Consider the following 55,605-nt stretch of genomic DNA (forward strand, 5'->3'; position numbering starts at 1 on the left):
CATCAACGGATACGACGGGTTCCTCTACTCGATCGGATTCCTCGTGGCCTGGCTGGTCGCGCTGCTGCTCGTGGCGGAGCTGATGCGCAACACGGGCAAGTTCACGATGGCCGACGTGCTGTCGTTCCGGCTGAAGCAGGGACCCGTGCGCATGGCCGCGGCGATCACGACGCTCGCCGTCTGCTTCTTCTACCTCCTCGCGCAGATGGCCGGAGCGGGCGGGCTCGTCTCCCTTCTCCTGGGCATCAAGGAGACGCTCGGTCAGTCGCTGGTCGTGGCCGTCGTCGGCGTGCTCATGATCGTGTACGTGCTGGTGGGCGGCATGAAGGGCACGACCTGGGTGCAGATCGTCAAGGCGTTCCTGCTCATCGGCGGCGCGATGGTGATGACCGTCTGGGTGCTGGCGATCAACGGCTTCAGCCTGAACACGCTGCTGGAGAGCGCGGTGGCGGCCTCCATCACCGAGCAGAAGGACGCCATCCTCGGACCGGGCCTGCAGTACGGCAAGAACCCGTGGGACTTCATCTCGCTCGCGATCGCCCTCGTGCTCGGCACGGCCGGTCTGCCGCACGTCCTCATGCGCTTCTATACGGTGCCGACGGCCAAGGAGGCGCGTCGATCGGTCGTGTGGGCGATCTGGCTGATCGGTGTCTTCTACCTCTTCACGCTGGTGCTGGGCTACGGCGCCGGCTCGCTGGTCGGGCCGGAGGCCATCAAGGCCGCCCCGGGCGGCGTGAACTCCGCGGCGCCGCTCTTGGCGCTCGCGCTCGGGGGTCCGCTCCTCCTCGGATTCATCTCGGCCGTGGCGTTCGCCACGATCCTCGCGGTGGTGGCCGGACTCACGATCACGGCCGCGGCGTCCTTCGCACACGACATCTACGCGAACGTCGTGAAGAAGGGGAACGTGCCGCCCGACGGCGAGGTCAAGGTCGCCCGCCGCACCGTGCTGGTGATCGGCGTGCTCGCCATCCTCGGCGGCATCGGCGTGCAGGGGCAGAACGTGGCGTTCCTGGTGGCGCTGGCCTTCGCGGTCGCCGCCTCGGCGAATCTGCCGACGATCCTGTACTCGCTGTTCTGGCGACGGTTCAACACCCAGGGCGCCGTCTGGAGCATGTACGGGGGACTGGCCGCGGCCATCATCCTCATCGTGCTGTCGCCGGTCTTCTGGGGCACGGAGACCAGCGTGTTCAAGAACACCGGCACGGCCATCTGGCCGCTGAACAACCCGGGCATCGTCTCGATCCCCGTCGGCTTCCTGCTCGGCTGGCTCGGCTCGATCCTGTCGCGCCGGCCGGAGGATCCGCGCACGGCGGCCGAGATGGACGTCCGCTCGCTCACCGGCTTCGGTGCGGAGAAGGCGACCGACCACTAGGTCGGACCGGATGACGTGCGCCCCCGCGATTCCGCGGGGGCGCACGCGTGCGATGGGCCGACGGCCTACACGCCGGCGTCGCGCTCCAGGTCGAGCAGGAAGCGCTTCACTTCGGGGTGGCCGCCGTACTCGCCGATGCTGCCGTCCGCGCGCACGACGCGGTGCACGGGAACCACGATGGAGAAAGGGGTGCGCGCACACGCCGTTCCCACGGCCCGGGCCGCCCGCGGAGCGCCCGCCTCCACCGCGACCTCCCCGTAACCGGCGGTCTCGCCGTAGGGGATGCGACACACCGCCTCGAGAGCCTCGCGTGTGAAGCCCTGCACCAACCGCCAGTCGAGGGCGAGGTCGAAGGAGGTGCGGTCGCCCGCGAAGTAGTCGGCGAGCTGCTCCACCGCGTCCTCGCCGGCGGTGTCATCGGGCGCGAGCGGACCCGGGAGGGACTCGGAGAGCCGCTGCAGCTCGTGATCGACCGGTCCGTCGAACGGATGGAGGCTGACCAGCCCCTCGTCGCCGACGACGAGGAGGATGTCGCCCACAGGCGAGGGGGTCACGCGGTACGCGAAGTCGCTCATGAACACATCCTGACCGCCCGCTGTCGCTCAGGCCGTCGCGCCCGCCCGATCGGTGCAGAAGGTCACCGCGTTCGCGGCGGGGGAGGAGGCAGCATCCGTCCCTGTCCCATATCCGCGAGGTGGATGAGGCGTCGACCAGGTGACATCCGTCCCTTCCGTCACAGGAGTAACATCACCCTCACCGACCGGGCCCTTTGCGGCCCCCGATCCCGTGCAATACCGCGAAACTCGCCCCTCATGCAAGGGACGGTCGCGCCTGCCCACGTAGGGTGGCCGATGTGTGGCGAGGAGAGGACAGCATCGCGGCCGGCGAGGAAGACGTCGCGGCCGGCGCATCCGTGACCCCGGATCATCTCGGCCTGTCGGAGCCGGGTGTGACCGTCGTCCACGCGGCCGACTCCGAGCGCGATCGCCTGCGCACCCAGGCCGCCGCCCTCGGCGGTCGCTCCACGCTGCTGCACTTCTCCGATGCCGCCGACGCCGGCATCGAGATCACCAAGGCGCATCCGGGCAGCCTCCCGCAGTTCATCACCGGGCGCTCCACGCTCCTGTCCGGTCTCTTCCGCGACGAGGTCGCGCTGCGCAACGCCCGCCTGGCGGCCGAGCGCATCACGACCAAGAACGTCGAGCTGCGCACCGCGCGCGGCATCGAGCCCGTGCGGCTCGCCGTGGGCCTGGCGTCGTGGCGCATCGGCGAGACGTCTTTCACGGCTCCGGTGCTGCTGCGGCCCCTGGCGATCCGCCGGCACCACGCCGACTTCGAGGTGAAGCTGCACGGCACCTTCACGGTCAACCCCGAGCTCGTACGGGCGCTGCGCACGCACTTCGGCATCACGGTCGACGGCCCGGCGCTGTCCGCCGCCGCGTACGACGGCGGGCTCTTCAAGCCCCAGCCCGTGATAGACCTCCTCCGTTCGCTGACCTCGTCGATCGAGAGCTTCAGCGTCATCCCGCGCCTGGTCGTCTCCACGTTCGCCGACATCGGCTCGGGCATGGAGCGCGACGCGGTGAATCTCGACCACCCGACGCTCAACGCGCTCGCCGGTCACGTCACCGACCGCGAGACGTTCACCGCCCGTCGTCCCGTGACGACCCCGCCCAATCCCGACGAGCGTCCGCCGGCCGCAGACACGCTGCTGCTGGACGCCGACGCGGAGCAGGAGGCGGTGCTCGCCCGCATCGCCGCCGGCCAGTCGATGGTCGTGCACACGCTGCCCGGCACCGGCGGCACCCAGACGGTCATCAACGCCGTCGGCGCCCTGGTGCGCGACGGCAAGCGCGTGCTGGTCGTGAGCGCCCGCCGCTCCACACTCGAAGGCGTGCGGCACCGCCTCGCCGGCATCGGACTGGGCGGTCTCGCCGTCTCGCCGCGTCACCTGCAGCGCGACCTGATCCGCGCGATCGGCCGCAACGAGAAGGCGGAGCAGCCGCGCGTCGCGGACATCGACGACGCGCTGGTGCGCCTGCGGGGCGTGCTGCGCGACTACCGCAGCGCCGTGACCCGCCGCCACGACGGGCTCGGCGTCTCCACGCTCGAGATCCTGCGGGCCCTCACCACGCTGGCGGCCGTCGACCCCGCACCCTCCACGGCGGCGCGGTTCGACGCGCTCACGCTCGAGCGCCTCGCCCCCAACCGGGCGGAGGCGGCGTCGATGCTCGCCTCAGCGGCCCGCCTGGGCGAGTTCCGCTTCGGCCCCGACGACTCGCCGTGGTACGGCGTCTCCTTCGCCACGACCGAGTCGGCACGGGCCGCCCACGCCTTGGCCGCGAAGCTGCACCGGCAGGATGTCCCGGGTCTGCTCGAGCGCGGCTACGAGCTCATCGCGCAGACGCGGATGCGCCCCTTCCGCACCCTCACCGAGCTCGGCGCCTACCTGCAGGTGCTCCGCGGCATCCGCGACTCGCTCGACCGCTTCAGCCCGACCGTGTTCGAGCGCCCGCTCGGTGAGCTCATCCAGGCGCACGGGCCCCGCCGGGAGGCGCCCGAGCTGAGCGGCGCGAACCGGCGTCGGCTCAAGCGACTGTCCCGCGAGTACATCCGCCCTGGCGTGCACGTCCCCGACATGTACGAGGCGCTCCTGCGCGTGCAGCAGCAGCGCACCGAGTGGCAGCGCTACGTCGATGCGGGCGTCATCCCCGAGGTCCCGGTGGGGCTCGCCGACGTGCACGTCGCCTGGCAGCGCGTCGATGCCGACCTCGCGGAGCTCGACGGCATCCTCGGCCGCAAGGTGACCGAGCGCCTCATCGACCTCCCCGTGAAGACGCTCGTGCGCACCCTCGGCGCCCTCGCCGCCGAGTCGGACTTCTTCGACAACCTCGTCGAGCGCGCGACCCTCCGCACGAAGCTCGCGGCCCTCGGGCTCGAGCCGCTGCTCCTCGAGCTCTCGGTGCGTCACGTGCCCGAGAGCCGCGTTCGCGACGAGCTGGAGTTCGCCTGGTGGCAGTCGGCGCTCGAACACCTCCTGCGCACCGACCGCGCCCTGCTCGGCGCCAACACCGCCGTCGTCGACCGCCTCGAGCGCGACTTCCGCCTCGTCGACGAGGCGCACGCCGCGGCATCCGGTCCTCTGCTCGCCTCCGCCCTCGCGACGCAGTGGCGCATCGGCATCGTCGACCACCCCGAGGAGGCGGTCGCCCTCCGCCGAGAGCTGAAGAACGGCGCAGCCGACCCCGCCCGGGTGCTCGCGGCCGCTCCGGCGCTGCTGCGGACGCTCGCTCCGGTGTGGCTGGCTTCTCCCTACGACGTCCCCGCGATCCCCGACGCGCACACCTTCGACGTGGTGGTGATCGCGGATGCTGCGGCCATCTGCCTCGCGGAGGCCGCGCCCGCGCTCCGCCGCGCCGAGCAGGTCGTGCTCTTCGGCGACCCGGTGACGCAGAAGCCGACGCCGTTCCGCGTGGCCTCCAGCATCCCGACCGCGGAGGACGACCTCGACGCGCCGTTCGACGGCGAGTCGGTGTTCGAGCGCCTCGCCGACCTGCTGCCGGTGGCGACGCTCACCCGCAGCTACCGCGCCGGCGGCGAGGACCTCGCCGAGCTCGTGAACGACGCCTTCTACGGCGGCGAGATCGTGTCGCTGCCGTGGGCCGGCTCGTACCTCGGACGCGGAAGCCTGGGCGTCGACTACGTCGAGGGCGGCACCGGCACCCCCGATCCGCTGACCGGTGCGGTCGAGAGTCCCGACGCCGAAGTGCAGCGGGTCGTGACGCTGGTGGTAGAGCACGCGGTGAACCGCGGGGCGGAATCGCTCATGGTCGTCACCGCCAGCCCGCGCCACGCCGAGCGCGTGCGCGCCGCCGTCGCCACCGCCTTCGCGGGCCGCGCCGACGTCGCCGACTTCGTCTCGCGCGACACCGCCGAGCCCTTCGCCGTGCTCAGCCTCGAGGAGTCGGTGGCCGAGAGCCGTGACCGCGTCATCTTCTCTCTGGGCTTCGGCCTGACCAAACACGGCCGCGTGCTCAGCGACTTCGGCGACCTGTCGACCCCCGACGGCGAGCGCCTGCTCACGGTCGGCATGACGCGCGCCCGCCGGTCCATGGTGATCGTGTCGTCGATCCGCCCGTCCGCCTTCGACGACGGCCGGCTGGAGTACGGCGCGGCGACCCTCATGGGCATCCTGGGCAGCATCGCCGCGCGCGGTCGCGAGGCGCGCCTGGAAGACCTCGCCGATCCGCTCACCCTCGCCCTGGCGCGGGAGCTGCGACGGCTCGGCATCTCGGTCGACGTCCACTACCGCGGACTGCTGCCGCTGGTGGCCCAGCACGGCGGCAAGGCGGTCGTCGTGGAGAGCGACCCGGAGACCCTCGGCGACTCGCTGCGGGAGTCGCTCCGCCTCCGTCCGTCGATCCTCCGCCGGCTCGGCTGGCACTACGTGCGGGTGCACGCCTTCGACCTGTATCGTGACCCGGCTGCCGTCGCCGTGCGGATCGCCGCGATGCTGGGCGTCGACTCCCGCGTCGCGACCGCCGACACGGACACCCAGCCGCTCGATGTCGGCGACTGACCGCCAGCGCGTCGAGAAGATCGCCGGCTCGCGGCGCGCTCGTCTGACGCCGGCGCCGGGCACGTCGGCCGAGCCGGTGCCGGGCGACGTCATCGACGACGACACGACCGGGACCGACGGAAACGGCGCCGACCCCCGCGGGGGACGGCGCCGGAGCGGTCCGAACGACGAGCAGCTGCGGCGGGACAAGCCCCCGCACTACTGAGCGGTCAGAGCGTGGGCGGGACGCGCCCGGCGCCGCCGTTCTGGGCCTCGAGCAGGTCGCGGATCTGCACGAGCAGCTCCGTCTCGGTGGGAGCCGGAGGCGTCTCCTGCTCCGCGACGCCGGCGCGGGCGGCCTGGCGGGCCTTCCAGTGGTTCATCGGGAACACGAAGACGAAGTAGACGATCGCGGCGACGGCGACGAAGTTGATGATCGCCGTGACGATGTTGCCGATCGTGAACGTGGCCGTGCTGCCCGACAGCGTCGGCACGGTCCAGACCCAGCCGGACAGGTCGCCGAGCTGGAAGATGACGCCGATGAGCGGCGTGATCAGGCCGTCGACGAGGGCGCCGATGATGGCGGTGAAAGCGGCGCCGATGACCACGGCGACCGCCAGGTCGATGACGTTGCCGCGGAGTATGAACTCCTTGAAGCCCTTGATCATGCGCGCACTCCTCAGTTGGTCGGCGAGAGCCGGTCAGGTGGTGGACGGGGCCGCTGAGGGCTTCGTCTCCGACTTCGATGATGGCGCGGATGCTCCGCCGTCGCCACTCGACGAGGAGGAGGACGACGAGGATCCGCTCGACGAGCCGCCGTCGGTTCCCTTGGCGCCGGCGCGGGAATCGGTGCGGTAGAAGCCCGAGCCGTTGAAGGTCACGCCGATCGAGCCGTACTCCTTGCGGAGCTTGCCGCCGCAGACGGGGCACTCGGTCAGGGTCGGATCGGCGAAGGACTGCACCGCGTCGAAACGGTGGCCGCACTGCGTGCAGGCGTAGGCGTAGGTGGGCATGTGCTCTCTCGGTGGGTCAGCGCCGACGGGGCGCGAGGGAAACGGTGCGGGTCGGGGTGACCACGCCGCTGACGGGCTGATCGTGGATCTCCCTGGGCACCTCGTCGATCAGCTCGGAGTCGTAGATGACGGCGTAGACGGGCGGGCAGCCCTCCATCGAGCCGATGGTCTTGTCGAAGTAGCCCCGGCCCCATCCGAGCCGCATGCCGCGGGTGTCCACCGCGGCGGCCGGGATGATCAGCAGGTCGACGTCGTTGACGGCGATGGGGCCCAGCAGCTCGCCCACCGGCTCGGGGAGCCCGAAGAGCCCCTCGGCGATGTCGCCGTCCGCGGAGGCCACCGTCCAGTCCAGGAGCCCGTCGGAGCGCGTGACCGGCAGGAGGACCCGGATGCCGCGGCTCACCGCGTGCTCGACGAACTCCCGCGTTCCCGGCTCGGTCGTCGCGGAGAGGTAGCAGGAGATGGAGCGGGCGCCCGTCTGCTCGAGCAGGGCATCGAGCTGGGCGCGGATGCCGGAGGCCGCAGCATCCCGCGCCGTCTCGGACAGCAGCTGCCGGCGCTCGCGCAGCTCGGCGCGCAGTGCCCGCTTCTGATGTCCGATGTCGTCCGACATGCGCTCGATTCTACGGTTCGCCGTGGCGTCCGATCACCGAACTGCGGCGTCTTGTCGCGCGTGGCCGTCGGGGTGCGGGCGCGACGGGTCGGTAAGGTTCACTCATGCCGCACAAGCCTTTCAAAGCCGTCATCCCCGCCGCAGGACTCGGCACCCGCTTTCTGCCCGCCACGAAGGCCATGCCGAAGGAGATGCTGCCGGTCGTCGACAAGCCGGCCATCCAGTACGTGGTGGAGGAGGCGACCCACGCCGGGATCGACGACATCCTCATCATCATCGGGCGCAACAAGAACAACCTGTCGAACCACTTCGACTCCGTGCCCGAGCTCGAGGACTCCCTGACCCGCAAGGGCGATCACGACAAGCTGGCCAAGGTGCAGCACTCGAGCGACCTCGCCGACATCCACTTCGTCCGTCAGGGCGAGCCCAAGGGCCTGGGCCACGCGGTCTTCCGCGCGAAGGCGCACGTCGGCGACTCGCCGTTCGCCGTCCTCCTCGGCGACGACCTGATCGACGAGCGCGACCCGCTGCTGGAGACGATGCTCGCGCTGCACGACCGCACCGGCGCCGCGATCGTCGCGCTGATGGAGGTCGACCCCGACAGCATCCACCTTTACGGCGCCGCGGCGATCGAGGAGACCGGCGACGAGGGCACCGTGAAGATCACCGGCCTCGTCGAGAAGCCGAAGGCCGCCGACGCGCCGTCAAACTACGCGGTCATCGGACGCTACGTCTTCGCGCCGAGCGTGTTCGACATCCTCGAGCGCACCGAGCCCGGCAAGGGCGGCGAGATCCAGCTGACCGATGCCCTGCAGGAGCTCGCGGCCGACCCCGACGGCCCCGGCGTTTACGGCGTCGTCTTCGGTGGCCGCCGCTACGACACCGGCGATAAGCTGGATTACATCAAGGCCATCGTGCAGCTGGCCGCGGATCGCGACGATCTCGGCCCCGTGCTGCGCCCCTGGTTCAAGGAGTTCGCGGCGACACTGTGACCCTCCGGGTCGCGCCGCTCGATGAGGGGGTGCCCATGGACATCACCGCTCCACAGCGGCACGGGCCGATCGGCATCCGACTGGTGCGCCAGCGCGACGCCAAGCCGCTGCAGCACGAGCTCCTGAGCAACCGGGAGTGGCTGCGGCCGTGGGAGGCGACGAGCCCCGACGGCCCGGTGTCGTTCGACATGCGCATCGGCGTGCGACGCCTGCTGCAGCAGTATCGCGACGGCTCCGGCGTGCCCTTCGTCATGGAGTACGACGGCGAGATCGCCGGGCAGCTGAACGTCTGGGGCATCGCGCGGGGGTCCCTCGCCTCGGCGACCATCGGCTACTGGGTGAGCCGCCGCTTCGCCGGCCGCTCGATCACCCCGACCGCCGTCGCGATGGCCACTGACATCTCGTTCCGCGAACTGCGGCTGCACCGTATGGAGATCTGCATCCGGCCCGAGAACGCGGCGAGCCTGCGCGTGGTGCAGAAGCTCGGCTTCCGCTACGAAGGGCTTCGCCGGCGCTACATCCACATCGACGGCGACTGGCGCGACCACTACGCCTTCGCGCTCGTGCGCGAGGAGGTGCCCGAGGGCGTGCTGGAGCGCTGGACGCAGGGCCGGGCGCCGCAGGATGCCGCGTCGATCCCTCCCGCGGACCGTCTGCACGCCTGAGCGCCTCTCCGTCGGGCGTCGACCCTCGGAGGTCGGCGGCGGGCTTAGCCTGACCTCATGCAGACAGGCCTCCACTTCTGGAACTACTCCGTCCCCGGCGCTCCCGCCGCGCTTCCGACCGTCATCGCCGAGACGGCCCGCGTCGCCGAGGCCGGCGGCTTCGACCAGTTCACCGTCATGGACCACTGGTTCCAGATGGAGGCGATGGCCCCGGCATCCGAGCCCATGCTCGAGGCGTACACGACGCTCGGGTTCGTCGCCGCGCAGACGAGCCGCATGCGCCTCGGCCCGCTCGTCGTCGGCGTCACCTACCGCCACCCCGGTCTTCTCGTGAAGACGGCGACCACGCTGGACGTGCTCAGCGGCGGTCGGTCGATGCTGGGCATCGGCGCGGCCTGGTACGAGCGGGAGCACCACGGCCTCGGCGTGCCGTACCCCGCCATCTCGGAGCGCTTCGAGCGGCTCGAGGAGACCCTGCAGATCGCGGGCCAGATGTGGAGCGACGACGACGGGCCGTTCGAGGGCACGCACTACCGGCTCGCCGAGACGCTCGGACAGCCGAAGCCGGTCTCGGCCCCGCACCCGCCGATCATGATCGGCGGCAAGGGCGAGCGCAAGACGCTGCGCCTGGCCGCGCAGTACGCGCAGATCGTGAATCTGACCACCTCCGATCCTGACGAGGTGGCCCACCTGCTCGACGTCCTGCGCGGCCACTGCGACCGCCTGGGCACCGACTACGACGCGATCGAGAAGACCGTCATCGCCGGCGCGTCCGACCCGTTCGCCCCGTCGTTCACCGGCCAGATGTCGCGCCTGGCCGACCTCGGGGTGACGATGGTCGTGCTCGGGGTGCGTCCGCCCGACCCGCTCGGGTGGACCACGCGCCTCGTGGACGAGGTCGTGCCCGCGCTCGCGGCCCTCTGAGCCGCTCGGGCCGTAGGATCCGGCGGCGACACACGCCCCGGGTTCCCCGGCCGGACGCGGGTCGTCGCCTACCGTGGAGCGCATGGGCGGACCGGTGCTGGGTGGGGGAGTGATCGTCCTCGTGGCCGTGCTCCTGTGGATGGTCTATCTGCTGCCGACCTGGGCGGAGCGTCGGCGCTACGACGCCGCCGAGCGCAACGCCGTCCGCCTCAACCAGGCGCTGCGCGTGCTCGCGGAGACGAGCGAGACGCCCGAGGTCGTCCGCGTCGAGCTGACCGCGCGCACCGCACTGGCCCAGCAGAAGCTCGCCAAGCGCGCTCTCGCCGAGCGTGAGCAGGCCGCTCTCGAGGAGGCGCGCACCGATCTCGACCGCGCCCGCGAGGAGCGCGTGCTCGCCCAGGAGACCGCGCGCGTCGAGGCGAAGGCCGCCAAGCGCGAGGCGCGGCAGGCGGCGGCTGCGATCCGCCGCTCCGACCGTGCCGCGGTCATGGCCGCACGCCGCGCGGGAGCAGACCTCCGCCGTGCGCGGGCGCGCCGCCGCGTGCGACAGGTGGCGTCGCTCGGCACGCTGGCCGGTATCGCCGTCTTCGCGACCGGCGTGTGGCAGATCGCGGCGACCGGGTCCTCGGTCCTCGTCTGGGGCGGTCTCGCGCTGGCCGTCGTCTCGGTCATGACGCTGCGTCGCCTGGCCACGGTCGCGGCCACCGCGCAGCGGGTCGTGCCCGTCGCCGTCCCGGTCGCACCGGCCGCGGATCTGCAGGATGTCGCCCTCGGAGAGCCCGTCCGCCAGTGGGCGCCCCGCGAGTTGCCCCGTCCGCTCACCGCCTCGGCGGGTTCCCGCGCCGCCGCCGTCCTCGACGCCGCGGCCGCCCGCGAGGAGCTGCGTCAAGCGGCCCTGGAGCAGACGCTGCGAGACCGGGCCGAGGCTCAGCGTCCGCCGTCGATCGACACCGCGCGCACGGCCCGGGCCGCGGCATCCGCATCGTCCGAGCGCCCGCTGGCCGCACACGACGACGCCTCCATCGAGGAGCACGTGCGCCGTCTCCTCGAGCGCCGCGCCGTCGGCGCCTGACCCCCGCCGACGCTCAGCGACGGTCGACCGTCGTGATAACGTAGACGGGTTGTCCGGGCCTGTGGCGCAGTTGGTAGCGCGCTTCGTTCGCAATGAAGAGGTCAGGGGTTCGAATCCCCTCAGGTCCACCGGAAAGGCCCCCGCTGAGCGGGGGCCTTCGTCGTTCCCGGGCAGAATGGCGAGATGGCGCGCGCACACCTCACGGGTCTCCGTGTGCCGGCCGCGCGTCGCCGCATCGCGGCCGCCGTCGCTCTGGCCGCGGTGATCGCGGCGGGACTCACGGTGCACGCCTTCAGTGCCGACACCGCCCTTTCAGACATCACGGGCGACGCCCTGTACGCCGTGGCGGCCTTCGCCGCCGGGGTGCTCGTCGCGCCGCGCGCGGCCACGCTCCTCGTCGGCGGGGTGGCGGCGGCGTGGTGCGTGGGCGTCGAGCTCCTGCAGCTGACCGAGGTGCCGCTGACGCTGGCGGCGTGGTTCCGGCCCATCGCGCTCGTGCTGGGCACCGGCTTCGACGTGCGCGACCTCGTCGTCTACGTCGCCGCGATCGCCGTGGCCGCCGCCCTCGACGCGGCCGTGCGCGCGTGGACCGCCGCGCGGGCTGACTGACGGCGTCAGACCGCGGCGGTCTCCCGCGCGCGGAGGTCCTTGCGGAGGATCTTGCCCGCGGTGGACTTCGGGATCGCGTCGATGAACTCCACGCGCCGCACTTTCTTGTGCGGCGCGACGTTCTCGGCGACGAACGCGATGACCTCGTCCTCCGTCAGGCCCGAGTCGGGCGCGGCGACGACGAACGCCTTGGGGATCTCCTGCTTCTCCTCGTCGTTCACGCCGATGACCGCGGCATCCATCACCTTCGGGTGGGAGAGAAGGAGCGCCTCCAGCTCCGCGGGCGCGATCTGGTAGCCGTGGTACTTGATGAGCTCCTTGACGCGGTCGACGATCGAGAAGTAGCCGTCGCGGTGATAGACGCCGACGTCGCCGGTGTGGAGGAAGCCGTCGGCGTCGAGCGTCTCCGCCGTCGCGTCGGGACGGTTCAGGTAGCCGATCATGACGTTCGGACCCTTGACCCAGATCTCACCGGGCGCGGTCTGCCCGTCGGGCCCGATCTCGGTGATCTCCTCGCCGGTCTCGGTGTCGACGAGCTTGCACTCCTCGTTCGGCAGGAGGACGCCCACCGAGCTGACCGGGATGTCGTCGCGCGTGTACGGGTTCGCGTGCGAGACGGGGCTCAGCTCGCTCATGCCGTATCCCTGCTTCACCACCGCGTGCAGGCGGTCTCCGGCGGCCTTCGCCGTCTCGCCGTCGAGCGGGGCGGCGCCGGAGAAGATCGTGCGGACGCTCGAGATGTCGAAGCTGTCGACGATCGGATGCTTCGCCAGGGCGACCGCGATCGGCGGGGCGATGAACAGGTAGGTGCACTCGTGCGTCTGGATGTGGGTGAGGAAGTCCTTGAGGTCGAACCGCGGCATCGTCACCAGGGTGGCACGCTGGCGCAGCGCCAGATTGAGGAGCACGGTCATGCCGTAGATGTGGAAGAACGGCAGCACGGCGAGCACCCGGTCGCTCGCCTTCAGGTCGATGTTCGAGCGGCACTGCTGCACGTTGGCGATCAGATTGCGGTGACTCAGCATGACCCCCTTGGGGTTGCCGGTCGTGCCGCTCGAGTAGGGGAGGACGGCGATGTGGGTCGCCGGGTCGAAGCTCACGTCGGGGGCGGGGGACTGCTCGACGAGCAGCTCGCGCAGATTCGGGTTGCCGCGCTCCTCGGCCGATCCCGGTCCGTCCAGCACGATGAGCCGCTCGGGAGGGATGCCGACGGCCTCGGCCGCGGCCTGGGCGCCGGCGAGCAGAGGCGTCACGGTCACGAGCCAGGTGGCCCCGGCATCCCGCAGCTGCTTCTCGATCTCACCGGCCGTGTACAGCGAGTTGATCGTCGTGACGGTCGCGCCGGCGCGCAGCGCACCGTGGAACACGGTCGCGAAGGCGGGGACGTTGGGGCAGAGGAGGCCCAGGACGGTGGACGTGTCGACGTTTCGGGCCGCGAGAGCGCCGGCGAAGGCGTCCACCTGCGCCCGCAGCGTGCCGTACGTCGTCTCCGCACCGGTCGCCGGATCGATCAGCGCGATGCGCTCGAGCTCCTCGTCCTGGAGGGATCCGAGGAGGAACTCGTAGATGCTCAGATCAGGGACCTCGACATCGGGGAACGGGCTGGTGAACATGCGGTCTCCTTCGACGCGCGAGCACGGATGACTTCATCCTGCCATCCGTGCAACCGAGTGTCACCGTCCGTGGGAGGGAGTCCCGTGTGCATCTCCCGTGCCCCAGGAGGGGGCGTCGGCCGCCGGGGGCTCGCGGCCCCGGCGGCGCGGCTCAGACCAGCGCGGGGACGGCGCGGCCGGTCAGACGCTCGGCGGCGAGGCCCTCGGCTGCGGCCAGCGGGGTGACGCCGCGGCGCTCTGCCTCGTCGAACACGCGCCGGATCGTGTCGCCGATGCCCGCGACGCGCTGCATGATCTCCGCGCGCGAGCCCAGCTTCTTCGCCTCGAGGTCGAGGTAGATGACGCCGCCCGCGTTCACGACGAAGTCGGGTGCGTACAGGATGCCGCGCCCGGCCAGCCGGTCGGCGCCCGCGCGCGAGGCGAGCGGGTTATTGGCGGGACCGCAGACGGCGCGCGCGTCGAGGGCGTCGATGACGTCGTCGGTCAGCAGCCCGCCGATGCCGGCCGGAACGAAGACGTCGGCGGGCACGAGGTGCTCCTCGCCCGCCGGTACCCACGTCGCGCCGAGCTCGGCGGCGAGGTCGCGCTTGCCGGGGTTGACGTCGGTGACGGTGAGCACGGCGCCCTCAGCGGCGAGGCGCACCGCGAGGCGGCTGCCGACCTGTCCCAGCCCCGACACGGTGATGCGGCGCCCCTCCACCGACGCGGTGCCCGTGACGCGCTCGAGGGTGGCGAGGAGCGAGGCGTGCACGCCGAGGCTGGTGGGTCCCGCCGGCTCGCCGGAGCCGCCGCCGGCCTCGGGGAGTCCGACGACGTGGTCTGTGCGCTCGCTGACGACGAGCATGTCCTCGGTCGTCGAGCCCACGTCCTCCGCCGTGCGGTACAGGCCGCCGAAGGACTCCACGACGTCGCCGAGGTCGAGGAAGGCCGCGCGGCGGCGCTCCTCGTCGAGCACCGTGCCCTCGGTCAGGCCGATGACCGACTTCCCGCCGCCGGCGTCGAGTCCGGCGGCGGCGTTCTTGAGCGTCATTGCCGCCGACAGCCGGAGCGCGTCACCGAGGGCGTCGCTCCAGTGCGGATACGTCCACAAGCGCGCGCCGCCGAGGGCGGAGCCCAGCACGGAGGAGTGGAGCGCGACGGCGACGAAGAGGCCGCTCCTGCGTCCGGTCACCACCTCCACGCGCTCGTGGGTGAGATCGGGCAGGGGCAGGGTGTGCGTCATCGCGTGTTCCTTCGGCCGGCCTTGTGGGCGCTGCGGGGTGACGCCGCGGATGTGCGGCGACCCACCCATCAGATCACCGGCCGAGGGCGCGATCAACCGTCGCGCACGGCGCGGCGCAAAGTGCTCAGCCTGCCGCCCGCGACGCGAGGTCGCGGGTGGCAGGCTGTGCAGCTCGCGGGCCGGGCGCCCGCATGCGTGCGGCTCTCGGGACGGACGAACGCCCGCGTCGCGCGGCTCGCAGGATCAGGTCGCGCTGCAGAGCACCAGCGTGGAGCTGACGTTCGCGGCGGACTTCCCACCGGTGCCCACATAGCCGGTGGGCAGGGTGGCGACGGCGTTGAGCTGGAACGCGACGGTGATCGACAGGGTCGTGCGGAACGAGATCGTCGCCCCGGCCGGCACGTCCGACGTGAGGGTGATGAGCCGGGAGGTGCCGCTCAGGACGGCGACGTTCGCCGTGCCGCCGCTCACCGTGAACACGCCGATGTTGGCGACGCCGGAGCCGCTGACGAGCACGGTGGTACCGGCGGGAAGAGGCGTGGTCGGCCCGGCCTGGAGGGTGAACCCGGGGCCGAGGACACCGAGGGTGCCGCAGGAGCCGCGCAGGGCGAAGGCGCCTACGTCGACGGTCGACGCGCTGGCGGCGGGAGCCGCGACGGCCAGGGCGATGGCGGGGGCCGCCCAGGCGGCGCCCTTCACCAGGGTGCGGCGACTGAGGGTCTTCTCAGCGGTGGGCTCGGTCATGTGATCCTCCATGGCTGGCGCAGGTGCGGCGAGTGATCCGCTGCGGTCATCCTCGCGGGACGCCGGTGAGCGGCGTCGGTCCCGTGTCGCTCGGTGCCGCGGTCGTGGCGGAGATCGGACGAGGCCGCCGGCGGTGCACACCGCACGCGACGGACGCGCCCCGGCACGCGACAGCCGGTTGTCGCTCGTAGGGTGGAGCGGTGTCCGCACACCTCCCGTCCCGTAGCCGCCTCGTGCACGATGCGCTGCGCTCCGCGGGCATCCCCGGCGAGATCGTCGTGCTGCCCGATGCCGCCTCGACCGCCGCGCTGGCCGCCGCCGCGCTCGGCGTCGAGGTCGGGGCGATCGCGAACAGTCTCGTCTTCTGGAGCGACGGCGAGCCGCTGCTCGTCATGACCAGCGGCGCGCACCGGGTCGACACCGCCGCCCTGGCCGCCCGGCTCGGACGCGAGCGCATCGCGCGCGCGACCGTCGACCAGGTGCGCGAGGCGACCGGCCAGCCCATCGGCGGCGTCGCCCCGACCGGTCACCCCGCACCGCTCGTCACCGTTGTCGACGAGGCGCTCGCCGCCTTCCCGGAGATCTGGGCGGCCGGCGGCACGCCGCACACGGTGTTCCCGCTGACGTTCGACGAGCTCGTCCGCCTCACCGGCGGCACGGTCCTGCCGGTCGCCTGACCCGCGCGGGCCCGAGACCGCACCGCCGGACAAACGCGATCGCCGCACGGAAACACCGCACCGCCGCGTTTCCGTGCGCACATCGCGTTTATCCGGCGGGGCGGCGAATGTGCGCTGCAGGTCAGGGCGCGGCGACCGCCCGCAGCGCCTGCAGCGCGGTGACGGCGGCCGCCGCCGACCAGGCCTGCGGCCGGCAGGCCGCCGGATACGGCGTCGGCGCGGGGGTCTCCGTCGCGGGATCGCCGGAGTGCAGCTCCGGCACGCGGAAGCCGAACCCCTCGGCCGCGTCGAGCATCCCGCCGACGACAGAGGCCGCGGCATCCGTCAATCCGGCGCGCAGCATGCCGTGCACCGCGATCGCGGTGTCGTGCATCCAGACGCTTCCGCCGTGGTAGGACAGCGGCCAGTACCCCGCGGCGCCCGTCGACATCGTGCGGATGCCGTAGCCGCTCGCCATCGACGGCCCTTGAAGCAGCGTCGCGACGTGCTGCTCGTCGGCCGGATCGAGGATTCCCGTCCCGAGCAGGTGCCCGATGTTGCTCGTCAGGCTGTCGACGGGCCGCTTGTGCCGGTCCAGCGCGATGGCCGGATAGCGCCCCTCGGGCGTCTCGACCCAGAAGGCCTCGGCGAAGCGCGCGCGCAGCGTCGCGGCCCAGGATCGCAGCTCCGTCGGATCGAGCTCCGCGTCCGGTGCGAGCGCCTCGAGCAGGTCGGCACCGGCGAGTACCGCCTCATACGCGTAGGCCTGCACCTCGCACAGCGCGATGGGCCCCTCCGCCAGCGCGCCGTCACGCCACTGGATCGAGTCGCCCGAGTCCTTCCACCCCTGATTGGCGAGGCCGCGCCCGGTGCGGTCGATGTAGTCGAGGAAACCGTCGCCGTCGGTATCGCCCTCCTCGAGGATCCACCGCAGCGCTCCGGTGAGAGCGGGGAGAAGAGCGCGCACGTCGGCCTCGGGCATGCCCGCGCGCCAGGCGTCGGCGAGCAAACAGACCCACAGCGGGGTGGAATCGACGCTGCCGTAGTACTGCGGAGGCAGCACCACGCCCTCACCCGGGATTTCCAGGCTCGTCGCGCGGAGCTCGTGGAGGATCTTGCCCGGCTCCTGTGCGGTCGCGGGATCGTGCACCGCCCCCTGCAGCCGGGCGAGCACCCGCAGAGTGGATGCCGCGATCCCCGCGTCGACGGGGAGCGTGAGCCGCGCCGCCCACAGCGAGTCACGGCCGAACAGGGTGAGGAACCACGGTGCGCCCGCGGCGAAGAAGTCGTCGTCGGGGTGGTCGGGCAGCACGAGGCGCAGGGCGTCGAGGTCGCCGAGCGCCGCCTGCAGCCAGCGCGCGAGCCGGGGGTCGGATGCCGCGGCCGCGACGTCCGCGGCCTCCCACGGGGCCGCGCGGGCCGGGGCCTGCACGACGAGCGCGTCGTCGTCCATCGTGAGGGTGAACCGCACCTCGGTCTCCGACCGGGGTTCCACCCGGACCTCCCACGTCGCAACGAGGTCCTCGCCGTCCGTCGTCACCTCGGCCGCGGGCGCGTGCAGCGTCAGACGCTGGACGTCGGAGACGACGGATGCCGCGGCATCCATCGTCTCGATCTGCACCGGACGCGCCACCGGCAGGCCCGCCTTCACCTCGTGGAGGGAGGCGAAGTCCGGCCGGATGCGCAGCTCGAGCGACGTGCTCACGGCCTCGGCGAGATGCGACGAGATGGTCCAGCTCTCGTCGACGCGGCCGGCGGCGACGAGCCGCTCCCGGCGAAGGCGCACCTTGGGGTCGGGCCAGCGGTCGTCGAGCCCGCGCAGCAGTCCGCCGAACACCACGCGGGAGGGTCCGTCGACGGCGCGCGAGACCCACTCCACGTCAGAGCCGGCGCAGGTCAGGGTCAGCGCCTGCACATGGCGGACGTCGCCGTGGTAGACCCCGTCGATGCCGGCGGCGCCGAGGTCGCCCTCCGCGCCCGACCACACCTGGGTGGGGGCGCGCAGGGCGACGACCGCCGCGTCGAGCAGAGGCTGCAGGGGGACGGTCATTCCTTGACGGCTCCTTCGCTGGCGTTCATGATGCGCCGCTGGAAGATGAAGAACAGCACAGCCACCGGGATGGTCATGATGAGGGCGGCGGCGAGCTTCAGCGGGTACTGCGTCCCCTGGCTGAGCTGACCCGAGGCGAGTCGCGCGACGCCCTTGGTCAGCGTCGTCAGTTCGGGGGACTGGGTCGAGATGATGAAGTGCGACAGCTCGTTCCACGACCCCTGGAACGACAGGATCACGATCGTGATGAGCGCCGGGCGCGCCATCGGCAGGACGACCGACCAGAACAGGCGGAAGGTGCCCGCCCCGTCGATGCGGGCCTGCTCCTCGACCGACACGGGGATCGACTCGAAGAAGTTCTTCATGATGAACACGCCGGCAGCGTCCACCAGCAACGGCAGGATCATGCCCGCGTATGAGTCGTACATGCCGAGCTGGTTGATCACGAGGAACTTCGGGATGAGCAGCACCACGGTGGGGACGGCCATGACCGCCACCACGGCGGCGAAGACGACGCCGCGCCCGCGGAAGTGCAGCCTGGCGAGCGCGTATCCGGCGAGGGACGCGAAGAACACCCGACCCAGGGTCACGAACAGCGTCACGATGGCGGAGTTCGCGAACCAGATCGGGAAATCGCTCCGCAGGAAGAGACGCTCGTACGCCGCCACCGTCCACGTCTGCGGGATCAGCGAGATGGCGTCGGTCGCCGCCTCGGCGTCGGGCTTGAGCGACGTCGAGATCTGCACCAGGAAGGGGTAGATGTAGATAAGAGCGAGCACGACCAGCAGCGCGTAGAGCAGGATCTGCCAGGTCAGCGTGCGCGTGTGCCAGCGCTGCCGTGTCGGCTTCTCCCACTTCTGCGACACCGCTGTGGCGATCTCGGCCTTGGCGAGCGAGGTGCCGGTCATCGTGCAGCCTCCTTCTTCTGCGGGAGCTCGTACTGGCGCGCCCGGCGCCGCGAGACCGGGCGGTCGCGCAGCACCCACCGCTGGAAGATCGTGAGGATCACGATGATCGCGAACAGGATGAAGGCGATCGCGGCGCCCTGGCCCCAGTCCTGGTCGAGGAACGCTGCGGAGTAGGACAGGTAGGCGGGCGTGAGCGTCGTCTTGCCCGGGCCGCCCTGGGTGCCGGTGTAGATCTGGTCGAACACCTGCCAGCAGCCGATCAGGCCCAGCGTGAGCACGGTGAACAGCGTCGGGCGGAGCTGGGGGAGGGTGACCCGCCAGAACCGCTGCCAGGCGTTGGCGCCGTCCATCATCGCCGCCTCGTCGATGTCGCCGCCGAGGTTCTGCAGCGCCGCGATGAACAGCAGCATGAAGGTGCCGCTGGTGGTGAAGACGGCCATGAGGATGAACGCCGACATCGCGACCGAGGGGCCGGACAGCCAGTCCCACCAGGTGAGCCCGAGGAAGCCGCTTCCGGTGAGGGCGGCGGGCCCGTCGGTGACGCCGACCGTGCCGAGGGCTTTGTGGATGATGCCGCTCGGATCGTTGAACCAGTTCGGTCCGGCGATGCCGATGGCTCCGAGAATCTGATTCACCGCGCCGGAGGCGGAGAAGAGGAACAACCACAGCACCGTGATGGCCACGCTGCTGGTCACGGAGGGGAAGTAGAACGCGGTGCGGAACAGGCCGCGGCCGCGCAGCACCGCGCGGTTGACAAGGACCGCGAGGAACAGCGACAGCGCGGTCTGCAGGGGGACCACGAGAAGCACGTACCAGGCGTTGTTGCGCAGCGCGGTGCCGAAGTCGCGGGTGGGCAGGCCGCCGTCGGCGGTGATCGCGGCGTAGTTGTCGAGGCCGACGAAATTGACGTTGCCGGAGAACGGGCTTCCCCGGCCCGACCAGTCGGAGAAGCTCACCCAGAGCGCCATGAGCACCGGCACGAGCAGGAAGATCCCGAGGATCACGAGCACCGGCGCGGTGAAGGCCCAGCCGGCGATGGCCTCGCCGCGCCGGACGCCCCCGGAGGGACGCCCGGCGCGACGGGGCGCCGTAACGGTCGCAGTCATCGCCTCAGGCTCAGCCGACGACGGCTTCGACGTTGGACTGCGCCGTGTCGAGGAGCTTCTGCGGGTCGCCGGTCTTCAGCGACTCCAGCTGGGAGTTGAAGTCGGTGATGACCGACGCGATGCCGTCGTTGGTCGGCACGCTCTTGGCGTAGTCGGCGGCGGTGAGGAACGCGGCGAGGGTGGGGTTCTCGCTCTTCCACTCCTCGGCGGCCGACTGGACGGGCGGCATCGGGCCGAACGCCTTCGAGAAGGACAGCACCTGCTCGGAGCTCGTCAGGTACTCGACCAGGTCGAGGGCGGCCTTCTGGTTGGGGCTGTCGGCGGCCATGCCCCAGCAGTTCGTGAACTGCAGCGTGCCCTGGCCGCTCGGACCCGCCGGCAGCTCGGCGACGACGTAGTCGACGTCGGGGTAGTCCGACGACATCGCGCCGGTGATCCAGTTGCCCTCGATCGTCATGGCCGCGAGCCCCTTGCCGAAGGCCTCGCCGCCCCAGCCTGCGCCCACGTCGGACGCGAACGCGAAGTCGCCCTGCGCCAGGTTGGTTTTCACGTAGTCGAGCGCCTCGACGTTCTCGGGGCTGTTGGCGACGGCCTGCGTGCCGTCGTCGCTCACGAGACCGCCGCCGGCCTGTGCCATGAACGCTCCGACACGCTGGTACTCCGCACCGAAGGCGAGGCCGACGCGGCCGTCGGCGGTGAGCTTCTGCGCCACCGAGGCGAGGTCGTCCCAGGTCGTCGGGATGTCCGCGTCGGTCAGGCCCGCGGCATCCCAGATCCCCTTGTTGATGATGAGCTGGAGGGTCGAGAAGTCCTTCGGGGCGCAGTAGAACTGGTCGTCGTAGGTGAAGTTCTGCACCAGCGACGGGTAGAAGTCGTCCTTGTTGCCCAGGAGGTCGCCGTAAGCCTTGACCGAGCCGTTCTCGGCGTAGCCGGCCAGGGCCTCGGGAGCGAGGTAGAGGAGGTCCGGCGGGGAGCCGGCGGCGAAGCCCTGCGACAGCTCCTGCGGCAGGTCGCTGGCGGTCGACACCGTCGCCTGCACTCCGGACTCCTTCGACCACGCCGCGACGGCCGCGTTGACGGCGTCGGTCTCGGCGTCGCCCGAGGATCCGATGAGGATCTTGAGTCCGTCGTCGGACGACGTGAGGTCGCCCGAGCCTTCGGATGCGCCGGGGTCGCTGAAGCCCGAGCCCGAGCCGCATCCCGCCAGAACCAGGGCGCCGGTGGCGGTGAGGGCGCCGACGGCGATGAGCCGGCGGATTCCGCTGCGTGTCATGTCTCTCTCCTTCGAGTAGCCGTGAGGGTGGTGCAGGGTGAGTCGCGCGGATATTTGATCGTTCAAACTCAGCGCGTGGATAGACGGTAGATCGCGTTTTCTCAGCTTGTCAACCCGTTGCCGGGGGCTGGATAGGATGCTGAGCACATCGACCGCGACGAAGGGGGAGCCGTGGATCGCACCCCGACCGTGGAGGACGTGGCCCTCGTCGCCGGCGTATCCCGGCAGACGGTCTCGAACGTCCTGAACGCCCCGGACGTCGTTCGACCGGCCACGCGGGAGCGCGTGACGCAGGCCATCGCGCAGCTGGGCTATCGCCAGAACGCCGCCGCGCGACGGCTGCGAACGCGGCGCAGCTCGACCATCGGCATCCATTTGGATCCCTACGCCGGCGGCGTCTCGGGCGTCGTCCTCGACCGGTTCGTGCACGCGCTCACGGAGCGCAGCAGCGAGCGCGGCATGCGGATGCTGGTCTACGCCGCCCGGACGCCGGAGGAGGAGCTGGCGCGTCTGGCCGACCTCACCGAGGCGGGCGAGGTCGACGCCGTGGTCGTGACGGGCACGTTCCACGGCGACCCGCGGACCGGCTGGCTCGTCGAGCGGGCGATTCCGTTCGTGTCGTTCGGGCGCCCCTGGGGCGCGGACGACGTGTCAGCTCCCGCCCACCTCTGGGTGGACGTCGACGGGGCGGCGGGCACACGCGCCGCCACCGAGCGGGCTCTGCGGACGGCAGGGTCGCAGGTGGCGTTCCTCGGCTGGCCTCAAGGATCGGGCACGGGCGACGACCGCGAGCGCGGGTGGCGGGAGGCCGGTGGCGGCGGACCGCGGCTCGTGACCGAGGAGAGCGTGCCCGGCGCGCGCGCCGTCGTTGAGCAGGCTCTGACGGCAGGACCGCTCGACGCCGTGGTGTGCGCCAGCGACTCGCTCGCGATCGGCGCACACATGGCCGCCGTCGCCGCGGGCCGCCCGGAGCTCCCGATCTTCGGGTTCGACAACACCCCGGCCGCAGAGGCGCTCGGACTGTCGAGCGTCGAGCAGCTGCCTGAGCAGGTCGCGATCGGCGCGCTCGAGCTGCTGATGGGGCCGTCGGGCACGTCGATCAGCCCGCGCCCCGCGGTGCCGGGTGGCGCCCACGTGCTGGTCGAGCCGCGGCTCGTGCTGCGCTGAACCCGGGCGCCGACCCACCTCTCCCCGCGAGAGTGCACCGCACCGGCGAGACGTAGGGGATTCCCCTCCGTCTCGCCGCGCGGGTGCTGTCTCGCGGGAACCGGGGGAGGTCAGCGCCCGCCGAGGCGGCGGGCGAGCTCGCGGGCGACCGGCTCCACGCGGGCGGCGAGGGCGGCCGGGTCGACAGGGCGGTCCTCGGCATAGGTCACGGCGATCGCGGCGACCGGCCAGCCCACGTGGTCGCGCACGGCGACGCCGATCGAGCGCAGTCCGAGCGTGACCTCGCCGTCCTCGCTCGCGAAGCCGGCGGCGCGGACGGCGCGCAGCACCTCGCGCAGCTCGCCGGGCCGCCGCGGACCCCGGCCGGTGCGCTCGGCGAAGGCCGCGGCATCCGGATACAGGGCCCGCACCTGCTCGCGGGGGAGCGCGGCGAGCATGGCCCGGCCCGACGCGGTCAGGTGGGCCGGGAGGCGCACGCCGACGTCCGTGACGAGGGTCGGGCGGTGGGGCGCGCGCTCCTCCACGATGTACAGCACGTCGCGGCCGTGCATGACGGCGAGGTGGGCGCTCTCGCCGGTGCGGTCGACGAGCTCGGCGACGACCGGGCGTCCGAGGCGCGCGAGCGGCTCCTGGCGCGAGTAGCCGCCGGCGAGCTCGAACGCGGCGATGCCGAGCCCCCACCGCCGTTCCTCGGGCAGATGGACGACGAACTGCTGCTCCTGCATCTCGGCGAGCAGGTGGTAGATGCTCGAGCGCGGGATGCCGAGGGCCACGGCGACCGCCCGCGCGGGTACGGGTCCGCGCTGACGCGCCAGGAACGACAGCACGCGCAACGTCTGCTCCGCCGCCGGCACCTGCGGACGCGTCGCGGACGCGCCGCCCGCCAGCGCTGGACTGTCTGTCATCTCAGACACAGAATGCCACGAGCCGGTGTCGCGGGCGAGGCGCAGCGTGTGGAATCGGCACATGAGCACAGCGAGCGTGGCCGAGATCGCGGCGTCCGACTCCCGCACCGTCACCGTCGGAGCGGTTCCGCTGACAGCCGACGAGGTCGTCGCCGTCGCCCGCCACGGCGCCCGCGTGGCGCTCGCTCCGGAAGCCCTCGAACGCGTCGAGCAGACGCGGGCGCTCGTGGAGCTGCTCGCCGACGACCCGCGGCCGCACTACGGCATCTCGACGGGCTTCGGCGCGCTGGCCACCACCTTCATCGCCCCCGAGCGCCGCCGGCAGCTGCAGGCGAGCCTCATCCGCTCGCACGCGGCCGGCACGGGCACGGAGGTCGAGGGCGAGGTCGTCCGGGCGCTGATGCTGCTGCGCCTCCAGACGCTCGCCTCGGGTCGCACCGGCGTGCGCCGGGAGGTCGTGGAGACCTACGCCGGCTTGCTCGATGCGGGCATCACGCCCATCGTGCGCGAGTACGGCTCGCTCGGATGCTCCGGCGACCTCGCGCCGCTGTCCCACGTCGCACTCGCCGCGATGGGGGAGGGCGACGTCCGCGTCGGCGGCGCCGACCCCGTGCCGGCCGCGCAGGCGCTGGCCGCAGCATCCCTTCCGCTCCTCGTGCTCCGCGAAAAGGAAGGGCTCGCGCTCATCAACGGCACCGACGGCATGCTCGGGATGCTGCTCCTCGTCATCGACGACCTGTCGATGCTGCTCGACACGGCCGACGTGGCCGCCGCCATGTCGGTGGAGAGCCAGCTCGGCACCGACGCCGTGTTCGCGGCCGACCTCATGGCGCTGCGGCCGCAGCTCGGCCAGTCCGCATCGGCCGCGAACCTGCGCCGCATGCTGGCCGGATCGCCGCTGATGGCGAGCCATCGCGACCCTGCGGTGTGCACGCGGGTGCAGGACGCCTACTCGCTGCGGTGCTCGCCGCAGGTGCACGGCGCCGCGCGCGACACGCTCGAGCACGCCCGTCTCATCGCGACGCGCGAGCTCGCCGCCACCGTCGACAACCCGGTCATCACCCTCGACGGGCGCGTCGAGTCCAACGGCAACTTCCACGGGGCGCCGATCGCCGCCGTGCTCGACTTCCTCGCCATCTCCATCGCCGATGTCGCCTCGATCTCGGAGCGCCGCACCGACCGCGCGCTGGACGCCGCCCGCAGCAACGGGCTGCCGCCGTTCCTCGCCGACGAGGTCGGCGTCGACTCGGGACTCATGATCGCCCAGTACTCCGCGGCCGGCATCGTCTCGGAGCTCAAGCGCCTCGCTGTGCCCGCATCGGTCGACTCGATCCCGTCCTCGGCGATGCAGGAGGACCACGTCTCGATGGGCTGGGCCGCCGCGCGCAAGCTGCGCCGCGCCGTCGACGGGCTCACGCGGGTGCTGGCGATCGAGCTGATCACGGCCGCCCGGGCGCTGGATCTGCGCGCGCCCCTGGCGCCCGCCGCGCTCACCGCCGAGGCCCGCGCCGTCGTGCGCACGGCCGCGGGCGGTCCCGGTGCCGATCGCTTCCTCTCGCCGGAGATCGAGGGGGTGGTCGAGCTCGTCGCGGCGGGCGCTGTCGCCGCGGTGCTGAGCGAGCCGCGGGGCGCGGCCGGCGCGGGGCGAGCGGATCAGGAGGAGATGGGCGGAACAGGAGGACCGAGCCGCGGCATCCGTCCTCCGCATCCGCCCATCTCCTCCGGATCGGTGCAGCAGCCGCGCGACAGCGGCGCGAGCACGCACGACACGAGCACGGACGACAAGAGCGAAGGAGTGGACCGATGAGCGGAACGGCGACGGAGGCGGGACCGCGCACGGTGCGCGCGGCGCGCGGGGCTGAGCGCACGGCGAAGAGCTGGGGCGCGGAGGCGGCCAAGCGGATGCTGATGAACAACCTCGACCCGGAGGTCGCGGAGCATCCGGAAGACCTCGTCGTCTACGGCGGCACGGGCAAGGCGGCGCGCACGTGGGCGGCGTACGACGCGATCGTGCGCACTCTCGACGAGCTCGAGCCCGACGAGACGCTGCTCGTGCAGTCCGGCAAGCCGGTCGGCGTGTTCCGCACGCACGAGTGGGCTCCCCGCGTGCTCATCGCCAATTCGAACCTCGTCGGCGACTGGGCGACCTGGCCGGAGTTCCGCCGCCTCGAGCACCTCGGCCTCACCATGTACGGGCAGATGACCGCGGGCTCCTGGATCTACATCGGCACGCAGGGCATCCTGCAAGGCACCTACGAGACCTTCGCCGCGGTCGCACGGTCGCTCGCGCAGAAGGCAGGGCGGGATGCTGCGACCGCGAGCCTCGCCGGAACCCTCACCCTCACCGCGGGCTGCGGCGGCATGGGCGGCGCGCAGCCGCTGGCCGTCACGATGAACGGCGGGGCGGTGCTCATCGTCGACGTGGACGAGAGCCGGCTCGCGCGCCGCGTCGAGCGCCGGTATCTCGACGAGTTCACGACCGACCTCGACGAGGCCGTGCGGCGCGTGCTCGCGGCCAAGGAGTCGGGCGCCCCGCTCTCCGTCGGCCTCGTCGGCAACGCGGCCGAGGTCTTCCCGGAGCTCCTGGCCCGCGGCATCCCGATCGACATCGTCACTGACCAGACGAGCGCGCACGATCCGCTGGCGTACCTGCCGGTCGGCGTGCGCGTCGACGAGTGGCGCGCGGAAGCCGATCGCGATGCCGAGGACTTCACGCGGCGCTCGCGCGAGAGCATGGCCGCGCACGTCGCGGCGATGGTCGGATTCCAGGATGCCGGAGCCGAGGTCTTCGACTACGGCAACTCGCTCCGCGCCGAGGCGCAGCTGGGCGGGTACGACCGGGCGTTCGCGTTCCCCGGCTTCGTGCCGGCCTACATCCGCCCGCAGTTCGCCGAGGGTCGCGGGCCCTTCCGCTGGGTCGCGCTCTCGGGCGACCCGGAGGACATCCGCCGCACGGACCGGGCCGTGACGGAGCTGTTCCCCGACGACGCCGGGCTCCGTCGCTGGATCGAGCAGGCGGGGGAGAAGGTCTCGTTCGAAGGGCTCCCCGCCCGCATCTGCTGGCTCGGCTATAAGGAGCGGCACCTCGCGGGCCTGAAGTTCAACGAGATGGTGGCCTCGGGTGAGCTCTCCGCGCCGATCGTCATCGGACGCGACCACCTCGACGCGGGATCGGTCGCCTCGCCCTACCGCGAGACCGAGGCGATGGCCGACGGCTCAGACGCGATCGCGGACTGGCCGCTGCTCAACGCGCTGCTCAACACCTCCAGCGGCGCGTCATGGGTGTCGATCCACCACGGCGGGGGCGTCGGCATCGGACGCAGCATCCACGCCGGTCAGGTCACGGTCGCCGACGGGTCGGACCTCGCCGCCGAGAAGCTCGCACGGGTGCTCGTCAACGACCCCGGCACGGGCGTGATGCGCCACGTCGACGCCGGCTACGAGCGGGCCAGAGAGGTCGCCCGCGAGCGCGGCCTGAACGTGCCGATGCTGTGAGCGCCGGTCTGCTCCTGACCGGTATCGGCGAGCTGACGACGAACGTCGCGCGCGACGGCGACGCTTGCGGCACCATCCGCGACGCAGCGGTGCTCGTCGAAGACGGGCGCGTCGTGTGGGTCGGAGCCGCCGCGGACGCCGCCGACGCCTCGGCCGTTGACCGCGAGACTGTACCGGGGCGGCGAGACGTAGGGCATTCCCCTCGGTCTCGCCGGTCGGATGCAGTTTCGCGGGCGAGGGCGGTCGCGCGGGCGGGGGCACTGGACGTCGAGATCGTGGATGTCGCGGGCCGGGCCGTGCTCCCGGGATTCGTCGACAGTCACACCCACCTCGTCTTCGGCGGCGACCGTGCGGACGAGTTCGCCGCCCGCATGGCGGGCACGCCGTATGCCGCGGGTGGCATAAGACGGACCGTCGCGGCCACGCGCGCGGCGACGGATGAGCAGCTCCGCGCACGGCTCGCCGCCTTCGTGGCCGAGTTGCATCACCAGGGCACAACGACGTTCGAGGTCAAGACCGGCTACGGCCTCACCGTCGCCGACGAAGAGCGTTCGGCACGACTCGCGGCCGAGGTCACCGACGAGGTGACCTTCCTCGGCGCCCACGTCGTGCCGGGCGAATTCGAGGAGCGACGTGACTCGTACCTCGACCTCGTCTGCGGAGAGATGCTCGACGCGTGCGCGCCGCACGCGCGGTGGATCGACGTGTTCTGCGAACAGGGTGCGTTCACCGCCGAGGAGAGCCGCCGGGTGCTGGAGGCGGGCATCGCGCGCGGTCTTCTGCCGCGGGTGCACGGCAATCAGCTCGGTCCGGGCGAGGGCGTCCGTCTCGCGGTGGCGGTGGGCGCAGCATCCGTCGATCACTGCACGCACCTCTCCGACGAGGACGTCGCGGCGCTGGCGGCCTCCGACACCGTCGCGACCCTGCTCCCCGGGGTGGAGTTCTCGACGCGGCAGCCGTATCCCGACGCGCGGCGACTGCTCGACGCCGGTGCGACCGTGGCGCTGGCGAGCGACTGCAACCCGGGGTCGAGCTTCACCAGTTCGATGCCGCTGATGATCGCGCTCGCCGTCCGCGAGATGGGGATGACCATCGACGACGCCGTGCGGGCGGCGACCGCCGGAGGAGCTGCCGCCCTGCGACGCGCCGACGTCGGGGCCATCGAACCCGGCATGCGCGCCGACCTCGTCGTCCTCGATGCGCCGAGCCGCACCCACCTCGCCTACCGGCCGGGCGTGCCGCTCGTCTCGCGCGTCATGAAGGACGGCGCCTGGCTCTAACCGCCCGTCGAGCCTCAGCGGGGCGAGTCGAAGGTCCAGGATGCCGGCGGCACCGCCGTCGCGACGTCCCAGTCGTCCTCGTCCCACGTGAAGGTCGCGACGGCGCAGGTCGGCACGTGGCCGATGCCGCCGTCGGACAGGCGCTCCGCCAGCACGGTCATGCCGGGATCGTGCGCGACGACCATGACCGCGCGGCCGCCCGCGGCGGCGGCCTCGGAGATCAGCGTCGACGCGGGCGCTCCGTAGAGGCGCTCGACGAGCTCCGGCTCCACGCCGAGCGCCTCGCCGAAGATCGCGGCGGTCGTGCGGGCGCGCAGCGCCGTGCTCGAGCGGATCACGTCGGGCCGGAAACCGGTCGCGGCCAGCCTCGCGGCCATCTCAGGCGCATCGCGGAGCCCGCGCTCATTCAGCGGCCGGTCGTGGTCATCGAGCGACGCGTCGCCCCAGTCGGACTTGGCGTGCCGCACCAGCACCAGCCGGATCACGCGCGCACCGCCAGTCCAGCGAGCAGCTCGAGCACGCACAGTGCGGCCAGGCGGACGGTGCGCCCGTCGGCGGTGTCGGCGGTCGCGTCGACCTCGACGATGTCGGCGCTGACGAGCCGGGGATCGGAAGCCGCGGCGCGTACGAGCGCCCGCAGCTCGTCGGCGCCCAACCCGCCCGGGACGCTCGCGGGGCAGGCGGGGGCGACGGAGCGATCGCAGACGTCGACGTCGACGTCCAGGTGGATCGCGGCCTCGGCGCCGGCCCCCGCCACCTCCTGCGCCTGCGCCATGACGTCGTCGACGCCCCGCCGGCGCAACTCGTCGAGCGTGATGACGGTGATGCCGAGGTCGAGCGCGCGCCGCAGGTAGGCGGCCGAGTTGGCGAAGTCCGCGATGCCGATCTGCACGATGCGGTGCGGCTCGAGGCCGCCTTCCACGAGCCGGCGCACAGGGGATCCGTTGGAGGTGCCGTCCCGCAGGTCGAGGTGCGCGTCGAGCGTGATGAGCCCGGTGGCCGCTGCCCCCTGGGCGACCGCGACCGTCGCGGAGTTGTCGCCGCCGAGCGCGACGACCATGCGCGCCGCAGTGCGCAGCTCGGCCACGCACCCGCGCACGAGCGCCTCACCGGCGGGGCCGTCCGGCTCATCGACGTCGCCCGCGTCGGCGATGCGGAGCACCTCGCCGAGGTCGAGCGGAGGCGGACCCATGAGCACGGGGCTGAAGCGCCGCAGCGCCGCCCGTACGGCCGACGGCGTCGCGTGGGCCCCTGTCGGCGACAGCGAGGTGCGGAACGCCGGCACGCCCACCAGGACGGCGTCGAGACCGTCGCCCTCCGCCGCCGGCCAGTCGCCGGCGCGCGGCCAGAGCGGGTCGACGGAGAGGGGGGCGTCGCTCACGCGTGCCCGATGCGGCGACGCTGGACGACGGTGCGCGCTCCGAGCCCGGCGGCGACGACGGCGAGCAGGCCCAGCGCGAGGACGATGGTCCATTCGAGGGCACCGCTGCCGCGATCAGGATCGACGCCGAAGACGACCTCGATCCATTCCGGTTCGATCAGGGTCGCCACCGCGACGACGAGGAAGAGCGCCGCCAGGGCGAACTGCACGATCATGCGGATGGTCAGGGATCGCTCGCGCGTCATTTCTCTCCTCCGTCGATGCGCCGTCGCACCCGCGCGTCGGTCGCCGCGCCCGTCGCGGCCGATGACCGGTCAGGTCAGCAGAAGATGGGCGATCGTGTAGATCGCGAGACCCGCGAGGGCGCCCACGATCGTACCGTTGAGGCGGATGTACTGCAGGTCGCGCCCCACCATGAGCTCGATCTTCTCCGTCGTCTCGGCGGCGTCCCAGCGCTCGACGGTGTCGGTGATGATCGAGGCGATGTCGTGGCGGTACCTGTCCACCAGGAAGACGGCGGCGTCGGTGACCCAACCGTCCACGCGGCGCTGCAGCGCGGCATCCGTGGTCAATCTCGTGCCGATCTCCGCGAGCGCCGCCGCCGCCCGCACACGCAGGCCGCTGGCGGGATCGGCGAGCGAGGACAGCAGTCCGGTCTTGGCGGTCTCCCACGCCTGCGCGGCGAGCTCGCGCACCCGCGGGCTGTCGAACACCGAGGACTTCGCGTCTTCGAGGCGTCCGATGGTGGTGGGGTCGTGCTGAAGGCCGTCGGCGAGGCGCTCGAGGTAGCCGTCGACGGCCTTGCGTGCCGGATGCTCCGGGTCGGCCTGCACGGCGGCGACGAACTTGATCGCCTCGTTGTAGACCGTGTCATCGACCAGCCGGTGCGCGAGCTTCGGCACCCAGCCGGGTAGACGGCGGGACACGAGCCCGCCGAACGCATCGCGGTTCGCTGCCAGCCAGCTGCCGATGTTCTCGGCGGCGAGGTCGACGGCCTGGTGGTGCGCCCCCGACGCGACGATCCGCTCGAGCCAGACGCCCAGCGGCGGGCCCCACTCGGGAACGATGAGGTGCTCGCGCGCGAGGTCCTCGATGACGCTCTGCACGTCGTCGTCGCTCAGGGCGCGCAGGATGCCCTGCGCCATGTCCGCCGCCTCGGCGGAGACGCGCTCGGCGTGCGTCCCCTTGCCGGGGGTCGGGGTGGGGTCGCTCAGCCACTCGCCGAGCCGTGCCGCGACGGCGGTCGTCTCGAGCTTGGTGCGCACGACGTCCCCGCGCAGGAACTCCGTCTCCACGAACTCCCCGAGGTTCTGGCCGATCTCGTCCTTGCGGCGCGGGATGATCGCGGTGTGGGGGATGGGGATCCCGAGCGGATGCCGGAACAGCGCCGTGACGGCGAACCAGTCGGCCAGTGCACCCACCATGCCGCCCTCCGCGGCGGCGCGCACGTAGGCGAGCCACTCGACGCGCTCCTGGAACACGAAGGCGATGACGAACAGCACCGCCATGAAGAGGAGGGCGCCGAGCGCGACGCCCTTCATCACGCGCAGACCGCGACGGCGCTCCTGGTCTGCGGGGCTGAGCAGGGCCGTGGGGGTGCGCGCCATCGGGCCATCCTCGCACGCCTGGTCTGCGAGACGGCCGGGGTAGCCTTGCCGCGTGATCGACGACATCAAGAAGCGCGCGCTGCATCGCACGAGCATCCTGGAGGGGCAGCTGCGGGGCCTCGCGAAGATGATCGAGAACGAGGACTACTGCATGGACATCATCGCCCAGTCGCGGGCGATCGAGAAGGCGCTGGAATCGCTCAACCGGCTGCTGCTGGAGAACCACCTGCGCACGCACGTGAGCGAGATGTTCGAGGACGGCGGAGACGCCCGAGAGCGCGCCGTCGGCGAGCTGCTGAAGGCCTTCGACTTCGACCGCCGCTGAAGCGTGCTCCGCACGCGCGCGGGTCAGGACTCGACCGGCCCCAGCCAGGCGCTCGCGAGCGCCGAGTGCGCCGACTCCGGGTCGGAGGGGTGGAACATGCCGGCCATGACGTCGCGGTAGAGGCGCCCGAGCTCGGAGCCCGACGTGTACGACGAGCCGCCGGCCACGAGCAGGGCGTCGTCGACGACGGACTTGGCCATTACGACCGCGCGGTGCTTGACGCCCGCGAGCAGCGAGAACCAGCGCGCGCCGTGGTCGACCTGCTCGTCGACGTCGCGCGCCAGCGACTGCAGCTGCGGGGGCAGGGCGTCGTACGCCATCGCCATCCCGGCCACCCGCCGGCGGATGTCGGGGTCCTGGCTGTACGCGGCGCCGGACTTCTTCGAGCGCTTCCGATGCGCCGTCTCCACCGCCACGTCCAAGGCCCGCCGTGCGATGCCTGTATAGACCGAGGCGATCAGGATCTCGAAGACGCTGAAGATCCCGAAGATCAGCGGGTCGGGGCTGGGGCCGGGCGGGATGCGGCGCACGACGCGCTCGGCGGATGCGACCGCGCCGTGCAGCTCCGTCGTGCGGCTCTGCGTGCCTCGCATGCCGACTGTGTCCCAGTCGTCGCGGGTGACGATCGCCTCGCTGCGCGGCAGGAGGGCGAAGACCATCATCGGGGCATCGGGCGACGTCGTGTCGAGGCCGTGCACCCCCAGGTGCGCCCATACCGGAGCGAGCGAGGTGAAGATCTTCGTGCCGGTGAACGCGTATCCGCCGTCGCCGGTGGGTGTGGCATCCGTGTCGCTGCCGAAGAGCACGAGGTCGTTGCCGGCTTCGCTGATGCCGAACGCGAAGACCTCGCCCGCGGCGGCACCGCGCTGCACGAACGCGAGGTCGTCGATGCCCCGGTCCGCCAGCACCCCGGCGACCCCGGTCCAGACGAGGTGCATGTTGATCGCGAGGGCGGTCGCCGGCGCGGCGCCGGCGAGGCGCTGCTGGAGGATCGAGGCCTCGGCGAGCGTGAGTCCGGCGCCCCCGAGGTGCTCGGGCACGAGGATCGCGAGGTAGCCGAGGTCGCGCAGCTCCCCGAGATCGGTCTCCGGGAACGTGTTCGTTCGGTCGTGCTCCACCGCCCGCGCGCGGAATCGTTCGAGGAGGTCGTCGGGCAGCCAGGCCGCTGGGTCGAAGGAGCGGACGGATGCCGCGGCCACCGGTGCGCTCATGACAGGGCCTCTCTCAGCTGGCGGACGGTCTCGTCCGGCCGGTCGCGGTGGGGCGAGTGACCTGCGCCCTCCACGACGGAGACCGTGACAAGAGGGTTCGTCTCGACCTCCGCGCGCAGCGCACCGCCGAAGATGGAGAAGACGGCGGGGTCGGCGGCGATGACGTGCGTCGGCACCGCGAGGCGGGCGGCGGCCTCGCGCACATCCCAGTCCGGGTTCTGATCGCTCGTCTGCTCGACGGCCCACCGGCCGGCCTGGCGGGCGGAGACGACCTTGAGCTCGATGTCCTGCTCGTGCCAGTGGGGGTGCTCCGCGCGGACGGCCGCCTCGGTCGGATCGGCGAACGACCGCTCCTGGCTGGCGCGCACCGTCGAGCGGTCGGTCGCTGCGAGGTGGATGGCCGGGTCGATGAGCACGAGGCGGTGGGTCCAGCCGGGATAGTCCGCAGCAGCCGAGGTCGCCGCGGCGCCGCCGAGGGAGTGGCCGACCACCAGATCCCAGGCGCCGTCCGCGGGGCGCGTGTGCAGCAGATCGGCCGCGTACGCCGGGATCGAGTAGTCGAGCGCGCGCGGCGCCGTGCCGTGGCCGCGCAGGTCGACGGCCTCGGCGAACCAGCCGTCCTCCGCCAGCGCGATGCCGAAGCGCCACATGAGCGCGCCGTTCGATCCCAGGCCGTGGACGAGGAGCGCGCAGCGCGCGGCGGACGGATCGCCCCACGACACGCGGGGGAGGGTGATGGGCACGAGCATGCGTCCAGCCTACGAGCGGCCCCGGGCCCCGGCATCCTGGTCGATGATGGACGTCATGATCTCCAGCGACATGGCCCTCGCGCTCCGCGCCGCCGGACTGGTCTGGCACCCCGCGTCGGGTGACCGCTTCCAGCTGAACGAGCCCGAATTCGACGCCGACGTCTTCACGGTGAGCGAGATGACGATCGAACCGCGCGAGTACTCGACGGGGCGCATCCTGGCCTTCAACGGCACCACCGAGTGGGCACTGGACTCCGTCGCGCTGGAGGACGCCCTGTGGCTGCCGCACGAGGCGCAGCTGCGCGAGCTGCTGCGCGGAGCCTTCCGCGCGCTGCGACGACTCGACGACACGCACGAGGTGGAGATCGCCGTCGGCGGCGAGGCGCAGGTGTTCGAGCACCCCGAGCCCGCCGACGCCTATGCCCTCGCGGTCCTCGAGCTGCTGCGCCGCATCTCCTGACGCACCGGCCGCTCAGGTGATCGTGCCGACCGGCTCCGTGTCGGGGATGGGGCTGGCATCGCGGTGGCGCAGGTCGGGGAAGCCGCGGACGAACACTACGGCGACCGCGACACCGATCACCGCGAATGCGGTCGCGGCGACGTAGGCGCCCTGCGGGCCGACGCCGTCGATGAGGAACCCGGCGACCGCCGAGCCGGCCGCCGCCCCGATGAGCTGACCGGTGCCCACCCAGCCGTAGGCCTCGGCGGTGTCGCTGAATTTCACGCTGGCGGAGGTCATCGCGAAGATGACGGCCAGCGCCGGGGCGATGCCGATGCCGGCGAAGAACAGGGTGCCGCCGAGCCACCAGACGTTCAACGAGACCATCGTGGCGGCCAGCCCGACCGCGACGATGCCCAGACGCCGCGCCATCGCCCACGGACCCATGGGAATGGCGCCGGAGGAGAGCCCTCCGGCGAGGCTGCCGATCGAGAAGACGGCCAGCACGATGCCGGCCTCCAGCCCACCGTGCCCGAACGTCGCCACCACGCCGGCCTCGACCGCCGAGCACGCGCCGATGAGTAGGAAGCCGATGACGGTGGCGAGCACCACGGGAGGCTTTGCCAGCACCTTGCCGAACGCCCGCCGGCTCCGCGGGATGCGCACGCGTCCGACCTCGGGCGACAGGATGAACCAGCCGCCGCCGCCGAGCAGGATGACGACGATCAGGATGAGCGCCTCCCACGTGCCCACCTGCGTCGCGACGAAGGTGATGACCACCGGCGCGAGGATCCAGATGATCTCCTGCAGCGAGGCGTCGAGGGAGAACAGCGGGGTGAGCTGCCGGGAGTTGACCATCTTCGGATAGATGGTGCGGACGGCCGACTGCACCGGCGGCGTCGACAGGCCTGCCACCAGTCCGAGGGCCATGTAGACCGGCAGCGAGGTCTGCACGAGTGCGAGGGTGGTGATGGCTGACGCGCACACGAGGAGCGTCAGCGTGAGCACGCGGCGCATGCCCCAGATGCCCATCCACCGGCTCGTCACCGGGCCGGAGACGGCCTGACCGACGGACGCCGCCGCGAGGACGAGACCGGCGGCGGCGTACGAGCCGGTGACGTGCTCGATGTGGAGGAGCACAGCCAGGCTCGTCATCCCGTTGGGGAAGCGCGCCGTCAGCTGTGCGGCGATGATGCGCCCCACTCCTGGGGTGCGAAGAAGTTCCCGATACCCCGCCACCTCTCCACGGTAGCGGCCGGGAGGCATCGGCGTGACGATCGCCGTCCGCGACACCTCGGCCTCCGCGACACGCCGACGATGCGCGCGGGGCCTGATTCCACAGGTCGATCGATGTCCGAGGGGCGTCCTACCGTGACGCCTGTGGACAGTCGTCCGCCGAGAGGCTCCGAGGGCCGTCATTCAGCGGTTTTCCAGGTTGGCCGACACGCGCCGGCCTGTGGATGAAACGGTGGACAACATGTGTTGTACCTGTGGAGAGCGGAGCAAAAACTACACGGATGTAACTACTACCCCTTGTGGTGACTATCAATGTCGGCACCCATATGTAGTATTGGGTTCCCGGCCGGGGGTTGGCCGGATCCACGATCACAGACACAGACGAAGCTGAGGGGAACACAGCGACATGACCATCACGGTGTACACCAAGCCGTCCTGCGTGCAGTGCAACGCGACCTACCGCGCACTGGACTCCAAGGGCATCGACTACGAGATCCTCGACCTCTCGCAGGACCCCGCGGCCCTCGAGCAGGTCAAGGCCCTCGGCTACCTGCAGGCCCCCGTCGTGATCACCGACGAGGACCACTGGTCGGGCTTCCGTCCCGACAAGATCGACGAGCTCGCCTCGCGACTGGCGTGACCCCGATGGCGACCGCCGGCGCTGAGCGCGCGGTCGCCGTCGGAGCGGCCCCGCTCCTGCTGGTGTTCTTCTCCAGCGTCTCCGGGAACACCGCGCGCTTCGTCGACAAGCTGGGCATCCGTTCTGTGCGGATCCCGCTGCAGTCCGGCGAACCGCCGCTGCACGTCGACGAGCCGTACATCCTCGTGACCCCGACCTACGGCGGGGGACAGGGGAGAGGCGAGGAGAAGGGGGCCGTGCCCAGGCAGGTCATCCGGTTCCTCAACGACGAGCGCAACCGCAGCAACATCCGCGGAGTGATCTCCGCGGGCAACACCAATTTCGGCGACAGCTTCGGCCTCGCCGGAGACATCATCAGCCGCAAGTGCTCCGTGCCGCACTTGTACCGGCTCGAGGTATTCGGCACACCGGATGACGTACGACGCGTCAGCGAGGGATGGGAACGATGGCAGACACTGCTGTGAAGGACGCCGAATTCAAGACCGAGGCGAGGTTCGAGGGCATGGACTACCACGCCCTGAACGCGATGCTCAACCTGTACGACGCGAACGGTCAGATCCAGTTCGACGCCGACAAGCGCGCGGCGCGGGAGTACTTCCTGCAGCACGTGAATCAGAACACGGTGTTCTTCCACTCGCTCCAGGAGCGTCTGGACTACCTGGTCGAGAAGGAGTACTACGAGCCCACCGTGCTCGCGAAGTACTCGCCCGAGTTCATCCAGCAGCTGAACGACTTCGCCTACGGCAAGAAGTTCCGGTTCGAGACCTTCCTCGGCGCGTTCAAGTACTACACGAGCTACACGCTCAAGACCTTCGACGGGAAGCGCTACCTCGAGCGCTTCGAGGACCGCGTCGTCATGACCGCCCTCGCCCTCGCGGACGGTGACGAGACGCTCGCCACGAACCTCGTCGACGAGATCCTCGCCGGCCGGTTCCAGCCGGCCACCCCGACGTTCCTCAACGCCGGCAAGGCGCAGCGCGGCGAGCTTGTGTCGTGCTTCCTCCTCCGCATCGAAGACAACATGGAGTCGATCTCGCGCGGCATCAACTCCTCGCTCCAGCTCTCCAAGCGCGGCGGCGGCGTGGCCCTGCTGCTGTCGAACATCCGCGAGGCGGGCGCGCCGATCAAGCAGATCGAGAACCAGTCCTCGGGCATCATCCCCGTGATGAAGCTCCTCGAAGACAGCTTCAGCTACGCCAACCAGCTGGGTGCGCGTCAGGGCGCCGGCGCGGTGTACCTCAACGCCCACCACCCCGACATCCTGCGGTTCCTCGACACGAAGCGCGAGAACGCCGACGAGAAGATCCGTATCAAGACGCTCTCCCTCGGCGTCGTCGTGCCCGACATCACGTTCGAGCTGGCCAAGAACGGCGAGGACATGTACCTGTTCTCCCCGTACGACGTCGAGAAGGTCTACGGCGTGCCGTTCGGCGACATCTCCGTCACCGAGAAGTACCGCGAGATGGTCGATGACCCGCGCATCAAGAAGACGAAGATCAACGCGCGCGAGTTCTTCCAGACGCTGGCCGAGATCCAGTTCGAGTCGGGCTACCCGTACATCATGTTCGAGGACACGGTGAACGCGGCCAACCCGATCAAGGGCCGGATCAACATGTCCAACCTGTGCTCCGAGATCCTGCAGGTGAACACCCCCACGACGTACAACGAGGACCTGTCCTACGCCGAGATCGGCAAGGACATCTCCTGCAACCTCGGTTCGCTCAACATCGCCCTGGCGATGGACGGGGGAGACCTCGCCAAGACGGTGGACACCAGCATCCGCGCTCTCACCGCCGTCAGCGACCAGAGCCACATCGCCTCCGTGCGCTCGATCGAGAGCGGAAACGACCGCTCGCACGCCATCGGCCTCGGACAGATGAACCTGCACGGCTACCTCGCCCGCGAGCACGTCTACTACGGCTCGGAGGAGGGTGTCGACTTCACGAACATCTACTTCTACTCGGTGCTCTTCCACGCGCTGACCGCGTCGAACAAGATCGCCATCGAGCGCGGGGAGGCCTTCGACGGCTTCGCCGACTCCACGTACGCGTCGGGCACGTTCTTCGACAAGTACATCGACCAGCCGTGGGTGCCCGCCACCTCCAAGGTCGAGGCGATGTTCGCCGGACACCACATCCCGACGCAGGACGACTGGCGCGAGCTGAAGGCGTCGATCCAGGCGCACGGCATCTACAACCAGAACCTGCAGGCGGTGCCGCCCACCGGCTCGATCTCGTACATCAACAACTCGACGTCGTCGATCCACCCGATCGCGGCGAAGGTCGAGATCCGCAAGGAGGGCAAGCTGGGTCGCGTCTACTACCCGGCCGCCTTCATGACCAACGACAACCTGGAGTACTACCAGGACGCGTACGAGATCGGCTACGAGAAGGTCATCGACACGTACGCCGCGGCCACGCAGCACGTCGACCAGGGCCTGTCGCTGACGCTGTTCTTCAAGGACACCGCCACCACGCGCGACATCAACCGGGCGCAGATCTACGCCTGGCGCAAGGGCATCAAGACGATCTACTACATCCGCCTGCGTCAGATGGCGCTCGAGGGCACCGACATGCAGGAGTGCGTCAGCTGCACGCTGTGACGTGTCGCCGCGCAGAGAGAAGAGACGGAAATGGCTGAGAAGCTGCAGCTCCTGAACCAGGTTCAGGCGATCAACTGGAACCGCATCCAGGACGACAAGGACCTCGAGGTCTGGAACCGTCTGGTGAACAACTTCTGGCTGCCCGAGAAGGTGCCGCTGTCCAACGACATCCAGTCGTGGAACACGCTCACCCCGGAGGAGCAGACGCTCACCATGCGGGTGTTCACCGGTCTGACGCTGCTCGACACCGTGCAGGCCACCGTCGGCGCCGTCTCGCTGATCCCCGACGCGATCACCCCGCACGAGGAGGCGGTGTACACCAACATCGCCTTCATGGAGTCGGTGCACGCCAAGAGCTACTCGTCGATCTTCTCGACCCTGTGCTCGACGAAGGAGATCGACGAGGCGTTCCGGTGGTCGGTGGAGAACCCCAACCTCCAGAAGAAGGCCGCGATCGTCATGGAGTACTACCGGGGTGATGAGCCTCTGAAGCGCAAGATCGCGTCGACGCTGCTCGAGTCGTTCCTGTTCTACTCCGGCTTCTACCTGCCCATGCACTGGTCGAGCCGCGCCAAGCTCACCAACACGGCCGACCTCATCCGACTGATCATCCGCGACGAGGCCGTGCACGGCTACTACATCGGCTACAAGTTCCAGCGCGGGCTGGAGCTCGTCGACCAGGCGAAGCGCGACGACCTCAAGGACTACGCGTTCTCGCTGCTGTACGAGCTCTACGACAACGAGGTGCAGTACACGCAGGACCTCTACGACTCCGTCGGCCTGACCGAGGACGTCAAGAAGTTCCTGCACTACAACGCCAACAAGGCGCTGATGAACCTCGGCTATGAGGCGATGTTCCCCTCGACGGTCACGAACGTGAACCCGGCGATCCTGTCGGCGCTCTCGCCGAACGCCGACGAGAACCACGACTTCTTCTCGGGGTCGGGCTCGTCGTACGTCATCGGCAAGGCCGAGGCGACCGAAGATGAGGACTGGGACTTCTGAGAGCCGGAATCGGATGAGCAGAACGGGGCCGCGACGAGAGTCGCGGCCCCGTTCTGCTCCTCGGCGTCAGCCGACGAGCATGGACTCCCTGTGCGGCGAGACGTGGTCGTCGGCCGGCTCGGGCACGATGTACAGCCCGGTCGCGGAGTTGGCGGTCAAGGTGAGCGCGGTGAGCCATGCCGGGTTGATGGACGGCTGGCGGCTGCCGTGGAACTTGAACTTGAGGCCGGCGCCGGCGTGCACCCAGACGGTGGTCCGGCCGGAGCCCAGACTGACGTCCTCCTTCCACGTGAAGTAGAAGCTCTCCGAACGCCGGAGCTTGGCGCCCATGACGATCTGGAGATGGGCGAGGACGCGGTCCTCGATGTCCGTCTTGGTCGAGCCGTCGTACTGGAAATATCCCATTGCGATCTCCTGGGTTCTGTCGCGGTGAGAGCGTGAACGTCGACCAGGGACTGGGGACAACTTGCTTACACGCTAGCCACCGGTTCTCGGAGATACAAGCGGCTTGCGAGCGTCGCAGATCGGTGGCTGGTGCAGGGCGTGCGCAACAGAAGAGGCGCCGCGCGGCGAACCCGCGGTCCCGCGTGTCGAACTGGCGCGCATTGTGACGAGGATGCGCCGTTGCGCGCCAATTCGGCGCAGTGGGAGCGATCCCGCTGGACAGTCGCGTGCGGCGATCCATAGGGTTTGCAAGGAGTTCCGCGTCCCGACTTTGTCGGCTCGCTCGTCCCCAGCGATGCGAGTGCCGAAGCCCCGTCCCCAGCGGGTCAAGGTGTCACGGAACCGCCCGGTTCCCCTCGCGCCTCGGCTTCCTATGGCATAGCGGCGCGAGGGGGCCGTCTCAATCACAGCTGGGCGCCCCAGACGCTCAGACCTTGTGTTTCCCCAGTTTCCCCAGTAGCCCGGCGGACGATTCCCAGCGTCTCGTTCGGGCCATGAGAAACGTACCACAGTCCGTGTCCCCCATTTGGGGGACATCTGCATTTGTGTGGGAAAACTTGCGCCGCCCTTGAGGGTCTGCGTCCGCATGCGCCAATGGCCGATCTCTATGCGCCAGAATAGGTCGTCTATGGCTTTCAGGTAGACTGAAGCTGCGGCCGACCCAGCCGCAGACTCCCGAGGAGATCCGTGTTCCGCACCCCGCTCACCCTGTTCCGCACCCTGGCGATCGCGGAGGCCGTATCGTGGACGCTCCTCATCGTCGGGCTCATCCTTCGCGCCGCAGCGGGCGTGGATGTCGCCGTGACGGTCGGCGGCGGCATCCACGGGTTCGTCTTCCTCGCCTACGCGGCGACGGCCGTACTCGTGGCGAAGAATCAGCGGTGGACGGCCGCGCCCGCGATCATCGCCGTCGTGAGCGCCGTCATCCCGTACGCGACCGTACCGACCGAGGTCTGGCTGAAGCGCACCGGACGGCTGAACGGTTCGTGGCGGCTCGCGGCGACGGACGACCCGCGGGACGGGGCGTGGCACGACCGCCTCATGCGTGCGCTCCTGCGCCGACCGCTCCTGTTGATCGTCGGCATCGCCGTGGCCGTGGCGGCCCTGTTCATCCTGCTGCTCATCGTGGGTCCGCCGGGCGGTCGCGGCTGACCTCGACCCGTGCCGCCTGCTGGACGACCGGGGCGCCGATGCCGTCGACTTCGCCGACCAGGCCACGGGCGAGCATGGTCGACCCGGCGACGGCCGCGGGCATGACCACGACTGCTCCGAGCGGAACGAGGAAGCAGAGCTGCGTGGCGACGCCGAAGCCCAGGGCGCGCCCTCGATGGGCGCGCAGAAGCGCGCGGCGGGCGGCTCTCTCCAGTCCGCGCGCGGTCAGCGCGCGCGAGCACAGCTCGTCCGCGAGCAGCCAGCCCGTGAGCAGCGTTCCGACGACGGTGCCGACCACCGCTCCCGCGACCGGGATGAGGCCGAGGAGACCCGCCAGGGAGGCGACCAGGATGCCGCGCGCGATCAGACGCATCGCATCTCCGGCGGCGCGCCAGAAGCCGTAGGGCTGGTCGGGCACGGATCCGCCGAGCCCGATCTCAACGGAGCGCCATACGCGGTCGTAGAACGGTTCGCCCACTATGAGCGTGAGGGCCGTGAACGTGATCGCGCACAGGAAGAGGGCTCCGGCGAAGAACGCCGTGCCGACGGCGATCCTGAGGGCGCTCGACAGCGCAGGGGGCCACGAGTCGGCGAAGGGCGTCGTCGCATCGGCCAGGCCGGGCAGGAAGGCGGCCAGCGTGATCAGCAGCCCGACCAAAACGACGCCGACGAGCGCCGCCGGAACGAGCCCCAGCGCCATCGTCCCCGGGCGCCGACGCCACCAGCCGAGTCCGGCGAACAGCATTCCGATCCCGCGTCCGAACTCCCGCATGGCCCCAGCGTAGGGCGCTCTCAGTCGGGCCGGTTGGCCGAGGCCGCCGCGGCGGCCACGGCGCGCAGCACCGGCGGTACGTCGAGGGGCGGGACGACGGCCTGGATGAGGGTCAGGGTGTCCGCATCGCGGGCGGCGACGAGAGCCCGGTGCAGTTCGCCGTTCGTGGTCACGCGCACCGCGGTGGCGGTGCCCGCGGCATCCATCGCCCTCGTCAGCGCCGTCCAGTCCCACCGGGCGATGTCGTTGTACTGCTCCTGCAGGCCGTGGATGGCGCGCTCGACCGTGTAGCCCCCGTTGTCGACCACCACGATGACCGCGGGGATGCCGTGGCGCAGGACGGTTCCCAGCTCGGCGATGGTGAGCTGCGCGGCGCCGTCGCCGATGAGCAGCACCGGACGCCGGTCGGGACGGGCGAGAGCGGCGCCCAGCAGCGCGGGCAGGGTGAATCCGATGGCCGCCCACAGCGGCTGGCCGATGAGCGTCACGCCCGCGGGGAGACGGTGGCCGGCCATCCCGTAGAACGACGTGCCCTGGTCGGCGAGCACCACATCGCCGGTGCGCAGGAAGGCGGTGACCTCGCTCCACAGGGCGGCCTGTCCGAGCGGCGCCTCAGGCGCCAGCGGGAGAGGTGCGGGCTGATCCGCACCGCCGCCGGGCCGGACGAGGAAGAGCTTCTCGCCGGCCGTAGCCACGGCGTCCGTCAGGATGTCGAGCGCGTCGGCCATCGCCAGCGGCTCGAAGCGCTCTCCTCCGACCGCGGCGTACTCGCCGCGGAGCTCGATCGTGCGGGCGGGGTCGATCCGCTGCGAGAAGAAGCCGCTCGTGAGGTCGGTGAACTGCACGCCCGCCAGGACCAGGACGTCGGAGTCCTCGATGATCGTACGGACGGCGGTCTCGCTGGCGGCGCCGAGGTAGGAGCCGAGGTACGCGTCGGCGGACTCGTCGACGACCCGCCGGCCCCACAGCAGCGTGGCGTGCGGGACGCCCAGGCCCAGGAGGCGGTGCAGGTGCTCATCCGCCCCGACACGAGACACCAGGATGTCGGCGAGCACGGCGAGAGAGCGAGCGGATGCCAGGCGGGAGGTCACCGCGGATCGGAACGCCGACGCGGCCTCCGCCGTCGTCACACGCGGGTGGGACGGCAGGGGAGCGGACGGTGGCGACGCGGGCGCCTCCGCCACGTCGGCGGCCACGACCAGATAGCCGGGCAGACGCCGATCGTGCGCGGCGACGATGACGCGGTCGATCTCCGCCGCGTAGTCCTCGGCCGTCGGCCGGCCCCGGGCCACGGTGACCTCGGCGGTCATGCGCGCGAAGTGGTCGAAGTCGCCGTCGCCGAGCGTGTGATGCGTCGCGCGGCCGGCGGACTGCGTCGCGACGGTCGGCGCCCCCACCACATGCAGCACGGGCACGTGCTCGGCGCTGCTGCCGGCCACGCCCGAGATCGCGGACAGCTCGCCGACGCCGAACGTGGTGCTCAGCGCACCGAGTCCCGCGAGGCGCGCGTAGCCGTCGGCGGCGTAGGCGGCACCGAGCTCGTTCGCGGTGCCGATCCACGTGATGAGCGGATGCCGCTCCACGTGGTCGAGGAAGCCCAGCGTGAAGTCTCCCGGCACGCCGAAGAGATGACGGATGCCGCACTCGGCCATCCGGTCGAGCAGGTAGTCGGCCACGGTGTACGGGTACTCGCGGCCGTCGACGTCAGTGGTCACGGAGACAGCAAACCATGCCGGCGGCCGGGGGCGCAGCCGGCGTGGTCAGGCCCGTGGGGGGAGTTGCTGCAGCGTCCAGGTGTTCCCGTCGGGGTCATCGAACGAGACGAACCGCCCCCATCCGAGGTCGTCCACGCCCTGCGCGGCGACGCCGACCGCCTGCAGATCGGCGAGCGCACGGTCGGCATCGGGCACGACCACCTGGATGGTGTTCTGTCGACCGGGCTCGAGGTCGATCTCGAGACCGGTGCCGAAAGCGATGGAACACGCTGATCCGGGCGGGGTCAGCTGCACGAAGCGCAGCCCTTCGTAGGGCGACTGGTCGTGATCGAGATGGAAGCCGATGGACGTGTAGAAGTCCTTGGCGCGGTCCACGTCGGTCACCGGCACGAAGATGAGCTCGATCTTCCAGTCCATGTCGTCTGTCCTCCCCACGGAGCGCCGATCGCCCCGGCAGACCCCACGCTAGGGCAGGCCTCCGACAGGCGTAGGAATTCGTGTCCGGCTTCCCGCCGCAGCCTGTGCTCGCCGCTGCCGCCGCGTCAAGATGGTGTCGTCCGCCTCGCCCAAGGAGTGCTCCATGGTGATCCGCTCGCCCCACGTCGTCTCGCTGAACGACGCCGTCCCGGTCTTCGAGAACGAGCTCGGGTCCGTCGCGCAGCTGACCGCGGCATCCTTCCCGATCCTGTCGCGCATGTCGCTCAAGCGGATCGTGCTCGAGGCCGGGGCGATGCGCGAGCCGCAGTGGAACGTCGACGCCAACCAGATCGCCTACGTCACCGAGGGGACCGTGCTGATCTCGATGCTGGGCAACGCCGACGCGTTCTCGAGCTTCGTCGTCGGCGCGGGGCAGATGTACCACGTCGAGTCCGGCGCGATCTACCACATCGAGAACATCGGGGAGGGGCGTGCCGAGGTCATCGCCGCCCTCCGCAGCGCCGAGCCGCGCCACTTCTCCCTCACCTCCAGCCTCAATGCGATGACGGCCGCGGTGCTGGGCAACACCTACGACCTGCCCGCCGCCGCGTTCTCCGCTTTCGCGCGGCCGGGGGCGGCGCAGATCCTCCGGCGCGGGGGCGCGGCGCGCATCCCCGACACGGCGGGGCTCCCGAACGCCCACCTCTTCGACGCCGAGGGCCAGATCGCCCCGCTGTCCTCTCCGGCGGGCTTCGCCAAGCTCGCCCGCCGGCAGTACTGGGCGGCCCTGTCGGACCTGTCGATGTACCACCTGCGCATCACCGGATCGGGGATGCGGGAGCCGCACTGGCACCCGCGCACCGCGGAGCTGGGCTACGTCTGGAAGGGCCGGGGACGCATGCGCGTGCTGGATCCGGACGGCAGCCTCGACGAGTACGAGCTGGTGCCCGGCCAGGCCTACTTCATCCCGCGCGCCTACCCGCACCACATCGAGGCGCTCGAGGACGACGGCATCCACTTCCTCATCTTCTTCGACCGCGCCATGCCCGCCGACATCGGCTACCGGGCGACGGCATCGGCGTTCTCGCGCGAGGTGCTCGCGGCGTCGTTCGGCGTGCGGGAGGCGGAGCTGCCCGTGTTCCCGTTCACGCCCGTCGATCCGCTGATCGTCGCCCGATCCAACCCGCGGGACGGCGACGCCGCGGAGTGAGGCGCCCGGCCGCGACTACCATGGGCAGGTGCCAGCCAGAGGAGGCGACGACGTGGCCGCCGAACCGCCCCCCTTCAGCCCGGTCATCGCCCTGCTGACCGTCGCCGCCGTCTGGGACGCCCGGCTCGAGCACGAGCTGCGCGACCTCGGACTCTCGACGCGGAAGTACGCCCTCCTCGCGCACGTCGAGGCGACGCCGGGCATCTCCTTCAGCGAGCTCGCGCGCCGCTCCCAGATCACGGTGCAGAGCGTCCACACCGCTGCGCGCTCGCTCGCGGAGGCCGGCTTCGTCGTCGATGCGAACGCGCACGCCGGCGCCGCCTCCGACCTGCGCGTCACGCCGGAGGGCATCCGTCTGCTGCGCGAGGCCGACGCCCGCCTCGCCGCGCTGGACGCGACCTTCGGCGGCGGTGCGCCGGCGCTGACGTCCGCGTTGGAGGGCCTTCACGAGCGCCCGTTCGAGGGATCCGCGGCAGCTGAGTGACCCGACGGGTGCGCGTGATCGCGCGAATGGCGCGAAGATGAGTGCGTGACCGCCGTCTCGTTGCTGCCGTCCCGTCCGTCGGCGCCTGCCCGCCCCAAGAAGAAGCACGTCTCCGGAGACCGTCTCTCCGCCGCTCTCATGCTGATCGGCGTCGGTCTGGCCATGCTGTGGGCGAACCTGCCCGGCGACACCTACGAGACGTTCTGGTCGATGCCGGCCGCGTTCTCGATCGGCGGCATGGAGGTCACCTTCACGCTCCACCAAATCGTCAACGACGCGCTGATGACCCTCTTCTTCTTCCTCGTCGGACTCGAGGTCAAGCGCGAACTGACGATCGGCGAGCTGACAGACCGCTCCCGCGCCGCCGTGCCGATCGTCGCCGCGCTGGCGGGACTCGTCATCCCCGCGCTCGTGTTCCTCGCGTTCGCGGGCTCGACGCAAGCCGCGGACGCGTGGGGCGTCGTGATCTCCACCGACACGGCGTTCCTGCTGGGTGCCCTGGCGATCGTCGGTCCAAAGTTCCCCTCGCGGCTGCGGACCTTCCTCCTCACCCTCGCCGTCGTCGACGACATCGGCGCGCTCGTCGTGATCGGCCTGTTCTACAGCGGCGGCCTCAGCATCTGGCCCCTCGCTGCGGCTGTCGCCCTCATGGCGCTGCTGGCCCTCGTGCGCTACCTGCCCGTCGGCCGCGGCTTCGCCTACTCGGTCCTCGCGATCGGGCTGTGGATCGCCGTCGCGCTGGGCGGCATCCACCCCACCCTCGCCGGCGTCGCCGTGGCCCTCCTCATCCCCGTCTTCGCACCGCGGCGCTCGGACGTCGAGCGCACGGCGGAGCTCACCCTCGCCTTCCGCGAATCGCCGAATCCGGCCTACGCGGCCGCGGTCACCCGGAGCCTGCGCGAATCGCTCTCCATCAACGAGCGGATCGACAACGCCTGGCGGCCGTACATCGCCTACGGCGTGCTGCCGCTGTTCGCGCTCGCGAACGCCGGCGTGCACATCGACGGACAGACGCTGATGGATGCTGCGGCCTCGCCGGTCGCATGGGGCATCGTCGTCGGTCTCGTGGTGGGCAAGTTCGTCGGCATCACCGGTGCCACGCTGCTGATGCGCGTGCTGGGCAAGGGGCAGCTCGCGCCCGGTCTGGGGCTGAACCGCGTCGCCGGGGGAGCGGCCCTGTCGGGCATCGGGTTCACGATCGCCCTGTTCATCGTGCCCATCGCCATCGACGACCCGCACACGGCCGACCTCGCGCGGGTGGCCGTGCTCGCGGCATCCGTCATCGCCTTCCTGCTGGGCTGGGCGACCCTGGTGGCGGGCGACCGCATCTGGCCGCCGCAGCCGGTCGGGGCCAAGCTCGTGCGCCCCGTCGACCCCGATCGCGATCACCTCGCGGGACCGCTGGACGCCCGCTACACGATCGTCGAGTATGGCGACTTCGAGTGCCCCTTCTGCAGCCGCGCGACCGGATCGGTCGACGCGGTGCGCGCCCATTTCGGCGACGACATCCTCTGGGTGTGGCGGCACCTTCCGCTCGACGGCCCGCACCCGCACGCGCAGCAGGCGGCGCAGGCAGCGGAGGCGGCGGGTCTCCAGGGCCGGTTCTACGACATGGCGCGCCTCCTGTTCTCGCGACAGAGCGACCTGGAGGTGGACGACCTGTTCGCGTACGCCGGCGAACTCGGTCTCGACGAGGAGCGCTTCGCTGCGGACTTCCGCTCGGCGAAGGTCTTGCGCCGGGTGCAGGACGACCGGCTGGATGCCGAGGTGATGGACCTCAACACCACGCCGACGTTCTTCGTCAACGGCAAGCGCCATGTCGGTCCGTACGACTCCGCGTCGCTGATCCGCATCGTCGAGACGCCGCTCTCGGAGCGTCACGTGAAGTGAGGGATCCGTCGTCCATCCTGCGCCGGGAATAGCCGGGCTGATTCCGCGTTGAAGTTGATACGAACGCGCTCAAGTACGTATCTTGAGTGCATCAGACTCACCTTCTCCCGGGAGACACCAGGAATGCCTGAAGACTTCACCCCCGACAGCGCCGACAACGGCTCGAGCGCTTTCGACGACTTCCTCGCACGCTACATCGAGGGCGAGCGCGCCCGCTCGTCGCGCTCGATCGACCTGAGCCGCTTCCTCAGCGCGCGCACCCAGGCGATCCTGCAGGACGCCGGGCGCTTCGCCCTCGAGCGCGGCCAGGGCGAGCTCGACGCGCTGCACGTGCTGCACGTCATCGTGCAGCACGAGCCGGCCGAAGACGCGGTGCGCCGCGTCGGCGCCGACCCCGCGCAGATCGCCCGCGCCGCGGCCGACCGTCTACCGGCTCCGTCGGCCCCGACCTCGGTCGACGCCGCGGTGATCGCGCCGTCGGTGCAGCGCGCGCTCTTCCACGCGTATCAGGTCGCCCGCGCGTCCGGCTCGACGTACGTCGACCCCGAGCACCTCTTCTTCGCCCTCGTCATCGGCCAGGACGCGCCCGCGGGCCAGGTGCTCGCGCGCGCCGGTGTGACCGCCGAGGCGCTGACCCAGGGCATGCGCGAGGAGGTCACGACCTCCGGCGCTCCGGTGTCCGAGGACGCGGATGCCGCGGCATCCGTCACTCCGATGCTCGACCGCTTCGGCACCGACCTCACCGAGCGCGCGCGCTCCGGCGCCCTCGACCCGGTGATCGGCCGCTCGGACGAGATCGAGCAGACGATCGAGATCCTCAGCCGCCGCACGAAGAACAACCCCGTGCTCGTCGGCGAGGCCGGCGTCGGCAAGACCGCGATCGTCGAGGGCCTCGCCCAGGCGATCGTCGACGGCGCCGTGCCGGAGCAGCTGCGCGACAAGCGCGTCATCTCGCTCGACCTGCCCGCGATGCTCGCCGGCACCCGCTACCGCGGCGACTTCGAGGAGCGCCTCACCCAGACGATGGACGAGGTGGCCGCCGGCGACGGCGCCTACATCGTCTTCATCGACGAGGTGCATACCGTCGTCGGCGCCGGTGGCGGCGGCGAGGGCGCGATGGACGCGGGCAACATCCTCAAGCCGCGCCTCGCGCGCGGGGAGCTGCACCTCGTGGGTGCGACGACGCTCAAGGAGTACCGCACGATCGAGAAGGACCCGGCGCTGGAGCGCCGCTTCCAGCCGGTGCGGGTCGGAGAGCCCTCGATCGAGGACGCCGTGCTGATCCTGCGCGGACTCCGCGGCGCCTACGAGGAGCACCACGCCGTGACCTACACCGACGAGGCGCTGCGCGCCGCCGTCGAGCTCGGCGACCGCTACCTCCCCGACCGCGTGCTGCCCGACAAGGCCATCGACCTCATCGATCAGGCCGGCGCCCGGCTGCGGCTGAAGCTCGGCGTCGCGGTCGACGTGTCGGCGCTGATCGCGCGCCTGGCGGAGCTCGAGGCCGACAAGAACGCCGCCGTCTCGGCGGAGCACTACGAGGACGCCTCGCGCCTGCGGGACGCCATCGCCGAGGTGCAGTCGCGCCTGGACGAGGTCTCGGCGCGCTCGGCCATCTCGACCGATCGTGCGGCCGTGGTCGACGACACCCAGATCGCCGCCGTGATCAGCCGGGCCACCGGCATCCCCGTCAACCGTCTCACCGAGACCGAGCGCGGACGCCTGGCGTCGCTGGAGAGCGAGCTGCACGAGCGGGTCATCGGCCAGGACGAGGCGGTCGCCGCGGTGGCCAAGGCCGTCCGGCGCAACCGCACCGGCATGGGCGACGCCCACCGCCCGGTCGGCTCGTTCCTCTTCCTCGGCCCGACCGGTGTCGGCAAGACCGAGCTGGCGAAGGCCCTGGCCGGATCCCTGTTCGACGACGACACCGCCGTCATCCGCTTCGACATGAGCGAGTTCGGCGAGCGTCACACCGTGTCGCGGCTCGTCGGTGCCCCTCCGGGATACGTCGGGTACGACGAGGCCGGCCAGCTCACCGAGCGCGTACGGCGCAACCCGTACTCGATCGTGCTGTTCGACGAGATCGAGAAGGCGCACCCCGACGTGTTCAACCTGCTGCTGCAGGTGCTCGACGACGGACGCCTCACCGACGGACAGGGGCGGACGGTGGACTTCCGCAACACCGTCGTCGTCATGACCTCGAACATCGGCAGCGAGTTCCTGGCGTCGCGCTCGGGCGCCATCGGCTTCCTCGCCGACGGCGGCGGCCCGACCGGCTTCGGCAGCGAGAAGGATCTGCGCGACCGCGTCATGGGGCGCCTGCGCGAGGCGATGCGGCCGGAGTTCCTCAACCGCATCGACGAGATCGTCACGTTCCGCAAGCTCGACCGCGTGCAGCTCGAGCGCATCGTGCACCTGCTGCTAAAGGCGACGAGCGCGCGGCTGGCCCGCCGCGAGGTGGCGCTGGAGGTCACGGACGCCGCTGCGGCCTGGATCGCCGAGCACGGCTACGAGCCGGAGTACGGCGCACGGCCCCTGCGCCGGCTGATCCAGCGCGAGGTCGACGATCGGATCGCAGAGCTCTTCGTCGACGGCGTGCTCGTCGACGGGGGATCGGTGACGGTGGATGCTGCGGACGGCGCCCTCGTCGTGACCGCCGGGGTGGCGCTGGCCCAGGCCGCCTGACCGGCGCTCAGCCGCGCAGGTCGAGCACCTCGGCCGCGGCGTCGATGAACCTCAGGTAGGCGTCGACGTCGTCGGTCGGGGTGATCGCGCGCAGCACGAGCTCGTCCACGGCCGCGGCGAACGCCTCCACCCCCGCCTTGGTGTCCTCGCCCCGTCGGGGAAGAACCGTGTCGAGCACGTCGATGCCGAGACGCTCGAAGTTCGCCGCGTAGTTCGGGAACCCGGCGTAGCGCGCCGCCTCCGCGTCGCGTCGGCCTTCGGCCCCGGCATCCAGTGACGTCCGGGCGTACAGGATGACCGAGGTGTCCGGGCTGAGCGCCCGCGCTTCGCGCGCCTGATCCGCGGCGGTTTCGGGGGTCAGCCAGTTCAGGAGCACGCCGTCGCCGTGCTCGACCGCGAGCGCACGCATTTTCGGCCCGAGGGCGCCGACGACGACCCGCAGCCCGGCCTCCGCTCGCAGGGCGTCGACGGTCTCCCGCACGGCCCGGAGTGCGCCCTGGCGGAGCTGTCCCGAGCCGACGCCGATCGTCAGCCGCTCGCGAGGGAGGTCGTGCGATGCCACCGCCGCGGCGATGTCGTCGGCCGACCGGCGGTCGACGGCGATGACGCCGGTGGCCAGGCCGATGCGCTCGGTGACCGCGGCCGCTGCGGCGAGCACCGCGAGCGAATCCCCGTCGGCGGTGTCGTTGACCCAGAGCGTGTGGAACCCGGCGCGCTCGGCGGCGGCAGCCACCTGCGCGCCCGCTTCCGGTCCGAGGGATCCGGCGATGCCGAGGGAGAGGAAGCCGCGCATGGTCATGGTTTCGAGTCTGCCGCAGGTGCGGGCCGTGCGGGCGTGCGGGCGTTTCGACTCGCTGCGCTCGCTCAACGGGCGGACAGGTGTCGGCGGGTGTAGGCGTTTCGACGCGCTGCGCTCGCTCGACGGGCGCACAGGTGTCGGCGGGTGTGGGCGTTTCGACTCGCTGCGCTCGCTCAACGGGCGGACAGGTGTCGCCGTGTGCGGGCGTTTCGACTCGCTGCGCTCGCTCAACGGGCGATGGACCGGTCGTTGAGCGAGGAGCGCAGCGACGAGACGAAACGCGGGCGGATGGCAGACTGAGGCGATGAAGCGCTCCCGCAGGCGAACCGTCAGCCCGGTCGACGTGGCCCGGACGACAGCCCGCGTCATGCTGGCCGCCCTGCTGGTCGGCGCGGGCATCTCGCACCTTTCGTGGGGTCGCCGCGGGTACCGGATCGTCGTGCCCGACTGGGCGACGACGCTGCTCCGCACGGACAAGGACGCGATCGTCGTCGCATCCGGCGTCGTCGAAGTCATGCTGGGCGCCGCGCTCGTCGCGCTTCCGCGGGAGCGTCGCACGGTCGGCGCCGCCATCGCGGCGTTCTTCGTGGCGGTCTTCCCCGGCAACGTGCACCAGTGGCGCACGGGCCGGTCCGCACCCCTGCTCGACACCGACCGTCGCCGCTTCGGACGCCTGTTCCTGCAGCCGCTCCTCGTCGCCTGGGCGCTCTGGGTCGGTCGCTGATCGGCCGTCGCCCCGACCCGGCCGAGCGCCGATACGCGGCGGCTGGCAGAGTGGACGGATGCCACGCATCGGAGCCATCTTCACGCCGTCCTTCCCGCCCGAGCGCCTGCGCAGCGCCGCCCTCGCAGCCGAGGCGGCCGGCGTGCCCGAGCTGTGGCTCTGGGAGGACTGCTTCCGCGAGTCCGCATTCGCCGCAGCATCCGCCGTCCTCGCCTGGACCGAGACGCTCAAGGTCGGCATCGGGGTCTCGCCGATGCCGCTGCGCAACGTCGCCCTGCTGGCGATGGAGATCGCGACCGTCGAGCGGATGTTCCCCGGACGGCTGATCCCAGGCGTGGGCCACGGCGTGCTCGACTGGATGGGCCAGGTCGGCGCGAGGGCGCAGTCGCCGCTGACGCTCATGCGCGAATACGTCCCCGCACTCCGGGACCTCCTCGCCGGCGAGGAGCTCACCACCGACGGACGTTACGTGCAGCTCGACGGAGTGAAGCTCGACTGGCCGCCCGTGCAGGCTCCGGCTGTCATCACCGCGGGGGAGGGGCCCAAGACGCTCCGCCTCACCGGCGAGGTCGCCGACGGCACGGTGGTGCCGTCCGGGTGGACGCCGGACCGCATCCGGGAGGCCGTCGCCGTCGTGCAAGAGGGACGGGATGCCGCGGGCCGGGCCGGCGTCCACGAGTTCATCGTCTTCGTCACCGCCGCATTCGGCGCCGGGGCGGCGGAGCGCGTGGCCGCCGACCACGTCGCGTGGAGGAACGCGGCGGATCCGTCGCTGGAGGTGGCCGGGGAGCCCGCGGATGTCGCCCGTGCGATCCAGCCGTTCTACGACGCGGGCGCGACCTCGGTCATCCTGCAGCCCACGGGCGATGAGCCCGACCTGGAGGGGTTCCTCGGCGGCGTCGGCGCCGTGGCCGCACTGCTGACCGCGCGCGACTGACCGACGGGCTCAGCCGGCCCGGGACGACCGCATGGCGCGGGTCTGGGTGAGCGACGCGTCGGCGGCCAGTCGCGCGTAGTCGTCGGATTCGACCGCCACGAGCGCGACACGGCCCTCGGCGTCGTGGTGCGTGCCCCACCCGAGCCGCTTGCCGAGCGGCGAGGAGCGCAGGCAGGGCTGCCCCTTCGAGAAGAAGGCGGCCCGGGCCGCCTCGCGCTCCTCCTCGGGGATGCCGGCACGGCGGGCGTGGGTCTCGAAGACGACGTCGTCGGAGGTGTACCGATAGGGATGGCCCGCGATCAGCTCGTAGTGGAGCTCGGCGATGGTCGGCGGCTCGCGATGCGCGGGCTCGGTCGCGGACTCCGCGGGGCTGTCGGGGGCCACGGCGATGAAGGTGTCGACGTAGTTCGTGGTGTGCACGCTCAGAGGGTAGCGTCCAGCCCCGACATGATGTCGGTGCCCGATGGAAGGATGCGGTCATGCTCCTGGCCGACCTAGCCGCGCTCACCGACGAGGTGTCCGGCCTCTCCACCCGCACCGGGAAGGTGGCCGCACTCGCGACGACGCTTCGCGCGCTCGAGCCCGACGAGATCATCCCGGCCGTCGGCTACCTCATCGCCAGTCCGCGACAGGGGAGGGTCGGCGTCGGCTGGCGCGGGCTCTCGACACTGGCTCCGCGGCACGCCGCCGAGCCGACGCTGGGCATCATCGACGTCGACGCCGCCCTCGACCGGCTGGTCGCGGCATCCGGAAGCGGCTCCGCCGCGGTCCGCACGACGACGCTCACCGATCTCGCCGAGCGCGCGACGGCGGCCGAGTGGGACTTCCTCTCGCGCGTGCTGATCGGCGAGCTCCGCACCGGGGCGCTCGAGGGAGTGCTCCTCGACGCCATCGCGTCGGCCTCTGCTCGTCCGGCAGCGGCTGTCCGCCGCGCCGCGATGCTGTCGGGCGATCTGGGCGCGACCGCCGTCATCGCCCTGACCGGCACCGAGGGCGACCTCGACGCGGTGAGCCTGCAGGTGGGGAGGGCGGTGCTGCCCATGCTGGCCTCCACCGCCGCGACGCCGACCGAGGCGATCGGCATCACGGGCACGGCATCGGTGGAGTACAAGCTCGACGGCGCCCGCGTGCAGGTGCACCGCGACGGCGACGACGTGCGCGTCTTCACACGCACCCTGGCCGATGTCACCCACCGGGTGCCCGAGATCGTCGAGGCCGTGCGCGCCCTGCCCGCGCGACGGCTGATCCTCGACGGCGAGACGCTGTCGCTCGACGAAGACGGAGCGCCGCGTCCGTTCCAGGACACGATGGCCCGGTTCGGCTCCGAGACGGCGCGGGAGGTGGCGCTGCGGCCGTGGTTCTTCGACATCCTGCATGTCGACGACCGCGACCTCATCGACGAGCCGCTCTCGGTGCGTCGCGCGGAGCTCGACCGCGTCGTCGGCGACCTGCGCGTGCCGGGCATCATCACCGCCGACGCGGAGGCCGCGGAGCAGCTGTCGCGCGACGCCCTCGCCGCCGGTCACGAGGGCGTGATGGTGAAAGCGCTCGACGCCCCCTACGCCGCGGGTCGGCGCGGGAAGAGCTGGGTCAAGGTCAAACCGGTGCACACGTTCGACCTCGTGGTGCTCGCGGCCGAGTGGGGCTCGGGGCGGCGTCGCGGATGGCTCTCGAACATCCACCTCGGCGCGCGCGACGAGACGGGGGAGTTCGGCGACGAGGGCGGTCTCGTAATGGTCGGGAAGACCTTCAAGGGGCTGACCGACGACCTGCTGCGGTGGCAGACCGAGCGCTTCGCCGAGCTCGAGACGCGCCGCACCGCGATGACGGTGTACGTGCGTCCCGAGGTGGTCGTGGAGATCGCGATCGACGGCGTCCAGCGCTCGACGCGGTATCCGGGCGGCATCGCGCTGCGGTTCGCGCGAGTGAAGGCCTATCGGGAGGACAAGCTCGCCGCCGACGCGGACACCGTGCAGACTCTCCGCGCCATGCTCAAGGGTTGACCGCGGGCTCGGCCGGTGTCCACACCGGGCGCGGGACGGTCGGCGGGCACGCTCAGCGCGCCGTCGACACCGTGACGGTGAACTTCGCGTTGCGGGCGATCTGGCGCGTCGGGCCGGCCAGCTCCTCGAGGGCGGAGCGATAGCGCTGCGGGGAGTTCCACACCGTCCACAGCTCGCCGCCCGGCTCCAGCACGCGGCCGGCCTCGGCGAACAGGCGCAGCGCGATCCCGTCGTGCACCGCCGCTCCGATGTGGAACGGCGGGTTCAGGGTCACGAGGCGCGCACTGTCGTCCGCGCGAGAGGACAGCGCGTCGTCGCGCATGACGCGCATCCGGTCGCCCACGCCGTTGGCGTCCGCGGTCGCGCGTGCCGAGGCGACCGCTGCGGCGGACTGATCCGTCGCGTACACGCGAGTGGCGGCATCCCGCATCGCGATGAACGCCCCGATGACGCCCGTGCCGCACGCGAGGTCGACGACCTCGTCGGGGAACGCCGGAGGCAGGTGCTCCAGCAGGAGCCGGGTGCCGATGTCGACCGACGTGCCGGCGAAGGCTCCGCCGAACGCGCACACGATCGGGAGCCCGGGATGCTGCTGCCTCCGCGCCCGCGGATCGGCTCCGTCGTGCGGACCGCGCGCGACGAGCACCCGCGACTTCTGCCGGGCGTGCGTCACGTCGACACGGTGGAAGAAGCGCCGCAGCACGTCGTTCATGGCCACGGTCATGTGCTTGATGCGCCCGCCGGCGTGGACGATGACGTCCGGCGCGGCGTGGGCGGCGATGAGCCCGGCGATGTCCTCCAGGGCGTGGAGCGACCGGGGGAGCCGCAGCAACACCACGCGCGCGCCGCGCACGAGATCGGCGTCGAGGGTGAGCGAGCGCACGTCGGCCTCGGGCAGGAGCGCGGCGGCGTTGGCCGCCAGTGCCTGCTCACCGGTGAGC

At 71.3% G+C, this 55,605-nt stretch carries 53 protein-coding genes and 1 tRNA gene (2 of these 54 cut by a window edge); 28 read left to right on the top strand and 26 right to left on the bottom strand.

Annotated features, from left to right (window positions below):
- Positions 1-1,372, top strand: the 3' portion of a protein-coding gene (locus ABC304_RS10400) for a solute symporter family protein (protein ID WP_412930537.1). 251 nt of this gene lie to the left of the window's left edge; the window shows 1,372 of its 1,623 coding nt (coding positions 252-1,623); the start codon falls outside the window, past its left edge; the stop codon is at positions 1,370-1,372.
- Positions 1,373-1,437: 65 nt separating this feature from the next.
- Here ABC304_RS10400 and ABC304_RS10405 read toward each other — a convergent pair whose 3' ends face one another.
- Positions 1,438-1,947 (bottom strand): methylated-DNA--[protein]-cysteine S-methyltransferase, encoded by a 510-nt coding sequence (locus tag ABC304_RS10405; protein WP_412930538.1) that lies wholly within the window; start codon positions 1,945-1,947, stop codon positions 1,438-1,440.
- 269 nt (positions 1,948-2,216) lie between these two features.
- On the opposite strand from ABC304_RS10405, the gene ABC304_RS10410 reads away from it, so the two are divergent.
- Together ABC304_RS10410 and ABC304_RS10415 are read left to right on the top strand one after the other, a co-directional pair.
- The gene (locus ABC304_RS10410; protein WP_412930539.1) at positions 2,217-5,951 is read left to right on the top strand and encodes an AAA family ATPase; all 3,735 of its coding nucleotides are present in this window, start codon (positions 2,217-2,219) and stop codon (positions 5,949-5,951) included.
- Positions 5,938-6,156, top strand: a complete 219-nt coding sequence (locus tag ABC304_RS10415) for a hypothetical protein (RefSeq protein ID WP_412930540.1) — start codon at positions 5,938-5,940, stop codon at positions 6,154-6,156. The genes ABC304_RS10410 and ABC304_RS10415 overlap by 14 nt, the downstream gene beginning before the upstream one ends.
- 4 nt (positions 6,157-6,160) lie before the next feature.
- On the opposite strand, the gene mscL is transcribed toward ABC304_RS10415, so the two are convergent.
- Genes mscL through ABC304_RS10430 form a run of 3 tightly spaced genes read right to left on the bottom strand, consistent with a single transcriptional unit; the run spans position 6,161 to position 7,556 of the window.
- Positions 6,161-6,598 carry a large conductance mechanosensitive channel protein MscL gene (mscL, locus tag ABC304_RS10420; RefSeq protein ID WP_412930541.1) on the bottom strand — a complete coding sequence of 146 codons (438 nt, stop codon included), beginning with the start codon at positions 6,596-6,598 and terminating at the stop codon, positions 6,161-6,163.
- Positions 6,599-6,631: 33 nt separating this feature from the next.
- On the bottom strand, positions 6,632-6,943 hold the full coding sequence (locus ABC304_RS10425) for an FmdB family zinc ribbon protein (protein WP_412930542.1): 312 nt from the start codon (positions 6,941-6,943) through the stop codon (positions 6,632-6,634).
- Positions 6,944-6,959: 16 nt separating this feature from the next.
- Positions 6,960-7,556: a 5-formyltetrahydrofolate cyclo-ligase gene (locus tag ABC304_RS10430; RefSeq protein ID WP_412930543.1), complete on the bottom strand. Its 597-nt coding sequence runs from the start codon at positions 7,554-7,556 to the stop codon at positions 6,960-6,962.
- Positions 7,557-7,660: 104 nt separating this feature from the next.
- Between ABC304_RS10430 and galU the strand changes: the two genes are divergently transcribed.
- The 6 genes from galU to ABC304_RS10460 all read left to right on the top strand — a co-directional run bounded on the left by galU (position 7,661) and on the right by ABC304_RS10460 (position 11,818).
- A complete protein-coding gene (gene galU / locus ABC304_RS10435) occupies positions 7,661-8,548 on the top strand; it encodes a UTP--glucose-1-phosphate uridylyltransferase GalU (protein WP_412930544.1) in 888 nt (295 codons plus the stop codon).
- Between the two features lie 35 nt (positions 8,549-8,583).
- Positions 8,584-9,213, top strand: a complete 630-nt coding sequence (locus ABC304_RS10440) for a GNAT family N-acetyltransferase (protein WP_412930545.1) — start codon at positions 8,584-8,586, stop codon at positions 9,211-9,213.
- A gap of 57 nt (positions 9,214-9,270) precedes the next feature.
- Positions 9,271-10,137 (top strand): LLM class F420-dependent oxidoreductase, encoded by an 867-nt coding sequence (locus ABC304_RS10445; protein WP_412930546.1) that lies wholly within the window; start codon positions 9,271-9,273, stop codon positions 10,135-10,137.
- Between the two features lie 82 nt (positions 10,138-10,219).
- Positions 10,220-11,209, top strand: coding sequence for a large exoprotein (locus ABC304_RS10450; RefSeq protein WP_412930547.1), 990 nt, complete (start codon positions 10,220-10,222; stop codon positions 11,207-11,209).
- A gap of 55 nt (positions 11,210-11,264) precedes the next feature.
- Positions 11,265-11,337 (top strand) — tRNA-Ala (locus ABC304_RS10455).
- Between the two features lie 55 nt (positions 11,338-11,392).
- On the top strand, positions 11,393-11,818 hold the full coding sequence (locus ABC304_RS10460; protein ID WP_412930548.1) for a DUF2809 domain-containing protein: 426 nt from the start codon (positions 11,393-11,395) through the stop codon (positions 11,816-11,818).
- A 5-nt stretch (positions 11,819-11,823) separates the two neighbouring features.
- Here the strand turns inward: ABC304_RS10460 and ABC304_RS10465 are convergent, their stop codons facing one another.
- From ABC304_RS10465 to ABC304_RS10475, 3 genes are all read right to left on the bottom strand, one after another.
- Positions 11,824-13,431, bottom strand: a complete 1,608-nt coding sequence (locus tag ABC304_RS10465) for an AMP-binding protein (RefSeq protein WP_412930549.1) — start codon at positions 13,429-13,431, stop codon at positions 11,824-11,826.
- Between the two features lie 151 nt (positions 13,432-13,582).
- Entirely contained in the window at positions 13,583-14,653 is a 1,071-nt protein-coding gene (locus tag ABC304_RS10470) for a Glu/Leu/Phe/Val dehydrogenase family protein (RefSeq protein ID WP_412930550.1), read from the bottom strand.
- 243 nt (positions 14,654-14,896) lie between these two features.
- Positions 14,897-15,397 carry a hypothetical protein gene (locus tag ABC304_RS10475; RefSeq protein WP_412930551.1) on the bottom strand — a complete coding sequence of 167 codons (501 nt, stop codon included), beginning with the start codon at positions 15,395-15,397 and terminating at the stop codon, positions 14,897-14,899.
- A gap of 200 nt (positions 15,398-15,597) precedes the next feature.
- On the opposite strand from ABC304_RS10475, the gene ABC304_RS10480 reads away from it, so the two are divergent.
- Entirely contained in the window at positions 15,598-16,074 is a 477-nt protein-coding gene (locus tag ABC304_RS10480) for a YbaK/EbsC family protein (RefSeq protein ID WP_412930552.1), read from the top strand.
- 121 nt (positions 16,075-16,195) lie between these two features.
- On the opposite strand, the gene ABC304_RS10485 is transcribed toward ABC304_RS10480, so the two are convergent.
- From ABC304_RS10485 to ABC304_RS10500, 4 genes are read right to left on the bottom strand one after another with little or no spacing between them, the layout of a single operon-like run.
- The gene (locus ABC304_RS10485; RefSeq protein ID WP_412930553.1) at positions 16,196-18,103 is read right to left on the bottom strand and encodes a glycogen debranching N-terminal domain-containing protein; all 1,908 of its coding nucleotides are present in this window, start codon (positions 18,101-18,103) and stop codon (positions 16,196-16,198) included.
- Positions 18,100-19,011 (bottom strand): carbohydrate ABC transporter permease, encoded by a 912-nt coding sequence (locus ABC304_RS10490; RefSeq protein ID WP_412930554.1) that lies wholly within the window; start codon positions 19,009-19,011, stop codon positions 18,100-18,102. The genes ABC304_RS10485 and ABC304_RS10490 overlap by 4 nt, the downstream gene beginning before the upstream one ends.
- Positions 19,008-20,117: a carbohydrate ABC transporter permease gene (locus ABC304_RS10495; protein WP_412930555.1), complete on the bottom strand. Its 1,110-nt coding sequence runs from the start codon at positions 20,115-20,117 to the stop codon at positions 19,008-19,010. The genes ABC304_RS10490 and ABC304_RS10495 overlap by 4 nt, the downstream gene beginning before the upstream one ends.
- A gap of 10 nt (positions 20,118-20,127) precedes the next feature.
- Positions 20,128-21,390, bottom strand: coding sequence for a sugar ABC transporter substrate-binding protein (locus ABC304_RS10500; RefSeq protein ID WP_412930556.1), 1,263 nt, complete (start codon positions 21,388-21,390; stop codon positions 20,128-20,130).
- Between the two features lie 171 nt (positions 21,391-21,561).
- On the opposite strand from ABC304_RS10500, the gene ABC304_RS10505 reads away from it, so the two are divergent.
- Positions 21,562-22,557 (top strand): LacI family DNA-binding transcriptional regulator, encoded by a 996-nt coding sequence (locus tag ABC304_RS10505; RefSeq protein ID WP_412930557.1) that lies wholly within the window; start codon positions 21,562-21,564, stop codon positions 22,555-22,557.
- Between the two features lie 110 nt (positions 22,558-22,667).
- On the opposite strand, the gene ABC304_RS10510 is transcribed toward ABC304_RS10505, so the two are convergent.
- Positions 22,668-23,462, bottom strand: coding sequence for an IclR family transcriptional regulator (locus tag ABC304_RS10510; RefSeq protein WP_412930558.1), 795 nt, complete (start codon positions 23,460-23,462; stop codon positions 22,668-22,670).
- Positions 23,463-23,523: 61 nt separating this feature from the next.
- Between ABC304_RS10510 and hutH the strand changes: the two genes are divergently transcribed.
- Genes hutH through hutI form a run of 3 tightly spaced genes read left to right on the top strand, consistent with a single transcriptional unit; the run spans position 23,524 to position 28,237 of the window.
- Complete coding sequence (gene hutH, locus ABC304_RS10515; protein ID WP_412930559.1) at positions 23,524-25,269, top strand: histidine ammonia-lyase; 1,746 nt, start codon at positions 23,524-23,526, stop codon at positions 25,267-25,269.
- Positions 25,266-26,957 (top strand): urocanate hydratase, encoded by a 1,692-nt coding sequence (gene hutU, locus ABC304_RS10520; protein ID WP_412930560.1) that lies wholly within the window; start codon positions 25,266-25,268, stop codon positions 26,955-26,957. The genes hutH and hutU overlap by 4 nt, the downstream gene beginning before the upstream one ends.
- Complete coding sequence (gene hutI, locus ABC304_RS10525) at positions 26,954-28,237, top strand: imidazolonepropionase (protein WP_412930561.1); 1,284 nt, start codon at positions 26,954-26,956, stop codon at positions 28,235-28,237. The genes hutU and hutI overlap by 4 nt, the downstream gene beginning before the upstream one ends.
- A 14-nt stretch (positions 28,238-28,251) precedes the next feature.
- Here hutI and ABC304_RS10530 read toward each other — a convergent pair whose 3' ends face one another.
- The 4 genes from ABC304_RS10530 to ABC304_RS10545 all read right to left on the bottom strand — a co-directional run bounded on the left by ABC304_RS10530 (position 28,252) and on the right by ABC304_RS10545 (position 31,225).
- A complete protein-coding gene (locus ABC304_RS10530) occupies positions 28,252-28,722 on the bottom strand; it encodes a SixA phosphatase family protein (RefSeq protein WP_412930562.1) in 471 nt (156 codons plus the stop codon).
- Positions 28,719-29,618, bottom strand: a complete 900-nt coding sequence (locus tag ABC304_RS10535; RefSeq protein WP_412930563.1) for an arginase family protein — start codon at positions 29,616-29,618, stop codon at positions 28,719-28,721. Before ABC304_RS10535 ends, ABC304_RS10530 begins: the two co-directional genes overlap by 4 nt.
- Positions 29,615-29,863 carry a hypothetical protein gene (locus tag ABC304_RS10540; RefSeq protein WP_412930564.1) on the bottom strand — a complete coding sequence of 83 codons (249 nt, stop codon included), beginning with the start codon at positions 29,861-29,863 and terminating at the stop codon, positions 29,615-29,617. The genes ABC304_RS10535 and ABC304_RS10540 overlap by 4 nt, the downstream gene beginning before the upstream one ends.
- Before the next feature lie 69 nt (positions 29,864-29,932).
- Entirely contained in the window at positions 29,933-31,225 is a 1,293-nt protein-coding gene (locus ABC304_RS10545; RefSeq protein WP_412930565.1) for a DUF445 domain-containing protein, read from the bottom strand.
- A gap of 52 nt (positions 31,226-31,277) precedes the next feature.
- Here ABC304_RS10545 and ABC304_RS10550 point away from each other — a divergent pair, with 52 nt between their 5' ends.
- On the top strand, positions 31,278-31,550 hold the full coding sequence (locus tag ABC304_RS10550) for a metal-sensitive transcriptional regulator (RefSeq protein ID WP_412930566.1): 273 nt from the start codon (positions 31,278-31,280) through the stop codon (positions 31,548-31,550).
- 23 nt (positions 31,551-31,573) lie between these two features.
- On the opposite strand, the gene ABC304_RS10555 is transcribed toward ABC304_RS10550, so the two are convergent.
- Entirely contained in the window at positions 31,574-32,761 is a 1,188-nt protein-coding gene (locus ABC304_RS10555) for an acyl-CoA dehydrogenase family protein (RefSeq protein ID WP_412930567.1), read from the bottom strand.
- The gene (locus tag ABC304_RS10560; RefSeq protein ID WP_412930568.1) at positions 32,758-33,510 is read right to left on the bottom strand and encodes an alpha/beta fold hydrolase; all 753 of its coding nucleotides are present in this window, start codon (positions 33,508-33,510) and stop codon (positions 32,758-32,760) included. The genes ABC304_RS10555 and ABC304_RS10560 overlap by 4 nt, the downstream gene beginning before the upstream one ends.
- A 55-nt stretch (positions 33,511-33,565) precedes the next feature.
- Here ABC304_RS10560 and ABC304_RS10565 point away from each other — a divergent pair, with 55 nt between their 5' ends.
- On the top strand, positions 33,566-33,970 hold the full coding sequence (locus ABC304_RS10565) for a pilus assembly protein CpaE (RefSeq protein ID WP_412930569.1): 405 nt from the start codon (positions 33,566-33,568) through the stop codon (positions 33,968-33,970).
- Between the two features lie 12 nt (positions 33,971-33,982).
- Here the strand turns inward: ABC304_RS10565 and ABC304_RS10570 are convergent, their stop codons facing one another.
- On the bottom strand, positions 33,983-35,188 hold the full coding sequence (locus tag ABC304_RS10570; protein ID WP_412932899.1) for an MFS transporter: 1,206 nt from the start codon (positions 35,186-35,188) through the stop codon (positions 33,983-33,985).
- Positions 35,189-35,591: 403 nt separating this feature from the next.
- Here ABC304_RS10570 and nrdH point away from each other — a divergent pair, with 403 nt between their 5' ends.
- Genes nrdH through nrdF form a run of 4 tightly spaced genes read left to right on the top strand, consistent with a single transcriptional unit; the run spans position 35,592 to position 39,432 of the window.
- Positions 35,592-35,825 (top strand): glutaredoxin-like protein NrdH, encoded by a 234-nt coding sequence (gene nrdH / locus ABC304_RS10575; protein WP_127095965.1) that lies wholly within the window; start codon positions 35,592-35,594, stop codon positions 35,823-35,825.
- A gap of 5 nt (positions 35,826-35,830) precedes the next feature.
- Positions 35,831-36,289 carry a class Ib ribonucleoside-diphosphate reductase assembly flavoprotein NrdI gene (nrdI, locus tag ABC304_RS10580; RefSeq protein ID WP_412932901.1) on the top strand — a complete coding sequence of 153 codons (459 nt, stop codon included), beginning with the start codon at positions 35,831-35,833 and terminating at the stop codon, positions 36,287-36,289.
- Positions 36,271-38,427 (top strand): class 1b ribonucleoside-diphosphate reductase subunit alpha, encoded by a 2,157-nt coding sequence (nrdE, locus tag ABC304_RS10585; RefSeq protein ID WP_412930570.1) that lies wholly within the window; start codon positions 36,271-36,273, stop codon positions 38,425-38,427. Before nrdI ends, nrdE begins: the two co-directional genes overlap by 19 nt.
- Positions 38,428-38,457: 30 nt before the next feature.
- Entirely contained in the window at positions 38,458-39,432 is a 975-nt protein-coding gene (gene nrdF, locus ABC304_RS10590; protein WP_127095963.1) for a class 1b ribonucleoside-diphosphate reductase subunit beta, read from the top strand.
- Positions 39,433-39,498: 66 nt separating this feature from the next.
- Here the strand turns inward: nrdF and ABC304_RS10595 are convergent, their stop codons facing one another.
- Positions 39,499-39,837, bottom strand: a complete 339-nt coding sequence (locus tag ABC304_RS10595; RefSeq protein WP_412930571.1) for a DUF7882 family protein — start codon at positions 39,835-39,837, stop codon at positions 39,499-39,501.
- 726 nt (positions 39,838-40,563) lie between these two features.
- On the opposite strand from ABC304_RS10595, the gene ABC304_RS10600 reads away from it, so the two are divergent.
- Positions 40,564-41,028 (top strand): DUF3817 domain-containing protein, encoded by a 465-nt coding sequence (locus tag ABC304_RS10600; RefSeq protein ID WP_412930572.1) that lies wholly within the window; start codon positions 40,564-40,566, stop codon positions 41,026-41,028.
- Here the strand turns inward: ABC304_RS10600 and ABC304_RS10605 are convergent.
- Genes ABC304_RS10605 through ABC304_RS10615 form a run of 3 tightly spaced genes read right to left on the bottom strand, consistent with a single transcriptional unit; the run spans position 40,997 to position 43,932 of the window.
- Positions 40,997-41,800, bottom strand: coding sequence for an EI24 domain-containing protein (locus ABC304_RS10605; RefSeq protein ID WP_412930573.1), 804 nt, complete (start codon positions 41,798-41,800; stop codon positions 40,997-40,999). The two genes, ABC304_RS10600 and ABC304_RS10605, sit on opposite strands and share 32 nt — an antisense overlap.
- 20 nt (positions 41,801-41,820) lie before the next feature.
- Positions 41,821-43,515 carry an alpha-keto acid decarboxylase family protein gene (locus tag ABC304_RS10610; RefSeq protein ID WP_412930574.1) on the bottom strand — a complete coding sequence of 565 codons (1,695 nt, stop codon included), beginning with the start codon at positions 43,513-43,515 and terminating at the stop codon, positions 41,821-41,823.
- Between the two features lie 45 nt (positions 43,516-43,560).
- Positions 43,561-43,932, bottom strand: coding sequence for a VOC family protein (locus ABC304_RS10615; RefSeq protein ID WP_412930575.1), 372 nt, complete (start codon positions 43,930-43,932; stop codon positions 43,561-43,563).
- A gap of 163 nt (positions 43,933-44,095) precedes the next feature.
- On the opposite strand from ABC304_RS10615, the gene ABC304_RS10620 reads away from it, so the two are divergent.
- The 4 genes from ABC304_RS10620 (at position 44,096) to ABC304_RS10635 (ending at position 50,201) form a co-directional block, all read left to right on the top strand.
- Complete coding sequence (locus tag ABC304_RS10620) at positions 44,096-45,142, top strand: cupin domain-containing protein (protein ID WP_412930576.1); 1,047 nt, start codon at positions 44,096-44,098, stop codon at positions 45,140-45,142.
- 28 nt (positions 45,143-45,170) lie between these two features.
- Positions 45,171-45,626 (top strand): MarR family winged helix-turn-helix transcriptional regulator, encoded by a 456-nt coding sequence (locus ABC304_RS10625; RefSeq protein ID WP_412930577.1) that lies wholly within the window; start codon positions 45,171-45,173, stop codon positions 45,624-45,626.
- 45 nt (positions 45,627-45,671) lie between these two features.
- On the top strand, positions 45,672-47,516 hold the full coding sequence (nhaA, locus tag ABC304_RS10630; RefSeq protein WP_412930578.1) for a Na+/H+ antiporter NhaA: 1,845 nt from the start codon (positions 45,672-45,674) through the stop codon (positions 47,514-47,516).
- Positions 47,517-47,639: 123 nt separating this feature from the next.
- A complete protein-coding gene (locus ABC304_RS10635; RefSeq protein WP_412930579.1) occupies positions 47,640-50,201 on the top strand; it encodes an ATP-dependent Clp protease ATP-binding subunit in 2,562 nt (853 codons plus the stop codon).
- Between the two features lie 7 nt (positions 50,202-50,208).
- Here ABC304_RS10635 and ABC304_RS10640 read toward each other — a convergent pair whose 3' ends face one another.
- Complete coding sequence (locus ABC304_RS10640) at positions 50,209-51,000, bottom strand: LLM class flavin-dependent oxidoreductase (RefSeq protein ID WP_412930580.1); 792 nt, start codon at positions 50,998-51,000, stop codon at positions 50,209-50,211.
- A 304-nt stretch (positions 51,001-51,304) separates the two neighbouring features.
- On the opposite strand from ABC304_RS10640, the gene ABC304_RS10645 reads away from it, so the two are divergent.
- Entirely contained in the window at positions 51,305-51,724 is a 420-nt protein-coding gene (locus ABC304_RS10645; RefSeq protein ID WP_412930581.1) for a DoxX family protein, read from the top strand.
- A gap of 58 nt (positions 51,725-51,782) precedes the next feature.
- Positions 51,783-52,661 (top strand): LLM class flavin-dependent oxidoreductase, encoded by an 879-nt coding sequence (locus ABC304_RS10650; RefSeq protein ID WP_412930582.1) that lies wholly within the window; start codon positions 51,783-51,785, stop codon positions 52,659-52,661.
- Between the two features lie 9 nt (positions 52,662-52,670).
- On the opposite strand, the gene ABC304_RS10655 is transcribed toward ABC304_RS10650, so the two are convergent.
- Positions 52,671-53,081 carry a DUF6157 family protein gene (locus ABC304_RS10655; protein ID WP_412930583.1) on the bottom strand — a complete coding sequence of 137 codons (411 nt, stop codon included), beginning with the start codon at positions 53,079-53,081 and terminating at the stop codon, positions 52,671-52,673.
- A 59-nt stretch (positions 53,082-53,140) separates the two neighbouring features.
- Between ABC304_RS10655 and ABC304_RS10660 the strand changes: the two genes are divergently transcribed.
- A complete protein-coding gene (locus tag ABC304_RS10660) occupies positions 53,141-54,664 on the top strand; it encodes an ATP-dependent DNA ligase (RefSeq protein WP_412930584.1) in 1,524 nt (507 codons plus the stop codon).
- A 52-nt stretch (positions 54,665-54,716) separates the two neighbouring features.
- Here the strand turns inward: ABC304_RS10660 and ABC304_RS10665 are convergent, their stop codons facing one another.
- A protein-coding gene (locus tag ABC304_RS10665; RefSeq protein WP_412930585.1) for a class I SAM-dependent methyltransferase crosses the window boundary here: on the bottom strand, positions 54,717-55,605 show its 3' portion. Its footprint extends 218 nt past the window's final position; only the last 889 of its 1,107 coding nucleotides appear in the window; its start codon lies beyond the right edge, outside the window; it ends in the stop codon at positions 54,717-54,719.

The sequence above is a fragment of the Microbacterium jepli genome (assembly GCF_047237905.1).
Lineage (GTDB): Bacteria > Actinomycetota > Actinomycetes > Actinomycetales > Microbacteriaceae > Microbacterium.

Coding starts and splice junctions, on each gene's coding strand:
- ABC304_RS10405 (WP_412930538.1), bottom strand. CDS start 1,947: ATGAGCGACTTCGCGTACCGCGTGACCCCCTCGCCTGTGGGCGACATC.
- ABC304_RS10415 (WP_412930540.1), top strand. CDS start 5,938: ATGTCGGCGACTGACCGCCAGCGCGTCGAGAAGATCGCCGGCTCGCGG.
- mscL (WP_412930541.1), bottom strand. CDS start 6,598: ATGATCAAGGGCTTCAAGGAGTTCATACTCCGCGGCAACGTCATCGAC.
- ABC304_RS10425 (WP_412930542.1), bottom strand. CDS start 6,943: ATGCCCACCTACGCCTACGCCTGCACGCAGTGCGGCCACCGTTTCGAC.
- ABC304_RS10430 (WP_412930543.1), bottom strand. CDS start 7,556: ATGTCGGACGACATCGGACATCAGAAGCGGGCACTGCGCGCCGAGCTG.
- galU (WP_412930544.1), top strand. CDS start 7,661: ATGCCGCACAAGCCTTTCAAAGCCGTCATCCCCGCCGCAGGACTCGGC.
- ABC304_RS10440 (WP_412930545.1), top strand. CDS start 8,584: ATGGACATCACCGCTCCACAGCGGCACGGGCCGATCGGCATCCGACTG.
- ABC304_RS10445 (WP_412930546.1), top strand. CDS start 9,271: ATGCAGACAGGCCTCCACTTCTGGAACTACTCCGTCCCCGGCGCTCCC.
- ABC304_RS10450 (WP_412930547.1), top strand. CDS start 10,220: ATGGGCGGACCGGTGCTGGGTGGGGGAGTGATCGTCCTCGTGGCCGTG.
- ABC304_RS10460 (WP_412930548.1), top strand. CDS start 11,393: ATGGCGCGCGCACACCTCACGGGTCTCCGTGTGCCGGCCGCGCGTCGC.
- ABC304_RS10465 (WP_412930549.1), bottom strand. CDS start 13,431: ATGTTCACCAGCCCGTTCCCCGATGTCGAGGTCCCTGATCTGAGCATC.
- ABC304_RS10470 (WP_412930550.1), bottom strand. CDS start 14,653: ATGACGCACACCCTGCCCCTGCCCGATCTCACCCACGAGCGCGTGGAG.
- ABC304_RS10475 (WP_412930551.1), bottom strand. CDS start 15,397: ATGACCGAGCCCACCGCTGAGAAGACCCTCAGTCGCCGCACCCTGGTG.
- ABC304_RS10485 (WP_412930553.1), bottom strand. CDS start 18,103: ATGACCGTCCCCCTGCAGCCTCTGCTCGACGCGGCGGTCGTCGCCCTG.
- ABC304_RS10490 (WP_412930554.1), bottom strand. CDS start 19,011: ATGACCGGCACCTCGCTCGCCAAGGCCGAGATCGCCACAGCGGTGTCG.
- ABC304_RS10495 (WP_412930555.1), bottom strand. CDS start 20,117: ATGACTGCGACCGTTACGGCGCCCCGTCGCGCCGGGCGTCCCTCCGGG.
- ABC304_RS10500 (WP_412930556.1), bottom strand. CDS start 21,390: ATGACACGCAGCGGAATCCGCCGGCTCATCGCCGTCGGCGCCCTCACC.
- ABC304_RS10510 (WP_412930558.1), bottom strand. CDS start 23,462: ATGACAGACAGTCCAGCGCTGGCGGGCGGCGCGTCCGCGACGCGTCCG.
- hutH (WP_412930559.1), top strand. CDS start 23,524: ATGAGCACAGCGAGCGTGGCCGAGATCGCGGCGTCCGACTCCCGCACC.
- hutU (WP_412930560.1), top strand. CDS start 25,266: ATGAGCGGAACGGCGACGGAGGCGGGACCGCGCACGGTGCGCGCGGCG.
- ABC304_RS10540 (WP_412930564.1), bottom strand. CDS start 29,863: ATGACGCGCGAGCGATCCCTGACCATCCGCATGATCGTGCAGTTCGCC.
- ABC304_RS10545 (WP_412930565.1), bottom strand. CDS start 31,225: ATGGCGCGCACCCCCACGGCCCTGCTCAGCCCCGCAGACCAGGAGCGC.
- ABC304_RS10555 (WP_412930567.1), bottom strand. CDS start 32,761: ATGAGCGCACCGGTGGCCGCGGCATCCGTCCGCTCCTTCGACCCAGCG.
- ABC304_RS10560 (WP_412930568.1), bottom strand. CDS start 33,510: ATGCTCGTGCCCATCACCCTCCCCCGCGTGTCGTGGGGCGATCCGTCC.
- ABC304_RS10565 (WP_412930569.1), top strand. CDS start 33,566: ATGATCTCCAGCGACATGGCCCTCGCGCTCCGCGCCGCCGGACTGGTC.
- nrdH (WP_127095965.1), top strand. CDS start 35,592: ATGACCATCACGGTGTACACCAAGCCGTCCTGCGTGCAGTGCAACGCG.
- nrdI (WP_412932901.1), top strand. CDS start 35,831: ATGGCGACCGCCGGCGCTGAGCGCGCGGTCGCCGTCGGAGCGGCCCCG.
- nrdE (WP_412930570.1), top strand. CDS start 36,271: ATGGCAGACACTGCTGTGAAGGACGCCGAATTCAAGACCGAGGCGAGG.
- nrdF (WP_127095963.1), top strand. CDS start 38,458: ATGGCTGAGAAGCTGCAGCTCCTGAACCAGGTTCAGGCGATCAACTGG.
- ABC304_RS10595 (WP_412930571.1), bottom strand. CDS start 39,837: ATGGGATATTTCCAGTACGACGGCTCGACCAAGACGGACATCGAGGAC.
- ABC304_RS10605 (WP_412930573.1), bottom strand. CDS start 41,800: ATGCGGGAGTTCGGACGCGGGATCGGAATGCTGTTCGCCGGACTCGGC.
- ABC304_RS10615 (WP_412930575.1), bottom strand. CDS start 43,932: ATGGACTGGAAGATCGAGCTCATCTTCGTGCCGGTGACCGACGTGGAC.
- ABC304_RS10620 (WP_412930576.1), top strand. CDS start 44,096: ATGGTGATCCGCTCGCCCCACGTCGTCTCGCTGAACGACGCCGTCCCG.
- ABC304_RS10635 (WP_412930579.1), top strand. CDS start 47,640: ATGCCTGAAGACTTCACCCCCGACAGCGCCGACAACGGCTCGAGCGCT.
- ABC304_RS10640 (WP_412930580.1), bottom strand. CDS start 51,000: ATGACCATGCGCGGCTTCCTCTCCCTCGGCATCGCCGGATCCCTCGGA.
- ABC304_RS10645 (WP_412930581.1), top strand. CDS start 51,305: ATGAAGCGCTCCCGCAGGCGAACCGTCAGCCCGGTCGACGTGGCCCGG.
- ABC304_RS10650 (WP_412930582.1), top strand. CDS start 51,783: ATGCCACGCATCGGAGCCATCTTCACGCCGTCCTTCCCGCCCGAGCGC.
- ABC304_RS10660 (WP_412930584.1), top strand. CDS start 53,141: ATGCTCCTGGCCGACCTAGCCGCGCTCACCGACGAGGTGTCCGGCCTC.